The organism is Acinetobacter sp. YH12098 (assembly GCF_013419235.1).
Taxonomy (GTDB): Bacteria; Pseudomonadota; Gammaproteobacteria; order Pseudomonadales; family Moraxellaceae; genus Acinetobacter; species Acinetobacter amyesii.
The window spans coordinates 1-49406 of sequence record NZ_VPAO01000034.1; the positions used below are offsets into that span (position 1 = coordinate 1).

Genomic DNA, 49406 nt, shown 5'->3' on the forward strand with positions numbered 1-49406 from the left:
TTAGAGGAATTGCCACAAGATACGATAAGCTAAAACGTAACTATCAAAGCGCTGTTGCTTTAGCTTGTATATTTATATGGTTGCCTCTTTAGCTCAATTTATCGGCTGTAAATGTCAACACACCCTAGTATCAATCATAAATAGTACCAATTAGATTGGAGGCTAATCAGGAGATAAAAGCTTTTAAAGTGCAGGCGATTGTTCGGTAGAAGAATTTATATAAACAAAATTTTAAGTTCTGCAGAATTGAAAATTTATGAGAAAAGGCTGATGATTTTCTGGTTATTTTAGGGATTATTTTTATTGTTATTTAAAATGGATTGAATGATCGAGAAGGTAGGGGTGGCATCTTTTCTTTTTTCAAGATGGATGATGCCTCATCCATCTTCTAACTTAAAATTCTGTTGATTTTTGCTTTCGATATTTGTGGTCAATGACTGCCCATAAATAAAAGGCTACAGAGACAATAAGCGCATAAGCAAAATATTCAGGTCTTAAATTTCCTTGTATTAAGCCTTGAATAAGTAGTGTCAGCATGAGAGCAATAGTGGTGCTTGTATAGGTCACCATGTTCTTATTTGCCTTCAGAGCGTTAATGAAGAATTGCTTTTTGAAATGTACTGATAACATCTCCACCCCTCCTTGTTGTTGTTTAGCCAAAACCCATGATTTTGGTCAGGTTTGAACTACTGTTGTACTTCGAAACTAGAAGTATTTCAATAGTAAATGTCATTATTTTGTCATAAAACTATGTTAGATCATCGTATAAGAATAATCATTTTATTCATATACTAAATATTATGAATCTAAAGGTGTTGACTGGTGAGTAAAATGGTCGATGCATAATATCTATGTATGAATAAGCAATATATATACCAACACGGGTATATCGGCTTTATGACAAGAAACCGCCTAGCTTACAGTCTGAATCGAGCTTAATCATGGAGTTTGTGTACGGTGTATTTTGCAGAAAGTATTTGTATTTTAACTATTATTATATTTTGTAGCCAAAGGGCTGGCTTTTTTTCTCATCATGAAAATAAAACTTTATTTAAAAGTTCAATGACTTAGGGTTATTGTGCTGTAGTAGGACAAATAAATGTCAGTTTGGGTAAAACTCGACAATTATTGGTCACAGGTAAAATCGTCATTCGGGTAAAACTCCGATTTTAGACAGGTCAAAAAAGGTTATTTTTTAACTTTGTCAATTACAGCAGCAATAATCAGCACAATCGCAGAAGGGATCAGCCATGCTAAATTTTGTTGAGCAAGCGGTAGATTGGCAATAAAGCTTGGAAGCGCATCTTCGAAACCAGCTACTTTTAAACCATCAAAAATACCGAAAATAAACGCACAAGCGGTAACAGGAGCAATAACTCGTGATGGTGAAATAAACCATTTAGAGCAGAAGCTAAGTAGGATAACTGCAATCGCAGGTGGATAAATTGCACTTAAAACAGGCACTGAAACTGCAATGAGTTTGGTTAAACCTAAGTTTGAAATCAGCAGTGAGAAACCAACTAAAATGAACACAAAAACTTTGTATGGAATTTTAGTCAATTCTGAGAAATATTCAGCACATGCGCAGGTCAAGCCAATCGCGGTAACCATACATGCAACAAAGATCATTGCAGATAGGAAATAAGCGCCCATATCACCAAATGCATGTTGTACATATGCATGCAGGATCACTGCACCATTTGTTGCATTTGGAGCAATATCATGGCTGCCCATACCGAGTTTGAACAAGCTGATATAAACCAGTGTAAGTCCAATACCTGAAATAATACTGGCAATGACAGCATACTTGGTGACGAGCTTACTATCCGTTACACCACGTGAAGTAATGGCTTTTACGATCACGATACCAAAAACTAAAGCACCTAAAGTATCCATGGTTAAATAACCATTGACCACACCTTCAGAAACTGGTGCAGCCACGTAGTTACCAATTGCAGGCGGAATTACACCAGCAGGGATAAAGAACGCAGAGATACCCAGTATAACGAGGCCTAAAATCTTGAGTGGTGAAAGGAAATAACCTACGGTATCTAAAATTTTATTTGGGTAAAGTGAAACAATCGTCACCAATGCAAAATAAATCACGCTATAAATCAGCAGACTGTTTGCGCTGTTACCAAAATAAGAAGAGAAACCAATTTCATAAGAAACGGTAGCTGTACGAGGTGTTGCAAATAAAGGTCCAACAGCTAAGTAACACGCGACAGTAAGGATAATGCTGGCTGCTTTACCCAAAGGCGAACTTAAAACTTGAATAGAACCTTCAACACGCGACAAAGCAATAATCGTGATGACAGGTAGGCCAACTGCAGTGATCAAGAAACCAAATGCAGCTAACCAAACATGTTCACCCGCTTGCTGTGCGACAATTGGTGGGAAAATAATGTTGCCTGCACCAATAAACAGTGCGAAGGTCATAAAACCTAAGGCAACAATATCCCGTGTACGAAGACTTGTCATAAAGGGGAGATGAACTGTGAAAAAAGGCAATTTTAGTGCAATTAAGCTCGTTTTTGGAGCAAAATTTATAAATCGTATAGATAGTTTTTATAATACGAATTATGAATATATTGACAGATAAAATAATGTTTTATTTATATCTATGATAAATAAAAGAAATTTATTGTATATAAATTTTTTATAGGAATATGTTTAACTATTAAGATTTATCAGATATAAATCAATTGTTCTAATTTTCAGCACTAAATAGGATGCTATAAGCCGAATAAATGCAGAAATATTGGCTGAATAAAACAAAAAAAATCTAAAAGGTCTATAATTTGGTTTATTCAAATTTGAGGATATTCAGATGAAAGCTTCCAAAATCACGATTAAAACCGAGCAAGATATTGAAAAATTACGCATTTCAGGTCGTTTAGCTGCTCAGGTTTTAGAGATGATCGGGGAGTATGTCAAGCCGGGCGTGACCACTGAATATCTAGACGATATCTGTAATGATTTTATCGTCAACACACTTAAAGTGATTCCTGCCAACGTTGGCTACTATGGCTATACCAAAACCACCTGTATTTCACCGAATGAAGTGGTTTGTCATGGTATTCCTTCGAAAGAAACTGTATTGAAAGATGGTGACATTATCAATATTGATGTTGCCATCATTAAAGATGGTTATTTTGGTGATACCAGTCGTATGTACTATGTGGGTGAGGTTTCGCCTGCGGCTAAAAAGTTAGTCGAAACTACCTATGAAGCGATGGTTGCAGGGATTCATGCTGTTAAACCGGGAGCAACATTGGGTGATGTAGGCTATGCCATTCAACAAGTTGCTCATCGTGAAGGCTACAGCATTGTACGTGAATATTGTGGTCACGGGATTGGTAAGGTTTATCATGAGCAACCAAGTGTTTTACACTATGGTCAACCGGGTCAAGGTGTCATTCTGAAAAAAGGCATGGTCTTTACCATTGAACCGATGATCAACAGCGGTAAAGCGCGTACTAAAGAGTTAAAAGACGGTTGGACAGTAATTACCGCAGACCGTTCTTTATCGGCACAGTGGGAACATATGGTGGTTGTAACCGATAGTGGTTTTGAGTTGCTATCTCCATGGCCAGAAGGTACAGGTACATATCCTGCAATCTAAGCTAAATCGCGAATTTAATCCTGAATCTGCTGTATCTAAAGGATTGAAGTTAAATTAAATTATACATGTGTATAATTTTTGACTTTAGTCTAATAATTTGTGGTGTGTATGAACGTTATAGGTTTTAAGACTAAGAGGTTTTGTCTATAGCTTAATTTATAAGGCTTTGCTTATAACTCTGAAAATCAGTTAGAGCTATTAACGATTTAATAAAGATGTATTTTATTTATATAATATGATTACAGATTCTGCTGTAGTTTCTGATTTTCTTAGTTTTTAAGTTTTCGCTTACCCATCACATGGGTAAGCTTTTTTTTGCCTAAAATTTAGCGTGTTCATGTTGGCTGAGTTTTTCAACTAAGTAATCAATGAATACTCGTACAGCAGGTAATAAGCCACGACGAGATGGATAAACAGCATGGAATATACCATGTGCAGCTTTCCATTCAGGTAACACACGAACCAAAGCACCTGATTTCACATGGTCGGACACAATACTGTCGGGCAATAACACCACGCCACAATCTTGGCAGGCTAGCGCAGCTAACATAGACAGGTCAGAGCCCATCACCGTTGGATTCACTTTAATTTTTTTCTGATGATGCTGTGCATCGGTCACAATGATATGTTGATCAAGATGCTCATCCGCCATACTTAATATTTGATGTTGCGATAAATCTTCAGGGTGTTTGAGTTCGCCAAATTTATTCAGATACGCCTGACTGGCAAATAAGTGCTGCTCAATCGTTTCAAATTTACGAATGACTAAATTGGGGTCGTCGTCTAGATTTGAACGTACACGTAGCGCAAGATCGAAGCCTTCATTAATGATATCTACGCGCCGATTGGTCACCATCATTTGCACTTTGATTTCTGGATATTGCTTTAAAAATTCAGGCAAAATTTTGGTCATTTCATTTTGCGCGATGGAAACAGGTAAGCTGACTTTAATTAAGCCGCGCGGCTGCGTACTGAGATGATCAACCAAATCATGTGCGGCTTGAGCGGCATTCATCATAACTTGTGCATGGCGGTAGATATTCATACCAATATCTGTAACAGCAAAATGTCGTGAACTACGTTGAATCAGGCGGACACCTAAACGTTCTTCTAAGTTATAGACCCGACGACTCAGTTTTGATTTTGGAATATCTGTTGCACGTTCTGCTGCACTAAAACCACCATGTTCGACCACTTGGGCAAAACAATAAAAATCATCTAGATCACTCAGCACTGTTCTTATTCCATATTTGCAACGATTTAGCTAATTAACTTGAATTGTTTCATGAAGTCAATCACGTTTTGTAGTTTTTCATGTGAGAAAGTTGAGTAAAATTGCCAAGACTAAAGTCGGGTTAACCTTGTAATCGTTTCACATTAGCATGACCAAACAATAAATGTGGTGTATACATCTTTTAAATAACCGAATTTGAAGGATGTGATTTGAGTGTCGTCCTGATATATTCAAATAAAAGACCATTATGAAAGAAATTCGACATTAAAGGACAATGTCATGGAATTAAGACATTTACGTTACTTTGTCGCCGTTGTAGAAGAACAGAGTTTTACGAAGGCTGCTGAAAAGCTATTTATTGCTCAACCTCCTTTAAGTCGTCAAATTCAAAATTTAGAAGAAGAGTTGGGTGCACAGCTTTTTGAGCGTGGCAGCCGTCCTTTGAGAACCACCACCATTGGCCGTTTCTTTTATCAGCAAGCCGTGAAATTACTTTCAAATGCAGAAGAAATTAAGCTCATTACGCAGCGGGCCAGTGCTACTGAACGTACCATTAATATTGGGTATGGCGGTTCCTTACTCTGTGGTTTATTACCTCGAATCGTTTATTTGTTCCGCCAGCAATATCCACACTTAAATGTAAATTTAATTGAACTGAGTGCAGTTGATCAGATTCAGGCATTAAAAGAAGGTCGGGTTGATGCATGTTTTAGTCGAGTTCGTGTGTCGGATCAGGCGGTTAAACGTGTGCTATTGCGTGAAGAGCCTCTGATTGTTGCGGTGCATTCAAGCCATCCTTTATCTTCACAGCAGCAGATTGCATTAAATAATCTCAAAGATGAGCAGATTTTTATTTATCCTGCAACGGATGGTCAAAGTTATGCAACGCTGATCAAGTCTTTATTTTTAGAATATGGGATGGAGCCGAAACGCTTCAATACTCAAGCAGATTTGCAGCAATCACTGGGTATGGTCGCTGCGGGCGAAGGCATTTGTATTGTTCCTGAATCTGTCCAAATTATGCAGTTTAGGCATGTGAATTATGTGAAATTATCGGACAGTGCCGCCATTAGCCAAATTTATTTGATTGTGCGGAATGATGATGAAGGGGAATTGGCACGTCCTTTATTTGATTGTGTTTACCAAGTATATGATTTGGAAGCAATTGAATACGATCGTCGAGTTTTCTAACATTTGTTTTAAAATTAATTTAGATGTTAATTTCGAAATTCAATTTAGAAGCAAACAGTTAAGTAACACTTTCCTTCATACAAAAATAGGCTCAATCTTGAAAGTTTTGAGCCTATTTTTTTTATTTAGTGTTATTAGACCGCTTGTTTTAAAAACTTGGTGACTTCACGGCTAAATTTGACCGGTTCACTGAGCAATGGCGTGTGCCCCGATTTCTTAAAAATGATTTGCTCTGCATTGGTTAGGCTGTCAGCAATAATTTTTTGACCTTGGGCAGGATAGAGGATCGATTTTGCACCTGTGAAAAAAGTTGTTGGTGCGGTGAGTGCTGCAATGGCTTCACGATAATCTTCAGTATGGTTCAAATAGTTTTGAATATACCAATATAAATAGGTCACACTTTGTGAGGGTAACATCAGCTTCTGTAAAGTTGGTTGTTGGTATGCAAAACGGAAAGCGGATAAAGCATAAGGATTGCTATTTTGTAAGTCTATGAATCTTAACCAAGCGTCGACCAGACCTTGACGGTCATGTTTATTCATCTGCTGTGCAAATGGCACGGAGAGGTTGGTTGCAAGTACCTTCGAGATGTCTTCTAAAATACTTAAAAACTCATTGTGGCGTTTGCCATATAAACCATATTGCCAATCTGCATCTACTCGTATTTTAGGGGTTTGATCGATGTGTAAATAGCGTTTAATTTTTTCAGCAAACTGACCGTATTTTAAACCGTGCATGGTGGTCGTTGCCCCCATGGAGTAGGCAATCACCGTGATTTTATCGTAACCAAGCTGGGAAACTAAGCTGTCAATATCTCGCCAATGGCTTGAAATGGTGTCCGTATTTGGAATTTGACAATGTTTAGAGCCGCCAAATCCACGCCAGTCTGGAATGATAAATTTAAAATGCTTTCGGTGTTGATATAGAAAAGGGTGCCATTGCCAACTTTGCATGCCCAGTCCAGATAAAACCAGGATGGGTTCTCCTTGACCATATTCACGAACATACAGTTGTTGTTGATCTGGCATTGTATAGTGTGGCATGCGGCTTCCTATTTATTTTTTGTTTTAGCGATTAAATTTATGCAACTGTGGAATGATGGTTTCAAGCCATTTGATCCAACCGATTTCCAAATCAATCCCAAGCTGTAAAATCATTTTATGAATGTACAAAGTACGGTCTTCATCATGCGCATGTGCAAAGTCTTTTGCAAAAATAGACTGGTACACTTTTAGTTTTTCTTTGTGAATTTCTAGGTGACGTTCTAATTCGGGTAATACGCCGTTTGTGCCCAGTTGAGCTTCAGCACGTAAACGAACCATTAACTCTTCACGTAACTGAGCCGGAGGGCTTTGCTCAACCATCCAATTGGCTAATTCAACACGTCCAAGCTGTTCAACTTGGTAGGTTTTTTTACGGGTTGTACTGTGGTCATCTTCAATGGTGCTGATCCAGCCTTTTTGCTGCATACCACTGAGTTCACGGTAGATTTGCTGATGTGTCGCATTCCAAAAAAAGCCCATAGAGCGGTCAAAACGGCGTGCAAGGTCAATTCCTGTACTCGGTTTTTCAAGTAAGCTCGTGAGTAAAACATGGGCTAAAGACATATATGGCTCAGTCAAAATAGTTTTGTACTTTTTATTATGCAACATGTTGCATAAAAATCAAATCTCGCATATAAATTAGTGCAACAAGTTGCAAAAATCTTGTATGCGTAGATGGAAATAGAAAGCTCGTATACAAGCGAAGATAAAAATAGCCAGCTTTTCAGCACGCTAAGGAGAAAAAATGTCAAATTATCCAAATTTATTGGCACCACTAGATTTAGGTTTTACAACGCTAAAGAACCGTGTATTGATGGGTTCTATGCATATCGGCCTTGAAGAAGCACCGGGTGGCTATGAACGCATGGCAGCTTTTTATGCTGAGCGTGCGAAAGGTGGTGTAGGTCTGATTGTAACTGGTGGTATTTCTCCCAATGATGATGGTGTGACATTTGCTGGTGGTTCAAAATTAGACTCTTTAGAAGAAGCAGAAAAACATAAAGTGATTACGCAGGCGGTACATGATTCTGGCGGTAAAATTGCGATGCAGATTTTGCATACAGGTCGCTACTCGTATCAAGCCAATAATGTTGCACCTTCATCTATTCAAGCACCAATTAACCCAGTAAAACCGCAAGCTTTAAGCACAGCAGACGTCGAACGCACGATCAATGATTTTGCCAAATGTGCTCAGTTAGCACAGACAGCGGGTTATGACGGTGTAGAAGTCATGGGGTCAGAAGGTTATTTAATTAATGAGTTTATTGCTGCACGTACCAACCACCGTGATGATGAATGGGGTGGCAGTTATGAAAACCGGATTCGTTTTCCAATTGAGATCGTGCGTCGTACGCGTGAATTAGTCGGTGAAAATTTTATTATTATTTACCGTCTTTCTATGCTGGATCTGGTTGAAGGTGGTTCGACTTTCGAAGAAGTTGTGCAACTTGCAAAAGCCATTGAAAAAGCCGGTGCAACTATTATCAATACCGGTATTGGTTGGCATGAAGCGCGTATTCCGACCATTGCAACCAAAGTGCCACGTGCTGCATTTACATGGGTGACCAAGAAGTTAAAAGGTCTTGTGAATGTTCCTTTAATCACTTCAAACCGTATTAACACCCCTGAAATGGCTGAACATGTTCTTGCATCAGGTGATGCAGATATGGTGTCCATGGCACGTCCAATGTTAGCTGACCCATGTTTTGTGGAAAAAGCAGAACAAGGGCGTAGTGATGAAATTAATACCTGTATTGGTTGTAACCAAGCCTGCCTAGATCATATTTTCTCAATGAAAATTGCAACATGTTTGGTTAACCCTCAAGCCTGCTATGAAACTGAACTGATATTTAAAGAATCTGCACAGGTGAAAAATATCGCTGTGATTGGTGCGGGACCTGCGGGTTTAAGCTTTGCAACTTATGCAGCAGAACGTGGTCACAATGTAACGGTTTTTGAAGCTTCAAGCCAAATTGGTGGGCAGTTTAATATTGCGAAAACGATTCCTGGTAAAGAAGAGTTTTATGAAACGCTGCGCTATTTCAAACGCAAAATAGAACTATTGCCTCAGATTAAATTGGTACTGAACCATACGGCAACCTATGAAGAATTAGCTCAGTCTGAGTTTGATGACATCGTGGTGGCGACGGGTGTAACACCGCGTCAGTTAGATATAGATGGTATTGATCATCCAAAAGTATTGAGTTATTTACAAGTTTTACGTGAGCGTCAACCAGTTGGCAAACGTGTAGCGATCATTGGTGCAGGCGGTATTGGTTTCGATACGGCTGAATATTTAACGCATGAAGGTGAAAGCGGTAGCCTCAATCCTGAGAAATTTTATGATGAATGGGGAATTGATACCACTTATGCGCAAGTCGGTGGCTTGAAACATCCAGACGTCGAAGAATCGCCGCGTCAAGTGTATTTATTGCAGCGTAAGGCTAAATCGGTCGGTGCTGGCTTAGGTAAAACCACGGGTTGGATTCACCGTACAGGTTTGAAACACCGCGATGTGAAAATGATTGCGGGTGCAAGCTACGATAAAATTGATGATCAAGGTTTGCATATTACCGTTGATGGTCAACCACGTATTTTAGATGTTGATCATGTGGTGATTTGTGCAGGTCAGGAATCCTATACCGCGATGTATGAACAGCTACAAGCAGATGGAAAAAATGTGCATCTGATTGGTGGCGCGAAAGAAGCGGGTGAGTTAGATGCTAAACGTGCCATTCGTCAAGGTGCAGATTTGGCTGCGGTGATTTAATCAGCCTCATACTTAACCACGACAACTACATTCAATTTAATATGCAGTTGTCGTGCTTCCTCTCCATTTTGAGAGGAGTTTGAGGATAGGGAAATGATTCATCAACAAAAAAAGGACATAAACATGACTATTGAAATAACAAAAAAATCTGTTGCACGTTGGCACGAAATGCTCGACACACGGGATATGAATATTTTAAATGAACTCTTGGCAGAGGATGTGGTGTTTCGTTCACCTGTCGCGTTTAACCCATATCCAGGTAAGCCTGTAGTAACTTTTATTTTGACCAATGTGATTCAAATTTTTGAAAATTTTACCTATCACCGTGAGTTTTACTCAGAAGATGGTTTAAATGTGGTGCTTGAGTTTTCTGCCAATGTTGGCGAGAAAAAATTAAAAGGGATCGACATGATTCAGTTTAATGAACAAGGACAGATGATTGATTTTGAAGTCATGCTCCGTCCGAAAAGTGGCTTGGAAGCATTGGCGGCGAAAATGGGTGAGCGCATTATGCAATATCAGCCTTGAATCTGCTGATTTTTAAATGCTCGTCACAGAATGATAAAAAGCATGATGGATATTGTCATGCTTTTTGCTTATGAGGTTTAAGTAAACAAATATTGCTAGTGAGATATGGTTTTGTAGATACGTTTGTTTAATGGGCCTTGTTGGTCAAAGTGAAAAGATTGAAATGATTTGCTGTAGTGCGAAGCGAGGTGAAGGTAAGGTCAATGAATAATGTGATGCATAAAGGGCGTCTGGCTCTTTTAAATTTTGTAGATCATGCCATCGGTGCGGAAATACCACAGCTTTATTATCATCCTGAAGGGCAAATGCAACATGTGCTGCCGAAGTTAAAGCAACTACATGAAAAATATCGTCCTACGCCTTGGCTGTCGAATACCCATGCACATTTACTGTATTTTGATGTCATTAAAAAGCGTCAAGTGAAGCTTAAATATGATGCCATAGAGCAGCTAACCATGGCTGATGGTGGAATCACAGCCATTGCATGGTTGGGTTTGGATTTACCTGCGGATGTGCCAACTGTGGTGCTCATGCATACGATTACGGGAACGCCTGAAAGTATGCGAGAAGTGGTTCGGGATCTTCATCTATATACAGGTTGGCGCATTGCGCTATGTTTAAGACGCGGTCATGCCAATTTACCTATGCCTGTTGCCAAAATAAATTTATTTGGTTCAACCGATGACCTGCGTGAACAGATTGCCTTTATTCAGCAGAAATTTCCCGAATCGAATTTATTTGGCGTCGGTTCATCTGCAGGAACGGGGTTATTGGTCCGCTATTTAGGCGAACAAGGTGAGGAAACACCACTTAAAGCGGCTTTTGCTTTATGTCCGGGCTATGACACCGAGCTTGGCTTTAAAAATGTCCATCCTTTTTACAGTAAAATGATGACCAAGAAGCTCTTTCAGAAATTTGTAGAACCCTATTCTGCAACATGGTCAACGACTCCATCTATAATTGAAGTCCTAAAAAGTAAAGATCTGGCGCAGTTTGAACGTGCTTATTTTCAAATGGCGGGTTTTACTGATTATGAAAGTTATGCCAAATCCACCAACCCAATTTATGTATTTGAAAATCTTAAAATTCCTTTGATGATTTTAAATGCCGAAGACGATCCTATTTGCCACATTCAAAACTTTGAGCCCTATAAAGAATTAATTCGTTCTTTGCTGAATGTGGTGGTGGTGACCACCAAAAAAGGCAGTCACTGTGGTTATTATGAAGGTCTTGTTGATACCCATTCATGGGCAACCAAATTGATGGCAGATTTTTTAAAGTTATATGCGAACTAAAAAATAGCCTACTTTGGATAGGCTATTTTAAGTGTGTGTTACTCGGCTTGTGCGCAACATGCAGTTGTTTGAGGTTTAAGCTTCATCTGTATCAATACTAAAATCAACGCTATAGCACTCAATGTCGCTCCTGTATAAGATACTGCAGCATAGCTTAGGTTGAGATTTAGTACTGCGGCACCTGCAACAGCGCCCAAAGCATTTCCAAGATTAAATGCACCAATATTCACTGAAGAAGCGAGGCCTGGTGCATCGTGAGCGACTGTCATAACACGCATTTGTAAAGGTGGTACAACGGCAAAGGCTGCTGCTCCCCAGATGATTAATGCAATCGCCGCGCCAATGGTGGTTGTTGCTAAAATTGGAAATAACAGCATCATCAGCATGAGTAAGACTAAAAAGCCAATCAAGGTTTTATCTAGAGACTGATCTGCAAACTTACCACCGAAATGGTTACCAATTGAAAATCCGATCCCGATTAAGACCAACATGAAAGTGATAAGCTCAGGGCTTGCATGGGTAAAGACTTTTAAGCTCGGTGCGATATAGGTATAGAGCGCGAACATAGCTCCAGCACTCATTACCGTGGTGAGCAGTGCTAAAACAACAGGCATGCGTGTTAATACTTTTAACTCTGCTCGTACATCAGGTTTTTCGGTCTGTTGCTGATGAGGTAGTGCTTTCCATAATGCCAACATGGTGATGATGCCCAGTAAGGTAATAGCGGCAAAAGACATACGCCAACCGATATTTTGCCCCACCCACGTTGCGAGTGGCACGCCGCCAATATTGGCAATGGTCAAGCCCATAAACATCATAGCAACGGCACTGGCTTGTTTATCTTTCGGCACAACACTCGCTGCAACGACAGAACCTAAGCCAAAAAATGCCCCATGATTTAAGCTAGTCACCAAACGTGCCGCCATTAAACCGAGATAATTGGGTGCAATCGTTGCCAAAATATTACCGATGGTAAAGATTGCCATTAGTAAAATAAGGGCAGTACGTTTAGGAAAACGTGCTAACCATAAGGTCATTAATGGGGCACCAATCATGACGCCAACGGCATAGGCACTAATCAGTAAGCCCGCTTGAGGAATGGAAACCGATAAATCTGCTGCGATTTCAGGCAAAAAACCCATCGGTGAAAATTCTGTTGTGCCAATTGCAAAAGCACCTACGGCTAATGCAATTAATGGAAAATTGAATTTCATATTAAATATCCCACACTGGAGCAAGTTCAGGTGGGTTCACTTCACGTGCATTTCTGTCTAGTGTGGCAATGGCCTGCATCTGTTCTGATGTTAAATGAATGTCTTGAGCTTTTAAGTTACTGGTTAAATGTTCACGTTGGGTTGACGATGGAATTACGGCATAACCCTTTTGCAGCGCCCAAGCGAGTGTCACTTGTGCAACTGAAGCTTGGTGTTGTGCTGCAATATCAGAAAGTATTGGGTCATTTAGCACTTTGCCATAAGCCAAGGTCATATAAGAGGTGACATCAATATTTTGCTGTTTTAAGTAAGTCGCAAGTCGTTCATTTTGAAGATAAGGACTCAGTTCAATTTGATTGGTTGCAATCTGCTCAGCACCTATACTGTCAATAGCTTGTTGAGTAAGCTCAATATTAAAATTAGATACACCAATATATTCAGTCAAACCTTGTTTTTTTGCCTCAAGTAAATGTCCCATTAATTCTGGAATATTGACTCCAAGTGCAGGTGCAGGCCAATGAATAAGTGTGAGGTTAACTGCATCCGTCCTTAATTTAATTAAGCTGTCTTTTAGACTGGGTATCAGTTTGTCGGCAGCATAATTTTCAGTCCAAATTTTCGTGGTTAAGAAAATATCAGCTCGATTGACCTGACTTTCATCGATTGCTTGGCCTACTTCTGCTTCATTACCGTAGATTTGTGCGGTGTCTACAGCACGATATCCAACTTCTAAGGCAGTTTTAACAGAATGAATGACAGTGTCACCTGTCAAACGGAAGGTGCCGACACCAAATTGAGGAACAATCATCAGGAATTCTCTTTTTTTGAGTTGATGCTATTGTGCTGCTAATTTTATTGAAGAAAAATGCATGAGTTTGGAATATATTATTGATTAAAAATCACGAATTCGAATATGCAATGAAATCGACCATTGAGGAGCTGCAGGCTTTTACTGTTATTGTAGATAGTGGCTCTATTATCAAAGCAGCAGAAAGATTAGATCAAACAGCATCTGGTGTCAGCCGCGCATTACAGCGTCTGGAATCTAAATTAAATGTAACCTTGTTGGAACGAACTACCCGCAAAATTAAGCTCACGCAAGAGGGGCAATTGTTTTTAGCAAAAACACGGCGGATATTGAATGATTTGAGCGAAGCGGAAGATTCTCTGCTGAAATTAGATGCCGACACTTCTGGTCTTGTACGAGTCGATTCTGCAATTTCTTTTATACTGCATGTCATTGTGCCTTTAATTCCTGAATTTAATGCACGTTATCCGCATATACAGATTGAATTGGTGAATCATGATCAAGTGATTGACTTATTAGAGCATAAAGCGGATGTCGCGATTCGCTTTGGAAAATTAAACGACTCCAGTTTGCACGCAAAACTTATCTACAAGAGTCGATTGTGTTTGGTGGCGAGTCCTGACTATCTTCAGCAGCATGGGCATCCGAAAAATGCTGATGAGCTAACCGCACATGCTTTGCTTGGTTTTAGTCAAATTACACACATGAATACGTGGCCGATCCAAGTCGGTGGAAAACCACTAACGATTCGACCAAACATTAAGGCATCAAACGGTGAAACGATACGCGAGCTTGCAATTCATGGCATGGGTATCGCCTGTCTTTCGATTTTTATGTTAGAAAAAGATATTGCGGAAGGGCGCTTGGTACAACTTTTAGATGATCAAATCGAACCGCATGAACAGCTGATTCATGCCGTCTATTATCAACAAGAGCATTTACCCAAACGTGTTCGTTTATTTATTGAGTATTTAGCTGAAAAACTACAAGAGCGATTGTGAGCAAAATTAAGTCATTTGCTACAGATATATATTTATGTACAAGCAATAAAAAGCCCAGTCAAAACTGGGCTTTTTATTGAATTGTTTAGAGAATAAACAATTAGTTGTCTAAAGCTGGAGTTGCAGCGGCAATTGCAGCAGCGACAGCATCATCTTCAGATTGTGCAGAACCTGAGTTTTGTTTAGGTTGAGCAACTTGTGCAGGTTTTTCTGCCGCTTTAGGTGCTTCTGCTTTTGGAGCAGGAGCTTCTGCAGGTGTGGTAGGTTCACGACGAATTTCAGTTGTTGTATTCGGTGTTTCTTCACGAATCACTTCAACTTGCTGCTGAGTTGGTTCTTCAACAACGGGTTGTTCTTCAACTGGTTCTAATTGTGTAGGTACAGATGCTGTTGGTTCAGATGCTACAACTTCAACCTGTTCCTGTTCTTCTTCTTTTGGTGCTTCTTTTTTTACACATGCTGTAAGAAGTAGACCTGTTGCGATTGCACCGCAGATTAAAAGTTTCTTATTCATAATTACACAAAACAAAAAAGTGTGGATTGGATAAATGCATTATAACAGCAAATAAGAATATAGAAATGATAAGAACTTACTCTAAATTTTTATGATAATTGCTGTTACAATAGCCAATTGTTAATTGTTCTATGAATTGATGCGGAATGACTTTGCTTTCTTGGTACAGAGTAAAGTAAAATCGCACAACATTGTAGGCCAATTTAGGCTCCATTGTACGAGAAACTTAATGACCCATTTTATTTTCGTTACTGGTGGTGTTGTATCATCACTAGGTAAAGGTATTTCAGCTGCATCAGTGGCTGCGCTTTTAGAAGCCCGTGGTTTAAAAGTAACCATGGTAAAAATGGATCCATACATTAATGTCGATCCAGGGACTATGAGTCCATTCCAACACGGTGAAGTTTTTGTCACAGAGGATGGTGCTGAAACTGACTTAGACTTGGGTTATTACGAACGTTTCTTGCGTCGTGCGAAAATGACCAAACTGAACAACTTTACTTCAGGACGAGTGTACCAAGATGTCTTGAATAAAGAACGTCGTGGTGATTACCTCGGTGGTACAGTTCAAGTTATTCCACATATTACTGATAATATTAAAGAACGTGTTCTTCGCGCAGGTGAAGGCTATGACGTTGCGATCGTTGAGATCGGCGGTACAGTAGGTGACATTGAATCTCTCCCATTCATGGAATCTGTACGTCAACTTATGGTCGAACTAGGTCATAAGCGCACAATGTTAATGCACTTAACTTTACTCCCATATATTAAGTCAGCTGCTGAATTAAAAACTAAACCAACTCAACACTCTGTAAAAGAGCTTTTGTCGATTGGTATTCAACCAGACATCCTGATCTGCCGTACAGAGCATGATGTTGATGCTGACACTACACGTAAAATTGCGTTATTTACGAACGTTGAAGCACGTGCAGTTGTGGTATGTAAAGATGCGCGTTCAATTTACCAAATTCCACGTACTTTCTATGAACAAAACGTTGATGATTTAATCTGTGAACGTTTTGGTTATAACGATCTTCCAGAAGCTGATCTTACAGACTGGGATAACGTTGTAGATGCTTTACTGAACCCTGAATACACAGTTCGTGTAGCGATGGTTGGTAAATACGTTGAACTTCCAGATGCATACAAATCTGTAAACGAAGCACTTTTACATGCGGGTATTCAAAACCGTGTGAAAGTTCAAATCGACTACGTAAATGCAGAAGAGCTTGAAACCCAAGATGTTAACGACGTATTAAAAGACGCAGATGCAATCTTAGTTCCGGGTGGTTTCGGTGAACGTGGTACAGAAGGCAAAATGAAAGCGATTCGTTTTGCACGTGAAAACGGTGTGCCATTCCTTGGTATCTGTTTAGGTATGCAGTTGGCTGTGATCGAATATGCGCGCAACGTTGCGGGTATTAGCGATGCAACTTCAACTGAATTTAACCGTTCTACAAAATCACCATTGATTGGTCTAATCACTGAATGGTTAGATGAGCGCGGCGAAGTTCAACAACGTAATGCAGATTCTGACTTAGGCGGCACAATGCGTCTGGGTGCTCAAAAATCTGAATTGGTTGCGGGAACAAAAACTGCACAAGTTTACGGTTCTGAAGAGATCGTTGAACGTCATCGTCACCGTTATGAAATGAACAACCGTTATATCCCAGTGCTTGAAGAAAAAGGCATGAAGATTTCAGGTTATTCTCCAGTACAGCGTCTTGTTGAAACTGTTGAAATTCCTGAACATCCTTGGTTTATTGCTGTACAATTCCATCCGGAATTTACAAGTTCACCACGTGATGGACACCCATTATTCGCAGGCTTTATTGATGCTGCTAAAAAGCAGTACCAAAAAGCGAAATAATGTGTTTTTGACTAAACCAGGAAGAGTTTAAATGTCACAATTAAAACCACAGGAAATTGTACGTTTAGGTGATATACAAATGGCAAATCATTTGCCATTTGTAGTATTCGGCGGCATGAACGTACTTGAGTCAAAAGACCTTGCTTTTGAAATTGCTGAAACCTATGTGGATATCTGCAAACGCTTGGATATTCCATATGTGTTTAAAGCAAGTTTTGATAAAGCCAATCGTTCAAGCTTGAACTCTTTCCGTGGCCCAGGCCTGGAAAAAGGAATCGAGTGGTTAGCTGACATTAAAAAACACTTTAATGTGCCGATTATTACTGATGTACATGAACCATACCAAGCTGCGCCTGTTGCTGAAGTTGCGGATATTATCCAACTTCCTGCATTTTTAAGCCGTCAAACTGACCTTGTTGAAGCGATGGCGAAAACTGATGCCATCATCAACATTAAAAAAGCACAGTTCCTCGCACCACACGAAATGCGTCATATTTTGCATAAGTGTTTGGAAGCAGGAAATGACAAACTAATTCTTTGTGAACGTGGTTCAGCATTTGGTTACAACAATTTAGTTGTAGACATGTTGGGCTTTGACATCATGAAAGAAATGAATGTCCCTGTGTTCTTTGATGTTACACATGCGCTTCAAACGCCGGGTGGTCGTGCGGATTCTGCAGGTGGTCGTCGTGCGCAAATCACGACACTGGCACGTGCAGGTATGGCGACTGGTTTAGCAGGTTTGTTCTTAGAAGCTCATCCAGATCCAGAAAATGCCAAATGTGACGGTCCATGTGCGCTACGCATGTCACAGTTGGAACCTTTCTTGGCACAGTTAAAAGAGCTCGATACCTTAGTTAAAGGTTTCGCAAAGTTAGACACACACTAATTCGATACACATTGATGCGTCACTTTTGACGCATCATTTTTATTAATCAACTGAGGAATTGTTCATGAGCCAAATCGTTGACATTCGTGCACGTGAAATTTTGGACTCTCGTGGTAACCCTACCATCGAAGCAGACGTAATCTTAGCCTCTGGCGTTGTAGGCCGTGCATGTGCACCATCTGGTGCTTCAACTGGTTCTCGTGAAGCTTTAGAACTTCGTGACGGCGACAAAGCTCGTTACTTAGGTAAAGGCGTTAAAACTGCGGTTAACAACGTTAACACAGTAATTCGTGATGCATTGTTGGGTAAATCAGTATTCGAACAAAAAGACATTGATAACACAATGATCGCGCTTGACGGTACTGAAAACAAAGAAAAATTAGGTGCGAACGCAACTTTAGCGGTTTCTTTAGCTGCTGCGCGCGCTGCTGCTGATGAAAAGAAAATTCCACTTTTCCAATACATCGCAGACCTTCGAAATAACAGCATTTTGACTATGCCTGTTCCAATGATGAACATCCTAAATGGTGGTTCACATGCAGACAACAACGTAGACATTCAAGAATTTATGATTGAGCCAGTTGGCTTCACTTCATTCTCTGAAGCTTTACGCGCTGGTGCTGAAATTTTCCATTCTTTAAAATCAGTTTTAAAGAAACAAGGTCTAAATACTGCAGTTGGTGATGAAGGTGGTTTTGCACCGAACCTTCGTTCTAACGAAGAAGCAATTACAGTAATTCTTGAAGCAATTGAAAAAACTGGCTACAAAGCAGGTTCTGACATTATGCTTGCGCTTGACTGTGCATCTTCAGAATTCTACAAAGATGGTCAATACATCCTTGCAGGTGAAGGCAATAAAGCATTCACTAGCAACCAATTTGCTGACTACCTTGCAGGTTTTGCAAAACAATACCCAATCATCTCAATTGAAGATGGTTTGGACGAGTCTGATTGGGAAGGTTGGTCTTACCTCACTTCAATCCTTGGCGACAAAATCCAATTGGTTGGTGATGACCTATTCGTGACGAATCCTAAGATTCTTCAACGTGGTATCAACGAAAAAGTGGGTAACTCAATTCTGATCAAGTACAACCAAATCGGTACGTTGACTGAAACTCTAGATGCAATCTACCTTGCAAAAGCAAATGGTTACACTACAGTAATTTCACACCGTTCTGGTGAAACTGAAGATTCAACTATTGCGGATCTTGCAGTGGGTACAGCAGCGGGTCAAATCAAGACTGGTTCACTTTGCCGTTCTGACCGTGTAGCGAAATATAACCAATTACTTCGTATTGAAGAATTGACTAATGCTGCATATCGCGGTAAAGCTGAGTTCAAAGGTTTGAACTAAGCAGATCATGCTATCTATGTTAAATGTATTTGACTCCAAAGCGAGTAAAGCATTGTTGGGCCTTGCGATCTTTTTGATCGCAGGGTTTCAATATTTATACTGGTTCGGTGAAGGTGGTTACCATCAACATCAACAACTGAGTCAGAAAATACAACAACAAGTCGAACTCAATGACGAATTAAAAGAACGAAATCGCGTACTTGCAGCTGAAGTATACGATTTAAAAAATGGCGTTGAAGCTATTGAAGAGCATGCTCGTCTAGATTTAGGTTTAATTAAACCGCATGAAACTTTCGTGCAGATGAGTACGATCAGTACTCAGTACAAACCAATTTATATTGATCCAAACGCAAAAGTAGACCTACGTACCAATGAGTCAGAACCAGCCGAACTTCCACCCGAACCTTAAATTGTGGGCTATTATTCCTGCTGCTGGTTCAGGAAGTCGATTTTCTAAAACTGAACTAAAACAATATCAAAACATTGCGGGTCTAACTGTGCTTGAACACACAGTTGCACGTCTCAACCAATTGCCGTTGACAGGCTATGTATTGGCTATAGGTGAGCAAGATAATGTTGCTCAGACCTTGGCACTCACTAATCAAGAGAAGGCTCATTTTTGTTTAGGCGGTGCAGAGCGTGTGCATTCTGTACTCAATGCATTGCAATATCTATCTTCGATTGCCAATGATGATGATTGGGTGTTTGTTCATGATGCAGCACGACCATGTGTCTCACAGTTGAGTCTAGAAGATTTAGTTCAATCGGCAGTCGATTCGGAGCAAAGTGCGATTCTCGCCATCCCTGTACGCGACACCTTAAAACAAGTTGAAACGCCACCACAAATATCAACAACGGTAGATCGTTCAACTTTATGGCAAGCGCAGACACCACAAATTGCCAAATTGGGTATGCTTAAAAATGCCATTGAACAAGCGCTTGCCGCTGGTGCGACCATCACAGATGAAGCTAGTGCCTTAGAATTTGTCGGTGAGCAAGTTAATGTCGTGCAAGGTCGTTCGGACAATATTAAAATTACCTATCCTGATGACTTAGAGTTGGCACGTTTAATTTTAGCGTCTCAAGTTAATGGATGATTATTTCAAGGAATATTTAAGGGACAGTGATTTTTACTGTCGCTTTAATCTATAATTCCCGCATCCTTTTTAGATCTGTTTCGCAATGATCCCTTCTCAACAGTATCGTTTTTTACGTCAGTCATTACGCGATGGCCGCAGTATAAAACACGATTCTTCTCGATGGGCTAAACTTCATTTAGACCCGTGGTTACTTTGCTTCTTGGTACTCAATGCAATATTGGGGCTGATGGTTGTCTATAGTGCGACCGCGGAAGATTCGGGAATGGTACTACGTCAAGCCACAAGTTTTGGTGTGGGCTTTATTGTGATGTTGATCTGTGCGCAAATTCCACCCAAAGTTTACCAATCTATGAGTCCGTACTTATATGCTATCGGTATATTTTTACTGTTGTTGGTGTTGGTCATTGGTGAAAAAAGGATGGGGGCGAAACGCTGGATTAGCTTGCCGGGTATCGGCAGTATGCAGCCGAGTGAGTTTATGAAATTTGCCATGCCACTCATGATGGCGTGGTATTTTGCGCGAAAACCTTTTCCACCGAAATTTTTACAAATTGTCGGTGCATTAATTTTATTATTGATTCCATTTGCATTGGTCGCTTTACAGCCTGACTTGAATATCGGTTTGATTATTCCGGGTATTTTTGTTTTATTTTTAAGTGGTATGTCTTGGCGTTTAATTGCCGGTGCTTTAACCGCCTTTGCAATTGCAGCACCTGTACTTTGGATGTTTTTTTTACAGGAATATCAGAAAAAACGTGTACTGACGTTATTTGACCCTGAATCTGACGCGCTTGGTGCAGGTTGGAACATTATTCAATCTAAAATTGCCATTGGATCAGGTGGTTTAATGGGTAAGGGGTATACCGAAGGGACGCAGTCGCACTTGGGCTATCTGCCAGAGCATCATACTGACTTTATCATGTCGACCTATGCTGAAGAGTTTGGCTTTATTGGTGTATTTCTTTTATTTAGTTTATTTACAGCAATTATTGTTCGCTGTTTGATTATTGGACTAAATTGCTTCCATAATTTTGGACGACTCTATGCAGGAGCGATAGGATTAACTTTCTTCTTTTTTGTATTTTTAAACTCGGGTATGGTCAGTGGGATTTTACCGGTAACAGGTGATCCATTGCCCTTGATGAGTTATGGGGGGACGGCAGTCATATCCATGCTTGCAGGTATGGGGATTGTGATGTCGATTCATACGCATCGTTAAGTGTAATAGACAACATTAAGCCGGATTTATATCCGGTTTTTTTTGCTTGAGATTTAAAATAGACGAGATAAAACTGCGAAAAATTGACTATTGAAATAGTCATGAAATGTTCAAATAAATTAAAAAGCTTCATCCGGTGATGTGGTGCTTTAATCTATAGTTAAAGTTAAGGCATCATAAAAGAAATAAAATTTAATCTACTAATGTTTGGACCCAATGCAAGCTTCCGCTCATAGATATTTCAACACCACAATTTGCTATATCTAAGTATTCTTTTGGAATATAAGCAAATAACTTATCGTCAATATAAGCAATCCAAAATTCTGGCGGCGGACAATCACACTCATCGAAGAATCCATTGGTTTCTTTATATGCCAAACAATCATACATAGAGCATGAAATATCAAACTCTAATATTCCTCCAGTGGATTCAAATGAGTAAGTTTGTTCTTGCACTTTATATTTAGAAAAGACAGATTGAATTACTTCAGCGTAGTTTTTGTTTGTAAGATCACTAAAATTTCTATTACACATACTCCAGAGTTTTTCTATTTTTAGCATTGAAAAGTTCTTGAATATATTTGCATTTCGATCAAAAAAAATTGGATTTTGGTTTAAAAGAAAACCTTTTATTTTCATAAGACTAGATCCTATATCTAATATATCTATTGATCTAGATATTAAATCCTAATGTCTAGTTTCGATAGTCTAAATACCTTTCATTTACATATTAGTGCTCATACAAACTCTGAAGTGTGCAACTAGGATCGAATTTTTTTATTTATCTGTGGGATTTGAAACTGTTTTGTAGTTTCAATCAAAAATAAAGCCCTCAATTGAGGGCTTTATTTAGATATTAATTAGTGTAGGAGCCATGTGTAGTAGCCCCACAACATTAGTGGCCAAGCGAGGAAGGGGCTAAAAAGCCATTTCCAGAACCAATGGTGTGGTGTAAAACCCACACCATGCACAAAACCACCTGAAATACCTATCATGATGAACATCAGCGCTCGATGGCTATATCCACCATTGTCATCCAGCATGGCAGCAGGATGTACAAGTAACACGGCTGCCAAAGGAAAAGCTAACAGGCAGGAAATGACCATTGCAAATTTATTTGGCTTCTTTTCTACAAGTGATTTTTCTACAGCAGCATCAGTCATTTGTTATTCCTCATCTAGATCTTGATGATGTTCGATGTAAAGCGCACTAAGTACACCTGCAAAACATGCCATCAAGATACCGAGAATCCAAGCAAAATACCACATCGTCTTTTCTCCTTAGACACAGCCTTAGTATAGGCTGTGTGAATTCTCTTCAATATGTTTGTTAGTCACTACACCCCACATCTTGTAGTAACACCAAGTTGTGTAGCACAGGATAAGTGGGACAAAAATACATGCTGCAACTGTCATCACAGTCAGTGTATTTTTACTTGATACCGCATCCCACATAGTCAAACTTACAGTTGGGTTGATGCTCGATGGCATAAGGAAAGGGAACAATGCAAAACCAGCAGTTAAGATTGCACCAATGACTGTCAAGCTTGAACCAAGGAAGCTGAAACCGGCTTTACCTTTACCTGCGGCAAGGATAATGATCAGCGCACCTAAAATTGCCATGATTGGCGCAATCATAGTAATTGGATAAATACTATAATTGTTCATCCAACCTGGGTTGGCATTGGTGATCACTTCTTTAGCCAATGGGTTAGCAACGCCATTCGTGTCAAACGGTTGCGCTAATGTGTAGCCTTGGATATTACCGAAGTATAACCATGCGCCTGCCAGTAAGAAGCAAACTAAGAATACGATACCCATAAGCTGGGTTGCTTTTGCAGAGCGTGCGCGTAGGTCGCCGTCTGTACGAAGCATGAGCCATGCACCACCGTGTGCGCAAAGCATAGATAAACTCACGATACCGCAAACTAAAGCGAATGGGTTAAGCAGCGCAAAGAAACTACCTGTATAAGTCGAGCGAACAGTTTCGTCCATAGTGAATGGTACACCGAGGAACATATTACCAAACGCAACACCAAATACGAGGGCAGGAACTGCACCACCAATTGCTAAACCCCAATCCCAAGAATTACGCCACTTGGTATTTTCAAGTTTAGAACGGTAGTCAAAACCGACTGGACGTAAGAAGAGGGCGAAGAGTACCAGTAACAGTGCCCAGTACATGCCTGAGAATGCAGTCGCATATACCATTGGCCATGCTGCAAACAGCGCACCACCGGCAGTAATAAACCATACTTGGTTACCGTCCCAGTGTGGGGCAATCGTATTGATTGCCGCACGACGTTCTTCGTCTTTTTTACCTACGAATGGCATGATCGCCATTGAGCCCATATCGAAGCCATCGGTGAGAGCGAAGCCGATCAGTAGGACACCGACTAATACCCACCAAATGATTTTGAGTAATTCATATTCGATCATGCTTGAGCCTCCTCATTTGCCTTTTTTGCAGCTTCAAGTTTCTCGAAGTGGTATTTACCAGTATGTAGAGAACTTGGGCCAAGGCGTGAGAATTTAATCATTAAGTACATTTCAATGATCAGCAGTACAGTGTAGAACGCTGCCAATGCAAGGATAGAACCCCATACATCACCTGTACTTAAGCTAGAAGCTGAAAGATGTGTAGGTAGAACTTCACCGATAGTCCAAGGTTGACGACCAACTTCGGCAACATACCAACCTGTTTGTGCTGCAATCCAAGGTAATGGCAGGGCAAATAAAGCAAACTTTAATAACCAAGGTTTGTTTTCTGCATTACGTTTACCGACAGCATAGGTAGCAAGTACGAACAGAAGGAGCATTAAGAAACCAGAAGCAACCATTGCACGGAATGCCCAGAACAAGCTTGGGACATGTGGAATAGTGTCTTTTGCAGCTGCTTTGATTTGTTCGTCAGAAGCATCGACAACTTTGTCTGTGTATTTTTTCAGAAGCAGACCATAACCCAAGTCTTTTTGAGACTCAGCAAATGCTGCTTTAAGTTCAGGAGAAGTATCGCCTGCACGAAGTTGTTCTAACTGCGAGTAAGCCACCATACCGTTACGAATACGCGCTTCGTGTTGTACGATCAGGTCTTTAATACCTGTCACTTCTTTGTCAGTTGAACGTGTTGCAATAATCCCCATGACATAAGGAATTTTGATCGCGTAGTCAGTAGACATGGTTTCTTTATTTGGAATACCAAACAAAGTAAATGGCGCTGGAGCTGGGTGAGTGTCCCATTCAGCTTCAATTGCAGCAAGTTTAGTTTTTTGTACATCACCAATTTCATAACCAGATTCATCACCTAGTAAGATCACTGAAAGTGTAGAAGCTAAACCAAAGATAGCAGCGATAGCGAATGAACGACGCGCAAATGGCAAGTCACGCTTTTTCAATAAGTAGTAACTTGAAATTGCCAGTACGAAAATAGCACCAGTCACATAACCTGCAGATACGGTATGTACGAATTTAACCTGAGCCACAGGGTTGAAAATCAATGCACCGAAGTCCACCATTTCCATACGCATAGTTTCATAGTTAAATGCGGAACCGACAGGGTTTTGCATCCAACCATTGGCCACTAAAATCCATAGTGCGGACATGTTCGAGCCTAGAGCAACTAACCAAGTGACAGCCAAATGCTGAACTTTGGATAGGCGATCCCAGCCGAAGAAGAATAAACCAATAAATGTTGATTCAAGGAAGAATGCCATCAGACCTTCAATGGCTAATGGTGCACCGAAAATATCACCGACATAGTGTGAGTAATACGCCCAGTTAGTACCGAACTGAAACTCCATGGTCAAACCAGTAGTAACACCTAAAGCGAAGTTAATACCGAAGAGTTTTCCCCAGAATTTAGTCATGTCTTTATAAATTTCTTTGCCAGAAATCACATAGGTGGTTTCCATAATGGCAAGAATAAAAGCCAGACCTAAAGTCAGTGGAACAAAAATAAAGTGATACATCGCGGTCATTGCAAATTGGAACCGCGAAAGATCGACCACGCTTTCAGAAATCATCAACGTGTCTCCTTGATTTGGGAAGGACTGCCAGCAATATGCTCGGCAACTTGATTGTCAAAGTTTTTAGGGATAGTAGGGGCGTCGAACCAGATGTTCTTAATGATCATTAAAATAATCACTTTAATTATTAGTATTGCGGTTATTTCTCTGACCACACGACGATTTAAATCTTTGAATTTTAAGCTCATGGAGATAAGCCTATTCTTTAAACTTGTACTATATTATTAACAAATATATACAAAAAGCAAATAGGTTGAACAGTTAAAATAAAAATATATTATTAAGTAATTTAAATACAATTACTTATATTACTTATTAGTTAAAAAATAAACTAATTTTTTATTTTAAATACTTGACTAAAACACTTGTGTTTAATTATTTTAAATCCGACTAAAACGCTTATATTTATGTTTTAAATTCTGACTAATTTACTATATTTACTAAAAGTTATATTGTTAATAATGAGAATCTTTATTGAATGAATAAGATTTGTATTTATTATTTTTAAGTTTGGCTAAAAAAATGGGCTATTGATGTAGTGCTGTTAAACGATCTCTATATGGTTAATGTTAAAGAGGCTGGACTAAGTTTTTTAAATACTTTTTAAATATTTGATACATGATGAACTTAGCTTATTTTAGTTCTGAGACATTTTATTTGAGTAAAAAAAAGACATACCGGAGTATGTCTTTTGGGGGAGATATTGCAGCTTAGAAGTCGTAACGTAGACCAAGAGAAAGTGCAGTTGCATTTTCATCACCGATCCCTGCGATACCGTTACCGAAGCTACGACCTTCTTTCCAAGGGTTAAGTTTAGAGTTTTTGTCGTTAAGCACAGTTGCTAGGTTGCCATATACGCGTAAAGTGCTATCTAACTTATGTTCTACACCCACACCGATCAAGCTTGCATTGGCATCATCAGCATCTACGTCACGGTAGAAGTATTCACCGCGTACTGAGGTTTTAGGCGTTACTTTATATTCGCCAGTTACACCAAAAACTTGCGCATCTGGGTTGGATGTATCGTTGTCGTGTTTGGCAATTTGGTATAAGGCACCCAAGTTAAATTCTTCAGTTAATTTATATGCACCGGCAATACGGAATGCATCTCGACTTGCGCCACCTGCTGCGTTTGCTGCATTTTCATCATACTTTTCGTAAGCTGCTGCAAAATCAATTGGACCTTCTTTATAGGTTAGAGCAAGGTCATAGGCTTTGTTGTCATCTTTGCCTTCACCATCTGTTTCACGGTCAATTTGTGTACCTGAATGCATCGACATTGCAGCTAATACATTGAAACCACCGCCAAATTTTGGCGATTTATATTCAATGGTGTTTTCATTACGTTCATCAAATTTTAAGTTGCCTACACGTGTTACGTTACGAACGTCACCAACCATGTCACCGAAGAAGTTCACAGGGCTACGTGCGACTTTAAATGGGCTGTCAAAACGACCTACACGTGCTTGACCATAAGTTGAACTTTTTAAACCCACGAATGTGTCACGTGTTGAAAAATCTACACCTTTACTGTCTTGGCTACCGCTTGCAAAGTTTACTTCTTGCTCAATTTGAGCGAATACGTTGAGGTCATCATTAATTTTTTGATCTACTTTGAAGCCTAAGCGTGAAGCGTTAGAAGAAAGACCAACTTCGTTGTAATCTTTACCATCATCTAGATAGTCAAGAGAGACATGTGCACGGCCATAAATTTTTACATCTGCAGCAGACGCCATCATTGGTGTAAGAATTGTTGCCCCGATTGCTAATGCACATAGAGTTTTTTTCATTTGAAGCTCCAGAAGACTTTTCCAGTCATATCAATATGTTTTATCAGTAGCTTGGCTAGAAGTAATTTCGCTATCTAATGGCGCTAAGTATTCATTACAAATAAGACAGTTCTATTAAGGAAATATTTCAAAACGGTGAAAGGTGATTTCTGGTTTAAATTGCTTTTATACTTATAAAAATGAATATTTATTAAATGCTTAGGGTTGTATTGAACAGTAAATTTTGCAGCTAAAAGTTCTTGGGATAATATTCGAGACATAAAAAATGGAGCCGAAGCTCCATTGATCATCACTTTAAACTCAATTGAACTTAAAGTGCTGCTTTGATTTTTTCGCCAATGGCTTTGATTTTTTCCATGTCGCCCATTTGTGCGGCATGTTTACCTAATTCATGCACTGAAGTCGGAATTAGGTGGAAATGCACATGCGGAACAGTTTGACCCGCAGCAGCGCCAGACAACTGCATCAATACGATACCTTTCACGTCTAAGGCTTTTTCCATTGCTTTTGCAACTTTTTGAGCTACCTGAATGGTATAAGCAGCCGCTTCTGGATCTAAATCAAGCAGCGTAATAGCAGGGGTTTTAGGAATTACGAGCGTATGACCTTCGGCCTGTGGCATGACATCCATAAAAGCGAGTACTTGATCATCTTCATAGACTTTAAACGCAGGAAGTTCTCCGCGTAAAATCCGAGCAAAAATATTTTGATCATCATAAGTCATTGCTAAATTCCTTGAGCGAATTGAATCGTAATTATTTACAGTTCAATTCTTTCTGACGATCTTTGATCGCGTCAAGTCGTTGTTGCTCTTTTTCTGAAAATTTAGGCTTAGTTGTGTAGCAATTGTCATTGCCAAACTTCGCTTTAGCGTCAGGATCTTTAAAGCAGAAACCTTTCGATGCATAAATCACATCATGGTCATTTTTCAACTTTTGGCATTCTTGCTCAGATGCTAAAACAGCAGTAGAAGCCCCGATTAAAGTTACAGCACCTAGCAAAGTTGCGAGGGTAAATTTGTTCATGCGAGTTTCCTCTGTCATTTGTAACAATGTGTGTTATGACACTAGAGTACAATATGATGGTTATTTATCGTTATTCAATGGCGAGTTATTACTCAATTGTAATTTTACTCCATTTTTCATACATAATCATAGCGCTTGAAAAATCACTGTTTTCTTCAGCTTGATCGCTTGCTGCTTGGATTAAATTTTGCGTCAAAGAGAGCACCGGTGCTGAAAGTTTTGCTTGTCGCACCAGATCAACAGCAATTCCCGTATCTTTTGCAAGTAATGGAAGTGCAAAGGTTAATGGGAAGCTACGATTCAGTACGCGCTGCGGTAAAACTGTTTCAGTCACATTACTTTTACCGCTCGACGCATTAATACAATCGAGTGCTTCATGTAAGTCCACGCCATGCGCTTTTAAGGTGGTGAATCCTTCAGCAACTGCACAAAGATTTACAGCCATTAACATGTTGTTTACAGCTTTGACGGCAAAACCCGCACCCGGTTCACCCACATGTTTAATCAGTTTGCCAAATGTTTGGATCGCAGGTAATGCACGTTCAAAGGCTACTTTGTCACCACCAATCATGACGGTTAATGTTCCCGTTTCAGCGCCAATGGTTTGTCCACTCACAGGGGCATCTAAGAATGCAATATTTTGCTGCTTTAAGGCAGCAGCGAGTTTTTTTGCAGATTCGGGTACACCGCTGGTACAGTCGACCCAAATCGAGCCTGATTTCAGCGTTACACTCGCAATTAAATTTTCAACATCTTGGCTGATGGGTAGGCAGGAAAAAATAATGTCCGCTTGTATTGCTTGCTCTAAAGCAACCGCTTGCGTACCAAATTCAGCAGCATGTTGTTCTGCCTTGGTAAAGTTTCGATTCCAGACATAAACCGTGTCGAACTGTTTTGGTAGGTGCGCTGCCATACGGTAACCCATTGCGCCCAATCCGATAAATGCAACTGACTGAATCATCTTTACCCTCTAAATTTTTATTTCAATAAACTGGATCTTTGTGTAAGCCACTGGGTCAAAGTTGGCCAAAATTGATTGGCACTTTTTTGACTCGACATCAGGCCGAGGTGACCACCGGGAATGAGAGTAAACGTGACATCTTGACTACTTGTCAATTCGCCTAAAGGACTTGCTGCATCTGCCGTAACAATTTGATCGCTAGAACCCGCGCCAATTAACAATGAACAGTGGATATTTTTTAATTGAATAACTTTATCTTTCAATTGAATAATGCCGTTTTTAAGCGGATTTTGTAGCCAAACATTGAACACCATGTCTTGGTTAATGCCACCCGGATAGTCAATCATGTGATTGAGAAAATCGCCCATGGTTGCATGTTCATACAGGTCATGCAGATTATCTAAGTTAGATAAAAATTGCTTTTGGCTTTTGAACCAACCAATTGGATCGACGATTTTAAAGCCAATCGCATTGAGCACACCCGGTGTATGGATAAAATGTTTAGGGATTTTCCCGGTGTAGACCGTATCTTGTAAATTCTTACTACGTGAAAGCAAGCGATTGGTTTTTTGAAATAACTTTCCGATACGACCTGAGGCATAGCTATCTATCGGCGCGCCCATCACCATTAGATTTTTAACATGTTCAGGTTGATGTAATGCGGTATACAGCGTGACAAAGACTCCAGCCATACTCCAACCATGTAGCGAGATGTATCGACTATCTGCATGCTGAGAAATTTGATCAATACAATGTGGAATCACATCATCAATAAACGATAGAAAATTTAAGAATCGATCTTGATAGTTCAACTTTCCCCATTCCAACAAATAGACATCAAAGCCACTGTGTTGAAAATGTTTCACCAATGAGCGATATGGATACAAATCATAAATTGCCATATTGATGGCCAGTGGTGCAACAAACACTAAGGGTTCTTTGTATTTACGATCAGGCGAAGCGTAATACCGAACTTTTGCATGTTTATATTCAGTAATTACTTCATAGGGTGTTGATTGAGAAAGGACCAGCGATTTTGCATTAAACACACGTGTAGACAGGTGTTTAATTTTCTTTTGCTGCGCTAGAAATTTCTGTTTGAAAGGGTGCATAACTGTCAATTGCCTAAGTCCTTGTAGGATTGGTCGAAGTCTAAGCGATAATTTCGTATTTTACCTTGACCTTAAATAGCTTAGACGCTCAAAATATTGGCAATTCTTCACAAAGGCAGTTCTTCGCGACTGAGTAATACAGATGAGCCAACAAGACGACATCGAATACCAATTAGAGACTTTAGCGATTCGTACAGGTCATACTCGTACTTTTGAGGGTGAACATAGCGAGCCAATTTTCCTGACTTCATCATTTGTTTGTGAAAGTGCAGCAGATGCCGCAGCAAAATTTTCAGGTCAAATTGAAGGCAATACCTATTCACGTTATACCAACCCAACTGTACAAGCTTTCGAAAAACGTTTAGCTGTTTTGGATGGTGCTGAAGCCGCGGTTGCGACAAGTTCAGGTATGGCGGGCGTACACGCGATCACTTTGGCGTATTTGAAAGCTGGCGATCATGTGGTGTGTTCACGTGCTGTCTTTGGTTCGATCATTTCTCTGTTTGAAAAATATGTCATCAAATTTGGTGTTGACGTTACTTTTGTTGATTTGGAAGATTTAGATGCTTGGAAACAAGCGATTCGTCCAACTACACGCCTATTGTTTATTGAAACACCGTCAAACCCATTAGCTCAAGTAGGTGATTTACAAGCCATTGCTGATATTGCACATGCGCATGGGGCATTATTTGCAGTCGATAATACCTTCTGTACACCAGTGTTACAGCAACCGATTAAATTTGGTGCGGACCTCGTGATCTATTCATCAACAAAATATATTGATGGTCAAGGTCGTGCGCTCGGTGGTGCAGTTGTTGGTAGTGCAAAATTGATGGAAGAGATTACAGGTGTTATTCGTACACTGGGTAACTCGATGAGTCCATTCAATGCATGGATCTTCCTGAAAGGCCTAGAAACTTTAAGCTTACGTATGAAAGCCCACTGTGCAAGTGCTCAAACTTTAGCTGAATGGTTAGATTCACACCCGAAAGTTGAAAAAGTGTACTATGCGGGACTTCCAAATCACGAAGGTCATGAGTTGGCGAAAAAGCAACAAAAAGGCTTTGGCGGAGTTGTATCGTTTGTTGTGAAAGGCGAACGTGAAGGCGCTTGGACAGTGATTGATAATACTAAGTTCCTTTCTATTACAAGTAACTTGGGTGATGTAAAGTCAACAATTACCCATCCTGCAACGACTTCTCATGGCAGAATGTCAGCAGAAGCGAAAAAAGCAGCAGGGATTAGCGAAGGTTTAATTCGCGTATCTGTTGGTTTAGAAGATATTAATGATATTATTCGCGATCTTTCACGCGGTTTAGATCTTATCTAAAGTGAATTCATCAGTTTTGTTCGGAGATTTTTATGAACATTAATATGCTCATGCAGCAAGCTCAACGCATGCAAAAAGAAGTTGAGAGCAACATTAAAAAAGCCAAGGAAGAGCTTGCACAAGTTGAAGTTCACGCTGAAGCAGGTGGTGGTCTGGTTAAAGTTACTATGACTGCACGTCATGTAGTGAAACGTATCGAAATCAATCCTGAACTACTTCAAGATGATGCAGATATGATTGAAGACTTAATTGCAGCAGCAATGAATGATGCTTCACGTCAAGCTGAAGTAATTTCAGAAGAAAAACTGAAATCTGCAAACTCTGGTATGGGTCTTCCACCAGGTCTTTCAGGTTTATTCTAAGGAATACGTTGAATGTTTAGTGATCGTTTTGATCAACTTGTACAGGCATTGCGTATTTTGCCAAGCGTTGGGCCAAAGTCGGCTCAACGTATGGCACTGCACTTAATCATGAAAAATAGGGAAGGCGCTGTTGGTTTGGCACATGCCTTGACTGAAGCAACCAACTATATTCATGAATGTACAATTTGCCATTCATTGACTGAAGATGAAGTGTGCAACATATGCGTCTCGTCAGAACGTGATGATCAACTGCTTTGTGTGGTTGAATCTCCCGCAGATGTCATGGCAATCGAGCAAAGTGGCAGTTTTAGAGGGAAATATCATGTATTGGGTGGACATTTGTCGCCACTCGATGGTATTGGCCCAGACGAAATTGGTATCCCATATTTAATTCAACGATTAAGTGATGGTAAAGTGCAGGAAGTGATCTTGGCGACCAATGCAACGGTAGAAGGTCAAGCGACAGCACATTATTTGGTTGAAGCGACCAAGCATTTACCAATACAAATGACCCGTATTGCACAGGGTGTACCACAGGGTGGTGAGCTTGAATATGTGGATAGTCATACTTTAAGTCAGGCCGTGCATAACCGAATGCGAATGAAGTAACTATAGAGCGAAACTCGTTTCGCTTTGTATAAAATTCACCTAATTATTTATACTTAATAACGATTAAAGTTTTTGTTAATAATGAATAAAAAAGCCAAATAAAGAAAATAAGTCACTAAAATAACGTTTTTCCTTATAGATAAATAATATATATCAGTTAATATAAGCTCATAGAGCATCTAAAATTAGACTCAGCAACTTATGTATCAATTCATTCAAAATCAGCCAGATTTAAATTCTGTTTTAAATCTTATGGACCAAAGCTCGATTTACGGACTCGACACCGAGTTTATAAAAGTAGATACCCTGTGGCCCAAACTTGGACTTTTCCAAATTAATGTACAAAATCAGGTGTATTTACTTGATGGTACAACCCTCGATTTAAGCCAATTCTGGCAAAAATTATTTGCGGCTCAGCAAAACATTTTTCATGCTTGTAGTGAAGATATCGACCTGATTTATCACTATGCACAGCATAAGTCTTTAGAAAATGTCTTTGATACACAAGTTGGGATGTCATTTTTAGGGCATGGCTTACAAGTCAGCTATCAAAATGCCTTAAAAACTATGCTCGATGTAGATATAGATAAAGATCAGACACGTTCAGATTGGTTGGCTCGTCCACTCAGTGCCGAGCAATTGAACTATGCAGCGAATGATGTACATTATTTAATGAATTTAAGCCAAACGATTCAAAATGAGTTGGCTGCGAAAAGTTTATTAAATTGTGTGCTTGAGGACTGCAAAAATTTAACTTATGAAATTGGCACTGAAACGCCGATCCATTTGCTGTATCACGATATTGGTAATTATCGACATTCACGTCGTCAGCTCATGCAAATTCAGCAATTGGCCGTTTGGCGTGAGCAAATGGTGAAAGCCTTAAATCAGCCACGTAGCTTTATTCTTAAAAACTCAACCATCATTGATATGGTAGAAAAGAATCCAAAAAATAATTTTCAATTGAGTGCGGTGAAAGACATTCGTCCGAACATTGTGCGTGAGCATGGTAAAATTATTTTAGATTTGTTGAAGTTTTTACCTGAACAAGCTGAATGGCCGCTGCGTATGGCACGTCCAATTCGTCACTCTTCTCAGGATATTGGTTCACGCGTCGATACCGTTATTCAGCGTGCAGTACAAGAAACCTCTGTGCCTAAAGAAGTTTTAATGCGCAAAAAATGGTTAAATGCTTTGTATCAGCATGTGGTTTTTCATAATGATGAACAAGATTTACCGAGTTATTTGTTGGGCTGGCGCTATGATTTGCTGACGAAGCCTTTAATTGAAGTGCTGCATGCCGATGAAAGCTATCTTTCTGGTCAAATGAAAGTGTTGGAATAAGTTCTGATTGATTAAAGAACTATCACTTATACAAATTCACGACTGATGCGTTAATAAACACTAATGTATCAGTCTTTTTTTTGATGTATCCTTTGCCTTGCGTTTAATGAGTATTGATTCAATTATGTACTGTTCTATCTACAAATCGAGCAAAAAAGATGAAATGTATCTTTATATTGCTCGTCCTGAAGTTAATGAAAACGAAACTGAAGCGACAGATCCGCTTGCAGTAATGCCTGATGCTTTACGTACAGCATTTGGTCGTGCCACATTTGTCATGGATCTAGAACTCAGTGAATCACGCAAACTTGCACGTGTGAACGTATTGCATGTATTAGATTCAATTGAAACAAAAGGGTTCTTTATTCAAATGCCTCCAGAAGGTTTAATTGACCCAAATGCAGTTGAGCCAGAAGGCTTGCGCGGCGCTTAAGTTAATTCAGGAGTTGTGAAAATGAATGGTGTAGTATCGGTATTGGACTCAATTCCTGAAAGCAGTATTGCAATTACGGTTTACCTAGGTGGGGCTGTAATTGCTTTGTTGTGTTGGTATGGGCTGATGAAGCGCTTACCCAAAACGATCGGTGCCATTGGTTGGCTTATCGTATTTGCTATTTTATTAACACCAACCGTTTCTGAAGGTTCAAATGCAGCAATCGCACCTGCGATTTTTGGTTTGATTTTTGGTGTATTAACAAAAGATCAGCCATTGGTTTGGTTGAATCTATCGTTGATTCTCTTTGTGGTGGGTATTGGTTTAGTCCTCGGTTATTTTTGGACCAAATACAATGCAGCGAAACCACAGCACGTTGTAAACAAGAAAATTTCACCGCTTTAAATAAAAAAATAAGGTTATGTCATGTCTGTTGAAACTCAACAATTTACTGGTACAGATCAATATATTGCGACCGATAGCTTAAAACTTGCAGTAAAAGCTGCACGTTCATTGCAAAAGCCACTTTTGGTTAAAGGTGAGCCGGGGACAGGTAAAACACTTTTAGCCGAACAAGTGGCTGAAAGTTTAGGCCTTAAGCTCATTACTTGGCATATCAAATCGACGACCAAGGCTCAACAAGGTTTGTACGAGTATGACGCCGTATCCCGTCTGCGTGATAGTCAGTTGGGCGATGACCGTGTTTATGACATCAAAAACTATATTAAGCCGGGTAAACTTTGGGAAGCATTCACCAGTGAAGAACGTTGTGTACTTCTAATTGACGAGATTGATAAAGCAGATATCGAATTCCCTAATGATTTGCTGCATGAACTCGATAAAATGTCATTCTTTGTGTACGAGACAGGTGAAACGATTACGGCAACACAACGTCCAATCGTGATCATTACTTCAAATAATGAAAAAGAACTTCCAGATGCCTTTTTGCGTCGTTGTTTCTTCCATTATATTGAATTCCCTGATGAAGCAACCATGCGTGAAATCATCGATGTGCATTTTGAAAATATTTCAAATACCTTGGTTTCTGAAGCACTGCAAATTTTCTTTAAATTACGTCAAGTTCCGGGTTTAAAGAAACCGCCTTCAACTTCTGAGTTGATTGATTGGTTGAGTTTGCTGATGGCTGATGATATGCCAGAAGATATTTTACGCAACACAGATAAATCAAAATCAATTCCACCGCTTTATGGTGCCTTGATTAAGAACGAACAAGATGTGCAATTGCTTGAGCGTCTAGCATTTATGTCACGTCGTTAATTGATATTAATTCTTTAAAAGATTTAAAAGCCGGTTATCCGGCTTTTATTTTGAGCATTAAAAATATAAAGGTGAATTATGCAGACAAGCGCATACTTATCTCAAGTACACATAGCTGTAACTAAGAGATTAAAGCCGACCGTACTCTTGTTGGCTGCGAGCTTGTATTTATCTGGGTATAGCTATGCGATGGATGATGCTCAGTTTGAACAGCAGCATCAACAGCTACTCCAGGATGCGTATTGGGCGCAAGTTGCAGAACATCAACTTAAAGAAAAGCTCATTGATCAATCAGATCATCTCGCAGCTCAAACGACCATTCAACAAAAGGCCTGTGCTGCAACTGTACTCGAGCTGAAATACTATGATTTTGTGATCTTGAATCTAAATGACTTTAACCGCTATAGAAACCATCAAGGTTTTCATAAAATCGTATCCATTGAAAAGTTGCAGCAGGATCGTCTCGATGTTCAGCGCAAATATGAAACTCTTAAAAAATCACTTAAAGAAAGAAATGCGACTTGCGAATAAATCATGCCGTTTGTGTTTCTTTGGGTAGGTAGGGCAACGTATATGAACACACAGTAAAAGCTTTTGGCTTTACTTGTAGGAATCAATTTTTCATAATGGTGGATGTAAAGGCAAGACTCAGTTGCAGATGAAATAACAAGATCACATGCATTCACACTGGATTTGACCTCCTGATATTTAATTTTTATTGGATTTTATTCGCCTATGTTTGTGCGATTGTTTTATACCCTTCGAAAATACGGTGTTCCTGTTTCAACTCGTGAATTGATTGACTTGAACCAAGCAGTGGCAGCAGGGCTGGTCTTTGCAGATCAAAATGAATTTTATCAGCTTGCAAAAACCGTCATGGTCAAAGATGAACGTTACTTTGATAAGTTCGACCGTGCAATGAAGGACTATTTTGACGGTATTGCCACCTTTGATTTGGATGAGCTATTAAATCAGGTACATAAACTGCCAAAGGATTGGTTTGACCTTGAACTCATCGAAAAGCATTTAACACCAGAACAACGAGAAGAATTAAAAAAAGCTGGTTCATTAGAAGAATTGATGAAAATGCTCGAAGAGCGTTTACGCGAGCAGCATAAAAAGCATCAGGGTGGTAATCGAATGATTGGTACGGGCGGTACCTCGCCCTTTGGTGCCTATGGTGACCATCCTGAAGGCGTGCGTATCGGTGGGCCTGGTCGTAAACGATCTGCGGTGAAAGTTTGGGAACAACGTCAATACCGAAACCTAGATGATGAGCAGATTCTCGGCAGTCGTCAGATGCAGATGGCATTGCGTCGTTTGCGTAAATTTGCCCGTCAAGGTGCAGCAGATGAGCTTGACATTGATGGAACCATTCGTGAAACAGCCAAGCAAGGCATTTTGGATGTACAGCTTGTTCCAGAACGACGTAACCGCATTAAAGTGTTGATGCTGTTTGATGTTGGGGGATCGATGGATTCACATATTGCCCAATGCGAGAAGCTCTTTACCGCTGCAAAAACTGAATTTAAAACCTTAGAGTATTTCTATTTCCATAACTGTTTATATGACTATGTGTGGAAAGACAATATTCGCCGTTCAAGCACGCGTATGAATACATGGGATCTATTCAATACCTATGGGCGAGATTACCGTGTTATCGTTGTCGGTGATGCAAGTATGGCACCGTATGAGTTGAACTCGGTAGGTGGATCTGTGGAATATATGAATGATGAAGCGGGTCAGGTGTGGTTACAGCGTTTACGTAATCATTTTGATAAAACAGCGTGGTTAAACCCAGAAGAAGAAAGTTATTGGCATTACACCCAAACCATTGCTGCGATTAAACAAATCTTTGAAGATCATATGTTCCCAATGACCCTAAAAGGTGTGGAAGATATGACGAAATATTTAGCGCGCTAAAGCGTTAAAAACGATACTTTTTCTTATCAATGATGTTTATATTACTTACTCCAATTTTGCATTGTTTCTTATTTTCAAAATTGGATAGTATTTAAAAGTCTTTGTTCTGCATACAACATGAAGGAAATATGATGGATCATCAAATTAATGGTATCGCATTACCTAATGAAGAAGGTTTCTTCGGTGAATACGGTGGGCAGTTCATTCCACCAGATTTAAAACAGGCAATGGATGACATTAATGTTGCTTATGAGCAAATTCGTCATACAGAAGAATTTCAAAATGAATTGAAAGAGTTGTTTGCACACTATGTTGGACGTCCTAGTCCATTGTTTTATGCAAAGCGCTTGTCTGAAAAATTAGGTGGAGCACAAATCTACCTGAAACGTGAAGATCTCAACCATACTGGCGCACATAAAATTAACCACTGCCTTGGCGAAGCTTTGTTAGCAAAATACATGGGTAAAACCAAAGTGATCGCAGAAACTGGTGCAGGTCAGCATGGTGTGGCATTAGCAACGGCTTGTGCCTTGGTGGGTATTCCATGTGAAATTCACATGGGGCAAGTGGATATTGAAAAAGAACATCCAAACGTGGTGAAAATGAAGATTTTAGGTGCCAACCTAATCTCTGTTACTCGTGGTACAGCTACGCTCAAAGATGCAGTAGATAGCGCATTTGAAGAATATTTAAAAGATCCAACCAATTTTATTTATGCGATTGGTTCAGTGGTTGGTCCACATCCATTCCCGAAAATGGTTCGTGACTTCCAGTCAATTATTGGTGATGAAATTAAAGTTCAGACCAATGAGCGTTTTGGTGCAAATCCTGACTATGTGGTTGCATGCGTGGGTGGTGGTTCAAATGCCGTTGGTGCATTTACAGCATTCCTCAATGACACCGATGTTAAACTTGTGGGTGTAGAGCCTGCAGGTCATGGTTTAGATACCAATATGCACTCTGCGACGTTGACATTGGGTAAGCCAAGTCAAATTCATGGCATGGCATGTTATGTCCTTGAAGATGAACAGGGTGAGCCATTGCCAGTGCATTCAATTGCATCGGGTTTGGATTATCCAGGAGTGGGGCCACAACATAGCTTGTTAAAAGACCTAGGCCGTGTTGAATATACAACAGCGACAGACCAAGAATGTTTAGATGCCTTCATGACGCTCTCACGTGTGGAAGGTATTGTTCCTGCACTAGAAAGTTCACATGCGGTTGCTTGGGCAATTCGTGAAGCGCCAAAACTTGCTAAAGATGTGAAGATTGTGGTTAACGTTTCAGGCCGTGGCGATAAAGACTCAGACTATGTGGCTGAAAAATTAGGTTTAAATTAATTACTGCCATTAAAAAAGACTAAGTTGCTCATCATCTGTTGATGGTGCAAAAATCTTTTGCAGTTGTATAGCCCGATCTATATTCGAAGTATCCCAGTTTTTAACTGGGATATTTTTTTTGACATAATTTTTATATAAAGTGTGGTTAACGCTTGATGTAATTGGAATTAACTCAGGATGTAGCGCATAAATAATTGCCTTTGCATCTAAAATTTCAGCGACAGCAGAAGCAATCTCTAAATTGATCGTACGTCGGTGGTATTGCAGCAGTTCATCGTCTTTCATCGATAACATTAAGCGTTCTAATTCTAAAATGATGGCATCTAGTTGGTCTAATTTATCTAAAGCGGGTTTAAACATAAGAAAGGAAATTGAGAAAAGTAATTAATTTGTAATTTGTATGTCATTACAAACTGTGAGTTATATAAAATTATTGATATTTAGAATTCCCCCTTAAAGCTTGTTAAGGGGGAAATTATTGAGTTTAGCCTGAAATATATTGTTGAAGTTGTTCGATCAGTTTTCGTTGATCATCCATTGCTGCTTTTACAAGGTCACCGATGGAGATTAAGCCAGTCAATTTCTGTTCCTCAACGACAGGTAAATGACGTAAATGGCGATCTGTCATGAGTTCTAAACATTCTTCGACAGTCGCTGCACTTGTGACAGTGATAACACTTCCCGTCATAATCTCGCTGACAGAGGTATCGAAAGATGTTCTTTCCATCAGGGCGATTTTACGTGTGTAATCACGCTCAGACAAAATCCCAACAACTGTGCCTTCATGGGTCACAACGAGGGCACCAATGCCTTTTTGTGCCATCAGGGAAATGGCTTCGAGTACAGTCGCATCTGGGGTGATGGTGTAGATTTCTTGATAAGCTTTGTCTTTAAGTACTTGGGCAACTGTAGTCATATTTTCATTCCTTTATAGTAGTTTTTGTTTAATTTAAATTAGCGCGAAATTTGAAAAAAGCAAATACTTTTCAGTGCATGTTGGGGTCAAACATGCACTGAGGGTTTTATGCCATTTGAATCTTATTTTGGTTAAAAAAGAATAAACGCATTTGCGAGGTTGTGAGCTTGAGACGGATGTGGCTAGAGCTATGCAACGCAGGGATAACTTTAAGACGTGTTAATGTCGGTAATAGCGATGCCTCAAAATCTTGTGATGTAATGCGTCGTGGAGTGTAGTTGGGCCAATGCTTTTTGGCATATTTATGCGCTTGAATGCCATTTAGCCAAAACGGGAAGATAATATGATCTTGATCGCTGGTCATTGCCCAACCTTGTTGGTGGTAGAGACCCCAAAGGACTCCACAGTACATCATGGTTTTTAAAATACTAATTTTGAAAAATAAATCTTTTGGAATAGGTTTATATTGCTTTAATTTAGACATCATATGCAGCGTGTTGTTGATGTTGCTCCTATTGTAGGAAATTCTTATGAAAAAGCTGTGTAAGCTTTGAACTGGATTGTAAGAATTTATGTAGTCAAAAGTTGAAGGGTGTAAAAAAACGCCACCTTAGTGACGTTTTGTTATGCTTGCAAGGTGGCCATGTTCTGCCAATATTGCGCTTTGAGTGAGTCACGTTCTACGCGGAAGCCTTGATAATAAAGTTCAGCCAAAAATAACGCTGCTTTACCATGTCCAGCACGAGCTGCATCTTCCAATTCGTGAACTGCATCGCTGAAGTTCATTTGAGACTGAATTGTGTTCACCGCATTTGCGTATACATGTTCGAGTTCATGTTGAGAGAATTGTTGAATCATATTTAACTCCTTATTCTAATTATGATCATTAAGGGCCCATTCTTTAGCCCTATTAACTAATATAACTAAGTATTATTAAACTAATATTACAATTATCTTGAATTGTCAACTATTCACGTAAGTATTTCTAATTTGCTATAGTTTACATGATTAAACAATGAACAATTGTTTTAATGGGTAAAATACTAACATAAGAAGTTGTAGATAATAAGGAGAAGTAAAATGACAAAAGTTTTAGACGGTTTAACTTTAGATTATCCTCCGACATTAGCGCAAATTGTGGAATTGGCACATCTACATCGTCGCAATCTTGATGACGCAATTTTTCATCAGGAGATTCATTTAGGGGATTTTGGTTTAGCACAGCGCAAACGTGTATATGATTTCACACGGGATTTAGATAAGGGACAGCGCTTAGAATTTTACAATGCATACAATGGTGAATTACTCAAAATCGCCGATGATGATGATTTACATCCTGCGCATGCAGAGGGTGGAATGAGTATTTTTGCAGTATTTATCGTTTTGGCGATTATTGCATTGATTCTTTATTTTGCGGTGATACGTACCATTATTCAGTAAATTGTTTAGCTAACTCACAGACTGAAACAGTGGACTGATGCAGTTTTAAGCGCTGTGACTTGAACTTCTTGAACGTCAGCCATACACTACTTTGAACCTGAGGTAGTGTATGACTATTGATTTAGAAAAAATTATTCAATTCAAATCTAAAATACAGCTAGAGCAAATTTATAATATCTTTGTTTCAGTCATGATCGTGGTGATTTTGGTATTGGCTGTGATTGCCTTATATCGTCCTATTTCTGTACAGCAATACCAAAACGTATCACGACTTGCGTTTCAGCAAAGTTATCCTGAAACTCAGGAAATGGCGATGTTGCTGAGACAGCAAGATCGCATCCGTGTGGGTGCTTATCTTAAATTGATGCATGCTTATCAGATGGAGTCTGTACGGGCACATCAACTTCCGGCTTTGGCAGAGGAACAGCCTTAGTCGCAGGGATTATCTTGGTTGGAGCTGCTTGTACATTCTCCTCCAATATCTGCTGTACTTCATTTTTATCTAAGGTTTTACTGACCACAATCACCGTCATATTTTCAGGGTGCATGTAGGTACGAACCGCATTTTGTACATCAGCTACAGTTATTTTTTCCAATAATTTAGGGTACTGGGTCAAATAATCTGGGTCTTGTTGATAAAAGCCCAATAGACCAAGCTGTGCATTGATTGTTGCATTACTGCTGTAATTATTCGGAAAAGCACGCAGCATACCGGCTTTGGTTTCTTCCATTTGTTTTTGATCAATAGGCATTTTGACAAAATCATTAAAGGCTTTATGCGCAACACGAATACTATCTATCAGCTGATCTTGACGTGTTCCATAGCTAAAACTAAAGATACCGGGCGCTTGGCTAAAGCTAAATGCACTATAGGCACCATAAGTATAGCCACGTTTGACACGAAGCTCTTGCATGAGGACCGAGTTAAAACCACCACTGCCAAACATTCGATTGGCTACTTCTAAGGCTAATCGATCTTTGTTATCACGGGTCGTCCCTAAATGTCCAAATATGACGTTGGCTTGGGTGGAATTGTAGGGAAGATGGATAATATCAAACCCTTGTTTTTCTTCTGGTTGTGCAAGTGCCTTGGCTTTTTCGCCTTGCTTTAAGTTTCCAGAAATACGTTCTGCTAGGTTCTGAGCTTCTTTTTTGCTGAGTTTGCCTGTAATGGCAATATTCAAGTTTTGAGCAACTAAAAATTGATCACGAAACTTTTTTAAAATGTCTGGGGTGATTTTTTTGATACTGCCATTGGTTCCCGTAATCGGTTCTGCATAAGGGTGTGTGCCGTATACAGCCCGATAGAATCGAATATTCATTAAGCGACTTGGGCTTTCTTGGAGTTGCTTCTGACCAGCTTGGTTATTACTGAGAGCTAAGTTTAGACTAGAGGTTTTAAAAGTCGCATTTTTAATCACGTCCATCATCATGCTTAAAGCAGGTTCTAATTTTTTAGGGTCTGACAATACGCGTAGCCGAACGACAAACATATCTCGATGTGCTTGCACGCTAAATTGAGCACCTGTTTGGTCAAAAACCGAGGCAATTTGCGTTGCATTGTATTTTTCTGTGCCTTCATCGATTAAACGTGCAGCCATGTTGGCAACACCATACAAGCCTTTTCCGACTTCTTCATCACGAGCAGAACCTGCATTAAAGGTCAGTTGAATATCCACCATAGGTAGATCTTGTGACTCAACAAACAGGCTATTTACGCCATTTCGGTTTTTCAGTACTTGAACAAGTGGAGCACGGTAGTCTTTATCAATCTGTAAATTCTTTAAACTTTGCAGCATGGGGATAGATTGTAATTGGCTCGGATTATCGTTGAGGTCAGGAACATTTTCCGTATATGTTTCTGCATGGAGGATTGAGCCAAACGCAGTGAGTAAGCTTAGGGATAAAATTTTCGTAATAGTCATCACTAATCCTTACAAGACGCTATCTGTGTTTTGGGTTGAGCTGATTTGTTGCTCTGGAGTAACAACTTCCGTTTGAGCTGGTTTTGTAGTTTGATCTGCTTTATTTGAGGTTGTTGGAACCTCCGTCTGTTCTGGAAGCAGATACATGGTGCTTAAATTTTCTTTGACAAAATACGCATTTGCGACACGTTGAATATCTTGTGCGCTGACGTTTTCATATAGTTTTGGTAATTCGTCCATGAGCCTGAAACTGAGCCCATTGACTTCTAAGTTACCGATCGTCTTGGCTTGGCTGCTGATGTCATCTTGGTTATAGACTAAATTGGAAACAAAACGTGTGGTGATGCGTTCAACTTCAGGTGTTTTGACTAATTCTGTTTTTAAAGTGTCGATTTCATCTTGTATGGCCTTTTGCGCTTGTTCCATTTTGACGCCATCGGCAGGGAGTGCTGAAATGGTAAACAAGCTATCACCACGATTGTATGGATCATAAGAAACACTTACAGCGGTGAGTAATTTTTTATCGCGTACCAGTTTGTCTTGTAGGCGCGATGAAATACCACTATCTAAAATGTTGCGAATAATATTGAGAGCATATGCATCTTGTGGGTTTTTTGCGGTAGCCAGTGAGCGTACATTCCACGCCATATACAAATTAGGCACTTGTACGGGCAAATTTAGTTCCATGTGACGATAGCCCACACGTTCGAATTCCATCACATCATTACGATCAGGTGTTTTGCGTGATGGAATATCACCAAAGTATTTTTGAACTTGACGAATGGCTGCTTCGGCATCGACATCACCAACAATCACCAAAATGGCGTTATTCGGGGTATACCAATCTTTATACCATTGTTTTAAATCTGCCAATTTGATGTTTTGCAGATTTTTCATATGCCCAATGACGGGTTGGCGATAATGACTGGTCGGATAAGAGATCCATTTGAAACGTTCATAAGCCAAAGAACGAGGGTTATCATCTGTGCGCTGTCTGCGTTCTTCCATAACCACTTTAATTTCAGGGTCGAAATCTTGTTGTTGTAATCGTAAATTACTCATACGATCCGCTTCGAGCTCCAGCGCCATAGGGAAATAGGCTTTTGGATACAACTGATAATAATTGGTGTAATTGGTAAAGGTTGCAGCGTTGATGCTGCCGCCATAGATACGGCTGAGACGTGTAAATTCATCATTAGGAACTTTGGTGGTTCCTTTAAACATCATATGTTCGAGTGCATGAGAGATCCCTAATAGATTGCCCGACTCATCACTACTGCCAACGCGATACCAAATATGAGTCATTACCATCGGCGCACGGTGGTCTTCACGAATAATGACCTTTAAACCATTTTTAAGCGTGGTTTCAAAGGTGCTACGCGTTAATTGGGTACGTGTGTCTGCATGTAGATGAGTTGCTGACCAAAGGCAACTGCTAATGACACAGATAGGAAGCGCAGAGCGAAATAAAGTTTTAAAAAGACAAGGAGAAAATCTGTTTTTATGGGACACAAAGGAATCCATTAAAATGCATTTTATAGCTATCTAGTTTTCCTAAAGTTAATTTTGATTGCAAGTTCAACATGTTGTTTTTTAGTGTGCTTCGCTCTGACAGGCGTGTATCGACTCAATTTAAGATAACTTATGATAGAATCGGTTTTTTTAACGCAGTGCTTTTCAAGGATTCGGCATGCAACAGCAATCTCATGGGCAGAATAAATTTTTGATTGATGCTGATATCGGTGATGACGATGTCACGCTACCGAGTTTACCTGCGGTAAATGTGCCGATTATCGAGACACCGAAAGTACAGCAAGACGTTGCTGCACCATTACAAGAAACAGAGTCAGAAACTGAAGACTCGAAGGCGAAAGGCGGCTTCTTTAGTCGAATGAAAGAAGGTCTAGCAAAGTCACGTAAGAACTTGGCAGACGGCATGGTGAATATCCTGATCGGTGGGAAGGAAATTGACGATGAGCTTTTAGAGGAAGTTGAAGAGCAACTTTTGGTTGCTGATATTGGTGTCGATGCAACGAAAACGATTATTGCGAACTTAACTGAACGTACTGAACGTGGCGATTTAATCTATTCACATTCTTTATATAAAGCGCTTCAAGAAGAACTTGTGGCATTACTTGCACCACGTGTTAAACCGCTACATATCGACAGCAATAAAAATCCGTATGTGATTTTGGTTGTTGGTGTGAATGGTGTGGGTAAAACCACCACGATTGGTAAATTAGCAAAACGCTTACAAGGTGAAGGTAAAAAAGTAATGTTGGCTGCTGGTGATACATTCCGTGCAGCAGCAACAGAGCAATTACAAATTTGGGGCGAACGCAATAATATTGCAGTTGTGGCGCAAGGTCATGGTGCAGATTCTGCTTCAGTTATTTTTGATGCATTCGAAAGTGCTCGTGCAAAAGGCGTAGACGTGCTGATTGCAGACACCGCAGGTCGTTTACACAACAAAGGACACCTCATGCAAGAGTTGTCTAAAGTAAAACGTGTAATGCAAAAAATTGACGCTACAGCTCCACATGAAGTGATGTTGGTTGTTGATGCAGGTACAGGTCAAAATGCCATTAACCAAGTTGAAATGTTTGACGAGGCAGTAGGGCTTACAGGTCTAACCATTACTAAACTGGATGGTACTGCGAAAGGTGGTGTGTTATTTAATATTGCAAGCCGTACCCATGTGCCAATTCGTTTTATTGGTGTAGGTGAGAAAATTGATGACTTGCGTCCATTCTCAGCAAAATCATTTGTCGCAGCATTATTTGAAACTGATAAATAAATTGCGTTAAATGTCACATAAACTCCGCAAAATGCGGAGTTTTTTGTTTTTGAACTTACTGATTGATTTAAAAAGCAACATGTGAATAAATCATAGTCAAAATTTAGCCTGATATACCCTTAGAATAAGTAAGGAATTGTTGTTATATATAAAAATTGCTTTGGGGTGTTTAGGGTGGCGTTACTCGATAAAATTGGTCATGTATTGACTGCGGATATCACTAAAGATTTTAAATTAAAAAAGAAAACTACCGAACAAGAAGTAGAAGCGTCCTTTGTCGACCAACTAAAGAAACGTCGAAGTATTTATGAGCTTGGAAAAAAGGTGCATTACAGTCAGGCTTATTTGGCGGAACTGATTCAAGAATCCGTAAGAAGTTGTCCATCTGCATATAATTCGCAAAGCACACGTATTGTAGTTTTATTTGGCGAATCTCATCAAAAATTTTGGGACATTGTAAAAGACGTACAACGCAAGAATGTTGCGAGTTATATTTTTGAAGGTGTGGCGCTCAAAATAGATCAGTGTGCAGCTGGCCTGGGAACTGTGCTTTTCTATGAAGATCAAGCTGTGATTCAACAATTACAAAAGAAAGTGCCATTAAGTGCAGAAGATTTTCCAGTGTGGTCGGAGCAAACGTCAGGCATGGCTCAATTCGCAGTATGGACTTCGATCGCAGATGCAGGTTTAGGCGCATGTTTACAACATTATAATCCACACATTGATTATGCAGTTGCCGAACACTTTGATATTTCAAAACAATGGCTGCTTCGTGCGCAGTTAGTCTTTGGTTCAATTGAAGGTCAAGCGCCTGAACGTTTAGAACTCGAAGATCAAGATCAGTTTAGAATTTATGAGTAATTTCTATGTTCTGTAAGTTGCTTTGATCTCTGCATTCTAAAGCAGTGAAACCAAAATCTGAATGTAAGTGAGTTGTAGGTATTTAGATGCTTATAACTGATTGTTCTAGAAATAAGACACAATGTTGTAAATATAGTCATGCAACTGTTAAAAACATCACCTATTATAAATCACAACTTAGTCAGCTAATTGAAAATAAAAAGAGGTCTTGTAATGTCATTCTTGAATCAAATCGAACAACGTCGCACAATCTATTCTATTGGTAATAACGTGAGTTTATCGCAAGATGAAATTGAGCAAACCATTAAAAATGCTGTACGTTTAAGTCCATCATCATTTAACTCTCAAACATCTCGTGTTGTTATTCTGTTTGGTGATGCACATCAAAAATTCTGGAATATCGTACGTGAAACTTTACGTAAAATTGTACCTGCAGATGCATTTGAAGGAACCAATAGCAAGATTAATAGTTTTGCAGCAGGTTTTGGTACAGCATTATTTTATGAAGATCAGGCTGTAGTAAAAGCACTCCAAGAACAATTTGCACTTTATGCAGATAATTTCCCAGTATGGTCTGAACACTCAACGGCGATTGCTCAATTTGCTACTTGGACGGCATTGGCTGAAAAAAATATTGGTGCGTCATTACAACATTACAATCCAATTGTTGATGCTGAAACAGCTGCGGCATTTGATGTGCCAGATCAATGGAAACTACGTGCACAACTTGTTTTCGGTTCGATTGAAGCGCCTGCAGGTGAAAAAACCTTTATTGCAGATGAAGAACGATTCAAAACATTCAAGTAATGATGGTGTGTTGAATTAAAAAGGATGCATTAAGCATCCTTTTTTTATATGCAAAATTCTTGAATGAATATCAAAATAATGTCTTGAAACTAAATATACAGTGATTGTTAGATGTCATAAGATTGTCACATATGCATTGCATAGTGCAATCGAAACTAAATAATTGATAAAGAGTGATAATGATGACTTTAAGATTAACTGTTGCTGCTGCAGCGCTGATGTTAAGTAGTGCAGGATTTGCAGCTGTAACTTTGACTGTTCCGGAAGAAATCAAAATAGTTGCAGTTAATGATCAAGAAGTTACTGGTGGTTTATTTCGATCTACCGAGAAATATAAGCTAGATGCAGGTGAAAACCTATTAACGGTACGTTATAGCGAATTTTTTCAACATGCTGATAATTCGCACGATATATTAAAGTCAGGTGTTGCCGCTATTCGTACTCCAGCACTGATTGATGGTCAAGAGTATCGTTTGGGTCTAGTCAATGCACCAAAAGATTTTGATGCTGCGCAAAAATATAAAGACCAACCAATATTTGGGTTGTATGACAAATCTAATCAATTACTTGTGCAGCAAGCTGGGGCAAAGAAAGAACAAAAATCGATTTTCTCCAATGGTGTATTGGGTAATGCCGTAGATTTTACGAAGAAAGACGCTGTGCCAGAAAATCAACCGGCACCTGTTTATGCACAATCCGTAACAGTAAAGCCAACGAACGTAGCCGTTCCTGTAGCTGCTCCAAAAAATATAGCTGTTCATCAAAATGGAGTAGATCAACAATTAATTCAGCTTTGGCAGAAGGCTAGTAAAGCTGAACGACAAAAATTCATGAGTTGGTTGGCTGAGCAAGCAAACTAAAGTTACTTTCGTAACTTTATTAGTTTTCTTGAAATCCGCGTTATTTGAAAAGTCCGTTGAATTACGGGCTTTTTAGATTGAAGAATATAAAAATCACCAAGAATTATAAAATTCGTCTTTCATAAAGCAAAATATACGGATATATTGATCTTTAAATAAGCAATAAATTGCTTTTAGTTTAAAAAATATACATTCAAGCGCAATATCGTAGAAATTTCTATGATAGGGGCTTGTGTTTGTTTTGAAACTCTATAGAATACGCTGCATACCAACGCAGACAGCTATAAATATAAGATTTTGAGTTGTTTGATGTTGTTTTCTTATTTGCTGACGAAGCATTAAGAAGATCATTAAGAGATTATGAAGAACAACTTGTGTGGATTTTTACTGGTTGATCGATCGAAATTATTTTCATTGATTGATGGTAGAAATTACTCGAAGTTTATTTGAGCAAATTTTTGTCAGTAATTGATGAGCCAAGATTGGCACCCTTTAAGGTGCTACAAAGTATTAAACTGAAGAGTTTGATCATGGCTCAGATTGAACGCTGGCGGCAGGCTTAACACATGCAAGTCGAGCGGGAATAGGTAGCTTGCTACCGATTTCTAGCGGCG

At 39.5% G+C, this 49406-nt stretch carries 52 protein-coding genes, 1 rRNA gene and 2 pseudogenes; 30 read left to right on the top strand and 25 right to left on the bottom strand.

The window, feature by feature from the left end; all coding sequences use genetic code 11:
• Window positions 1-92: pseudogene (locus FTU38_RS11700) on the top strand (IS5/IS1182 family transposase); the annotation flags it as partial.
• A gap of 301 nt (window positions 93-393) precedes the next feature.
• Here FTU38_RS11700 and FTU38_RS11705 read toward each other — a convergent pair.
• Together FTU38_RS11705 and brnQ are read right to left on the bottom strand one after the other, a co-directional pair.
• On the bottom strand, window positions 394-630 hold the full coding sequence (locus tag FTU38_RS11705; protein ID WP_078188534.1) for a hypothetical protein: 237 nt from the start codon (window positions 628-630) through the stop codon (window positions 394-396).
• Window positions 631-1188: 558 nt separating this feature from the next.
• Window positions 1189-2481, bottom strand: coding sequence for a branched-chain amino acid transport system II carrier protein (gene brnQ / locus FTU38_RS11710; RefSeq protein ID WP_180004967.1), 1293 nt, complete (start codon window positions 2479-2481; stop codon window positions 1189-1191).
• 349 nt (window positions 2482-2830) lie between these two features.
• On the opposite strand from brnQ, the gene map reads away from it, so the two are divergent.
• Window positions 2831-3625 carry a type I methionyl aminopeptidase gene (map, locus tag FTU38_RS11715; protein WP_168378636.1) on the top strand — a complete coding sequence of 265 codons (795 nt, stop codon included), beginning with the start codon at window positions 2831-2833 and terminating at the stop codon, window positions 3623-3625.
• A gap of 319 nt (window positions 3626-3944) precedes the next feature.
• On the opposite strand, the gene FTU38_RS11720 is transcribed toward map, so the two are convergent.
• A complete protein-coding gene (locus FTU38_RS11720; protein WP_180004968.1) occupies window positions 3945-4859 on the bottom strand; it encodes a LysR substrate-binding domain-containing protein in 915 nt (304 codons plus the stop codon).
• A 279-nt stretch (window positions 4860-5138) separates the two neighbouring features.
• On the opposite strand from FTU38_RS11720, the gene FTU38_RS11725 reads away from it, so the two are divergent.
• Complete coding sequence (locus FTU38_RS11725; RefSeq protein ID WP_078188530.1) at window positions 5139-6050, top strand: LysR family transcriptional regulator; 912 nt, start codon at window positions 5139-5141, stop codon at window positions 6048-6050.
• A 134-nt stretch (window positions 6051-6184) separates the two neighbouring features.
• Here FTU38_RS11725 and FTU38_RS11730 read toward each other — a convergent pair whose 3' ends face one another.
• On the bottom strand, window positions 6185-7093 hold the full coding sequence (locus FTU38_RS11730) for an alpha/beta fold hydrolase (RefSeq protein ID WP_180007844.1): 909 nt from the start codon (window positions 7091-7093) through the stop codon (window positions 6185-6187).
• 24 nt (window positions 7094-7117) lie between these two features.
• Window positions 7118-7657 carry a PadR family transcriptional regulator gene (locus FTU38_RS11735; protein ID WP_180005106.1) on the bottom strand — a complete coding sequence of 180 codons (540 nt, stop codon included), beginning with the start codon at window positions 7655-7657 and terminating at the stop codon, window positions 7118-7120.
• A 181-nt stretch (window positions 7658-7838) separates the two neighbouring features.
• Between FTU38_RS11735 and FTU38_RS11740 the strand changes: the two genes are divergently transcribed.
• From FTU38_RS11740 to FTU38_RS11750, 3 genes are all read left to right on the top strand, one after another.
• Entirely contained in the window at window positions 7839-9863 is a 2025-nt protein-coding gene (locus FTU38_RS11740; RefSeq protein ID WP_180111275.1) for an NADPH-dependent 2,4-dienoyl-CoA reductase, read from the top strand.
• Between the two features lie 123 nt (window positions 9864-9986).
• Window positions 9987-10391 (top strand): nuclear transport factor 2 family protein, encoded by a 405-nt coding sequence (locus FTU38_RS11745; protein WP_078189187.1) that lies wholly within the window; start codon window positions 9987-9989, stop codon window positions 10389-10391.
• A 203-nt stretch (window positions 10392-10594) separates the two neighbouring features.
• Window positions 10595-11686 (top strand): YheT family hydrolase, encoded by a 1092-nt coding sequence (locus FTU38_RS11750; protein WP_180111277.1) that lies wholly within the window; start codon window positions 10595-10597, stop codon window positions 11684-11686.
• Between the two features lie 38 nt (window positions 11687-11724).
• On the opposite strand, the gene FTU38_RS11755 is transcribed toward FTU38_RS11750, so the two are convergent.
• Both FTU38_RS11755 and dkgB read right to left on the bottom strand, forming a co-directional pair.
• Complete coding sequence (locus tag FTU38_RS11755; protein WP_180011266.1) at window positions 11725-12900, bottom strand: MFS transporter; 1176 nt, start codon at window positions 12898-12900, stop codon at window positions 11725-11727.
• Between the two features lies 1 nt (window position 12901).
• Entirely contained in the window at window positions 12902-13708 is an 807-nt protein-coding gene (gene dkgB / locus FTU38_RS11760) for a 2,5-didehydrogluconate reductase DkgB (protein ID WP_218945807.1), read from the bottom strand.
• Between the two features lie 110 nt (window positions 13709-13818).
• Here dkgB and FTU38_RS11765 point away from each other — a divergent pair, with 110 nt between their 5' ends.
• Window positions 13819-14709, top strand: a complete 891-nt coding sequence (locus FTU38_RS11765) for a LysR family transcriptional regulator (RefSeq protein ID WP_180111305.1) — start codon at window positions 13819-13821, stop codon at window positions 14707-14709.
• 100 nt (window positions 14710-14809) lie between these two features.
• Here FTU38_RS11765 and FTU38_RS11770 read toward each other — a convergent pair whose 3' ends face one another.
• Entirely contained in the window at window positions 14810-15223 is a 414-nt protein-coding gene (locus FTU38_RS11770; RefSeq protein ID WP_180111279.1) for an internalin, read from the bottom strand.
• Between the two features lie 229 nt (window positions 15224-15452).
• Here FTU38_RS11770 and FTU38_RS11775 point away from each other — a divergent pair, with 229 nt between their 5' ends.
• The 6 genes from FTU38_RS11775 to rodA all read left to right on the top strand — a co-directional run bounded on the left by FTU38_RS11775 (window position 15453) and on the right by rodA (window position 21655).
• On the top strand, window positions 15453-17093 hold the full coding sequence (locus FTU38_RS11775) for a CTP synthase (RefSeq protein ID WP_180005100.1): 1641 nt from the start codon (window positions 15453-15455) through the stop codon (window positions 17091-17093).
• A gap of 31 nt (window positions 17094-17124) precedes the next feature.
• Window positions 17125-17982 carry a 3-deoxy-8-phosphooctulonate synthase gene (gene kdsA / locus FTU38_RS11780; RefSeq protein ID WP_180111280.1) on the top strand — a complete coding sequence of 286 codons (858 nt, stop codon included), beginning with the start codon at window positions 17125-17127 and terminating at the stop codon, window positions 17980-17982.
• Between the two features lie 64 nt (window positions 17983-18046).
• Window positions 18047-19336 (top strand): phosphopyruvate hydratase, encoded by a 1290-nt coding sequence (eno, locus tag FTU38_RS11785; RefSeq protein ID WP_078188521.1) that lies wholly within the window; start codon window positions 18047-18049, stop codon window positions 19334-19336.
• A 16-nt stretch (window positions 19337-19352) separates the two neighbouring features.
• The gene (locus tag FTU38_RS11790) at window positions 19353-19745 is read left to right on the top strand and encodes a septum formation initiator family protein (protein WP_078188520.1); all 393 of its coding nucleotides are present in this window, start codon (window positions 19353-19355) and stop codon (window positions 19743-19745) included.
• Complete coding sequence (ispD, locus tag FTU38_RS11795) at window positions 19708-20433, top strand: 2-C-methyl-D-erythritol 4-phosphate cytidylyltransferase (RefSeq protein WP_180111282.1); 726 nt, start codon at window positions 19708-19710, stop codon at window positions 20431-20433. The genes FTU38_RS11790 and ispD overlap by 38 nt, the downstream gene beginning before the upstream one ends.
• 85 nt (window positions 20434-20518) lie before the next feature.
• Window positions 20519-21655: a rod shape-determining protein RodA gene (gene rodA, locus FTU38_RS11800; RefSeq protein ID WP_180111285.1), complete on the top strand. Its 1137-nt coding sequence runs from the start codon at window positions 20519-20521 to the stop codon at window positions 21653-21655.
• 192 nt (window positions 21656-21847) lie between these two features.
• On the opposite strand, the gene FTU38_RS11805 is transcribed toward rodA, so the two are convergent.
• The 11 genes from FTU38_RS11805 to FTU38_RS11855 form a co-directional block, all read right to left on the bottom strand.
• Entirely contained in the window at window positions 21848-22294 is a 447-nt protein-coding gene (locus FTU38_RS11805; RefSeq protein WP_180111287.1) for a hypothetical protein, read from the bottom strand.
• Window positions 22295-22515: 221 nt separating this feature from the next.
• On the bottom strand, window positions 22516-22818 hold the full coding sequence (locus FTU38_RS11810; RefSeq protein ID WP_180111288.1) for a cyd operon YbgE family protein: 303 nt from the start codon (window positions 22816-22818) through the stop codon (window positions 22516-22518).
• A gap of 3 nt (window positions 22819-22821) precedes the next feature.
• The gene (cydX, locus tag FTU38_RS11815; protein WP_002120988.1) at window positions 22822-22923 is read right to left on the bottom strand and encodes a cytochrome bd-I oxidase subunit CydX; all 102 of its coding nucleotides are present in this window, start codon (window positions 22921-22923) and stop codon (window positions 22822-22824) included.
• A gap of 24 nt (window positions 22924-22947) precedes the next feature.
• Entirely contained in the window at window positions 22948-24093 is a 1146-nt protein-coding gene (gene cydB, locus FTU38_RS11820; RefSeq protein ID WP_180111290.1) for a cytochrome d ubiquinol oxidase subunit II, read from the bottom strand.
• Entirely contained in the window at window positions 24090-25676 is a 1587-nt protein-coding gene (locus tag FTU38_RS11825; RefSeq protein ID WP_180111292.1) for a cytochrome ubiquinol oxidase subunit I, read from the bottom strand. The genes cydB and FTU38_RS11825 overlap by 4 nt, the downstream gene beginning before the upstream one ends.
• Window positions 25676-25867 carry a cytochrome oxidase putative small subunit CydP gene (gene cydP / locus FTU38_RS11830; RefSeq protein WP_078188513.1) on the bottom strand — a complete coding sequence of 64 codons (192 nt, stop codon included), beginning with the start codon at window positions 25865-25867 and terminating at the stop codon, window positions 25676-25678. The genes FTU38_RS11825 and cydP overlap by 1 nt, the downstream gene beginning before the upstream one ends.
• A gap of 522 nt (window positions 25868-26389) precedes the next feature.
• Window positions 26390-27469, bottom strand: a complete 1080-nt coding sequence (locus FTU38_RS11835; protein WP_180111294.1) for a porin — start codon at window positions 27467-27469, stop codon at window positions 26390-26392.
• Window positions 27470-27779: 310 nt separating this feature from the next.
• Window positions 27780-28193 (bottom strand): HIT family protein, encoded by a 414-nt coding sequence (locus FTU38_RS11840; RefSeq protein WP_078188511.1) that lies wholly within the window; start codon window positions 28191-28193, stop codon window positions 27780-27782.
• Between the two features lie 31 nt (window positions 28194-28224).
• Window positions 28225-28494, bottom strand: coding sequence for a YARHG domain-containing protein (locus tag FTU38_RS11845; protein WP_078188510.1), 270 nt, complete (start codon window positions 28492-28494; stop codon window positions 28225-28227).
• Between the two features lie 88 nt (window positions 28495-28582).
• Entirely contained in the window at window positions 28583-29455 is an 873-nt protein-coding gene (locus FTU38_RS11850) for an NAD(P)-dependent oxidoreductase (protein WP_180060194.1), read from the bottom strand.
• 17 nt (window positions 29456-29472) lie between these two features.
• Window positions 29473-30567 carry an alpha/beta fold hydrolase gene (locus tag FTU38_RS11855; RefSeq protein WP_180111296.1) on the bottom strand — a complete coding sequence of 365 codons (1095 nt, stop codon included), beginning with the start codon at window positions 30565-30567 and terminating at the stop codon, window positions 29473-29475.
• Between the two features lie 142 nt (window positions 30568-30709).
• Here FTU38_RS11855 and FTU38_RS11860 point away from each other — a divergent pair, with 142 nt between their 5' ends.
• The 10 genes from FTU38_RS11860 to trpB all read left to right on the top strand — a co-directional run bounded on the left by FTU38_RS11860 (window position 30710) and on the right by trpB (window position 39186).
• Window positions 30710-31897: an O-succinylhomoserine sulfhydrylase gene (locus tag FTU38_RS11860; protein ID WP_180005091.1), complete on the top strand. Its 1188-nt coding sequence runs from the start codon at window positions 30710-30712 to the stop codon at window positions 31895-31897.
• Window positions 31898-31929: 32 nt separating this feature from the next.
• A complete protein-coding gene (locus FTU38_RS11865; RefSeq protein WP_078188506.1) occupies window positions 31930-32259 on the top strand; it encodes a YbaB/EbfC family nucleoid-associated protein in 330 nt (109 codons plus the stop codon).
• A gap of 12 nt (window positions 32260-32271) precedes the next feature.
• The gene (recR, locus tag FTU38_RS11870) at window positions 32272-32868 is read left to right on the top strand and encodes a recombination mediator RecR (protein ID WP_180005090.1); all 597 of its coding nucleotides are present in this window, start codon (window positions 32272-32274) and stop codon (window positions 32866-32868) included.
• Between the two features lie 201 nt (window positions 32869-33069).
• Window positions 33070-34212 carry an HRDC domain-containing protein gene (locus FTU38_RS11875; protein ID WP_180007280.1) on the top strand — a complete coding sequence of 381 codons (1143 nt, stop codon included), beginning with the start codon at window positions 33070-33072 and terminating at the stop codon, window positions 34210-34212.
• A gap of 124 nt (window positions 34213-34336) precedes the next feature.
• Window positions 34337-34645 carry a YcgL domain-containing protein gene (locus tag FTU38_RS11880; protein ID WP_078188503.1) on the top strand — a complete coding sequence of 103 codons (309 nt, stop codon included), beginning with the start codon at window positions 34337-34339 and terminating at the stop codon, window positions 34643-34645.
• A gap of 21 nt (window positions 34646-34666) precedes the next feature.
• A complete protein-coding gene (locus tag FTU38_RS11885) occupies window positions 34667-35050 on the top strand; it encodes a hypothetical protein (protein ID WP_078193907.1) in 384 nt (127 codons plus the stop codon).
• Between the two features lie 21 nt (window positions 35051-35071).
• Window positions 35072-35923 carry a MoxR family ATPase gene (locus FTU38_RS11890; RefSeq protein ID WP_078188501.1) on the top strand — a complete coding sequence of 284 codons (852 nt, stop codon included), beginning with the start codon at window positions 35072-35074 and terminating at the stop codon, window positions 35921-35923.
• A gap of 78 nt (window positions 35924-36001) precedes the next feature.
• Complete coding sequence (locus FTU38_RS11895) at window positions 36002-36454, top strand: hypothetical protein (protein WP_180007279.1); 453 nt, start codon at window positions 36002-36004, stop codon at window positions 36452-36454.
• Between the two features lie 204 nt (window positions 36455-36658).
• The gene (locus FTU38_RS11900) at window positions 36659-37846 is read left to right on the top strand and encodes a VWA domain-containing protein (protein ID WP_180007278.1); all 1188 of its coding nucleotides are present in this window, start codon (window positions 36659-36661) and stop codon (window positions 37844-37846) included.
• A gap of 131 nt (window positions 37847-37977) precedes the next feature.
• A complete protein-coding gene (gene trpB, locus FTU38_RS11905) occupies window positions 37978-39186 on the top strand; it encodes a tryptophan synthase subunit beta (RefSeq protein WP_180007277.1) in 1209 nt (402 codons plus the stop codon).
• A gap of 9 nt (window positions 39187-39195) precedes the next feature.
• Here the strand turns inward: trpB and FTU38_RS11910 are convergent, their stop codons facing one another.
• The 4 genes from FTU38_RS11910 to FTU38_RS11925 form a co-directional block, all read right to left on the bottom strand.
• Window positions 39196-39546 (bottom strand): hypothetical protein, encoded by a 351-nt coding sequence (locus FTU38_RS11910; RefSeq protein WP_180111298.1) that lies wholly within the window; start codon window positions 39544-39546, stop codon window positions 39196-39198.
• Window positions 39547-39670: 124 nt separating this feature from the next.
• Window positions 39671-40102, bottom strand: a complete 432-nt coding sequence (locus tag FTU38_RS11915; protein WP_078193901.1) for a CBS domain-containing protein — start codon at window positions 40100-40102, stop codon at window positions 39671-39673.
• Between the two features lie 106 nt (window positions 40103-40208).
• The gene (locus tag FTU38_RS11920; RefSeq protein ID WP_180111299.1) at window positions 40209-40586 is read right to left on the bottom strand and encodes a DUF2750 domain-containing protein; all 378 of its coding nucleotides are present in this window, start codon (window positions 40584-40586) and stop codon (window positions 40209-40211) included.
• Window positions 40587-40726: 140 nt separating this feature from the next.
• Window positions 40727-40960 (bottom strand): hypothetical protein, encoded by a 234-nt coding sequence (locus FTU38_RS11925; RefSeq protein WP_078188494.1) that lies wholly within the window; start codon window positions 40958-40960, stop codon window positions 40727-40729.
• Between the two features lie 222 nt (window positions 40961-41182).
• On the opposite strand from FTU38_RS11925, the gene FTU38_RS11930 reads away from it, so the two are divergent.
• Entirely contained in the window at window positions 41183-41542 is a 360-nt protein-coding gene (locus tag FTU38_RS11930; RefSeq protein WP_180011241.1) for a hypothetical protein, read from the top strand.
• 109 nt (window positions 41543-41651) lie between these two features.
• Window positions 41652-41975 (top strand): hypothetical protein, encoded by a 324-nt coding sequence (locus FTU38_RS11935; protein ID WP_180011239.1) that lies wholly within the window; start codon window positions 41652-41654, stop codon window positions 41973-41975.
• Here FTU38_RS11935 and FTU38_RS11940 read toward each other — a convergent pair.
• Window positions 41899-43467: a pitrilysin family protein gene (locus FTU38_RS11940; protein WP_180111301.1), complete on the bottom strand. Its 1569-nt coding sequence runs from the start codon at window positions 43465-43467 to the stop codon at window positions 41899-41901. The genes FTU38_RS11935 and FTU38_RS11940 overlap by 77 nt on opposite strands.
• A gap of 126 nt (window positions 43468-43593) precedes the next feature.
• Window positions 43594-44907: pseudogene (locus FTU38_RS11945) on the bottom strand (M16 family metallopeptidase); the annotation flags it as partial.
• A 250-nt stretch (window positions 44908-45157) separates the two neighbouring features.
• Between FTU38_RS11945 and ftsY the strand changes: the two are divergent.
• The 5 genes from ftsY to FTU38_RS11970 form a co-directional block, all read left to right on the top strand.
• Entirely contained in the window at window positions 45158-46264 is a 1107-nt protein-coding gene (ftsY, locus tag FTU38_RS11950) for a signal recognition particle-docking protein FtsY (RefSeq protein WP_168379661.1), read from the top strand.
• A 174-nt stretch (window positions 46265-46438) separates the two neighbouring features.
• Entirely contained in the window at window positions 46439-47125 is a 687-nt protein-coding gene (locus FTU38_RS11955) for a nitroreductase family protein (RefSeq protein WP_180005084.1), read from the top strand.
• 213 nt (window positions 47126-47338) lie between these two features.
• Window positions 47339-47932: a nitroreductase family protein gene (locus tag FTU38_RS11960; RefSeq protein ID WP_180005083.1), complete on the top strand. Its 594-nt coding sequence runs from the start codon at window positions 47339-47341 to the stop codon at window positions 47930-47932.
• A gap of 182 nt (window positions 47933-48114) precedes the next feature.
• The gene (locus FTU38_RS11965) at window positions 48115-48792 is read left to right on the top strand and encodes a DUF2057 domain-containing protein (RefSeq protein WP_180005108.1); all 678 of its coding nucleotides are present in this window, start codon (window positions 48115-48117) and stop codon (window positions 48790-48792) included.
• Window positions 48793-49304: 512 nt separating this feature from the next.
• Window positions 49305-49406 (top strand): 16S ribosomal RNA (locus tag FTU38_RS11970); the annotation flags it as partial.

What these genes read in the sequence shown, in the direction of transcription:
- FTU38_RS11865 (WP_078188506.1), top strand. Translation starts at nt 31,930, where the DNA reads ATGAACATTAATATGCTCATGCAGCAAGCTCAACGCATGCAAAAAGAA.
- FTU38_RS11910 (WP_180111298.1), bottom strand. Translation starts at nt 39,546, where the DNA reads ATGTTTAAACCCGCTTTAGATAAATTAGACCAACTAGATGCCATCATT.
- recR (WP_180005090.1), top strand. Translation starts at nt 32,272, where the DNA reads ATGTTTAGTGATCGTTTTGATCAACTTGTACAGGCATTGCGTATTTTG.
- ispD (WP_180111282.1), top strand. Translation starts at nt 19,708, where the DNA reads ATGAGTCAGAACCAGCCGAACTTCCACCCGAACCTTAAATTGTGGGCT.
- FTU38_RS11880 (WP_078188503.1), top strand. Translation starts at nt 34,337, where the DNA reads ATGTACTGTTCTATCTACAAATCGAGCAAAAAAGATGAAATGTATCTT.
- FTU38_RS11900 (WP_180007278.1), top strand. Translation starts at nt 36,659, where the DNA reads ATGTTTGTGCGATTGTTTTATACCCTTCGAAAATACGGTGTTCCTGTT.
- FTU38_RS11885 (WP_078193907.1), top strand. Translation starts at nt 34,667, where the DNA reads ATGAATGGTGTAGTATCGGTATTGGACTCAATTCCTGAAAGCAGTATT.
- FTU38_RS11855 (WP_180111296.1), bottom strand. Translation starts at nt 30,567, where the DNA reads ATGCACCCTTTCAAACAGAAATTTCTAGCGCAGCAAAAGAAAATTAAA.
- eno (WP_078188521.1), top strand. Translation starts at nt 18,047, where the DNA reads ATGAGCCAAATCGTTGACATTCGTGCACGTGAAATTTTGGACTCTCGT.
- FTU38_RS11790 (WP_078188520.1), top strand. Translation starts at nt 19,353, where the DNA reads ATGTTAAATGTATTTGACTCCAAAGCGAGTAAAGCATTGTTGGGCCTT.
- FTU38_RS11725 (WP_078188530.1), top strand. Translation starts at nt 5,139, where the DNA reads ATGGAATTAAGACATTTACGTTACTTTGTCGCCGTTGTAGAAGAACAG.
- rodA (WP_180111285.1), top strand. Translation starts at nt 20,519, where the DNA reads ATGATCCCTTCTCAACAGTATCGTTTTTTACGTCAGTCATTACGCGAT.
- FTU38_RS11770 (WP_180111279.1), bottom strand. Translation starts at nt 15,223, where the DNA reads ATGAATAAGAAACTTTTAATCTGCGGTGCAATCGCAACAGGTCTACTT.
- FTU38_RS11805 (WP_180111287.1), bottom strand. Translation starts at nt 22,294, where the DNA reads ATGAAAATAAAAGGTTTTCTTTTAAACCAAAATCCAATTTTTTTTGAT.
- brnQ (WP_180004967.1), bottom strand. Translation starts at nt 2,481, where the DNA reads ATGACAAGTCTTCGTACACGGGATATTGTTGCCTTAGGTTTTATGACC.
- FTU38_RS11860 (WP_180005091.1), top strand. Translation starts at nt 30,710, where the DNA reads ATGAGCCAACAAGACGACATCGAATACCAATTAGAGACTTTAGCGATT.
- FTU38_RS11835 (WP_180111294.1), bottom strand. Translation starts at nt 27,469, where the DNA reads ATGAAAAAAACTCTATGTGCATTAGCAATCGGGGCAACAATTCTTACA.
- FTU38_RS11840 (WP_078188511.1), bottom strand. Translation starts at nt 28,193, where the DNA reads ATGACTTATGATGATCAAAATATTTTTGCTCGGATTTTACGCGGAGAA.
- FTU38_RS11730 (WP_180007844.1), bottom strand. Translation starts at nt 7,093, where the DNA reads ATGCCACACTATACAATGCCAGATCAACAACAACTGTATGTTCGTGAA.
- cydP (WP_078188513.1), bottom strand. Translation starts at nt 25,867, where the DNA reads ATGAGCTTAAAATTCAAAGATTTAAATCGTCGTGTGGTCAGAGAAATA.
- FTU38_RS11960 (WP_180005083.1), top strand. Translation starts at nt 47,339, where the DNA reads ATGTCATTCTTGAATCAAATCGAACAACGTCGCACAATCTATTCTATT.
- FTU38_RS11935 (WP_180011239.1), top strand. Translation starts at nt 41,652, where the DNA reads ATGACTATTGATTTAGAAAAAATTATTCAATTCAAATCTAAAATACAG.
- FTU38_RS11850 (WP_180060194.1), bottom strand. Translation starts at nt 29,455, where the DNA reads ATGATTCAGTCAGTTGCATTTATCGGATTGGGCGCAATGGGTTACCGT.
- FTU38_RS11825 (WP_180111292.1), bottom strand. Translation starts at nt 25,676, where the DNA reads ATGATTTCTGAAAGCGTGGTCGATCTTTCGCGGTTCCAATTTGCAATG.
- FTU38_RS11765 (WP_180111305.1), top strand. Translation starts at nt 13,819, where the DNA reads ATGAAATCGACCATTGAGGAGCTGCAGGCTTTTACTGTTATTGTAGAT.
- FTU38_RS11915 (WP_078193901.1), bottom strand. Translation starts at nt 40,102, where the DNA reads ATGACTACAGTTGCCCAAGTACTTAAAGACAAAGCTTATCAAGAAATC.
- FTU38_RS11940 (WP_180111301.1), bottom strand. Translation starts at nt 43,467, where the DNA reads ATGACTATTACGAAAATTTTATCCCTAAGCTTACTCACTGCGTTTGGC.
- FTU38_RS11745 (WP_078189187.1), top strand. Translation starts at nt 9,987, where the DNA reads ATGACTATTGAAATAACAAAAAAATCTGTTGCACGTTGGCACGAAATG.
- cydB (WP_180111290.1), bottom strand. Translation starts at nt 24,093, where the DNA reads ATGATCGAATATGAATTACTCAAAATCATTTGGTGGGTATTAGTCGGT.
- dkgB (WP_218945807.1), bottom strand. Translation starts at nt 13,708, where the DNA reads ATGATTGTTCCTCAATTTGGTGTCGGCACCTTCCGTTTGACAGGTGAC.
- map (WP_168378636.1), top strand. Translation starts at nt 2,831, where the DNA reads ATGAAAGCTTCCAAAATCACGATTAAAACCGAGCAAGATATTGAAAAA.
- FTU38_RS11925 (WP_078188494.1), bottom strand. Translation starts at nt 40,960, where the DNA reads ATGATTCAACAATTCTCTCAACATGAACTCGAACATGTATACGCAAAT.
- kdsA (WP_180111280.1), top strand. Translation starts at nt 17,125, where the DNA reads ATGTCACAATTAAAACCACAGGAAATTGTACGTTTAGGTGATATACAA.
- FTU38_RS11705 (WP_078188534.1), bottom strand. Translation starts at nt 630, where the DNA reads ATGTTATCAGTACATTTCAAAAAGCAATTCTTCATTAACGCTCTGAAG.
- FTU38_RS11965 (WP_180005108.1), top strand. Translation starts at nt 48,115, where the DNA reads ATGACTTTAAGATTAACTGTTGCTGCTGCAGCGCTGATGTTAAGTAGT.
- FTU38_RS11740 (WP_180111275.1), top strand. Translation starts at nt 7,839, where the DNA reads ATGTCAAATTATCCAAATTTATTGGCACCACTAGATTTAGGTTTTACA.
- FTU38_RS11930 (WP_180011241.1), top strand. Translation starts at nt 41,183, where the DNA reads ATGACAAAAGTTTTAGACGGTTTAACTTTAGATTATCCTCCGACATTA.
- FTU38_RS11735 (WP_180005106.1), bottom strand. Translation starts at nt 7,657, where the DNA reads ATGTCTTTAGCCCATGTTTTACTCACGAGCTTACTTGAAAAACCGAGT.
- FTU38_RS11895 (WP_180007279.1), top strand. Translation starts at nt 36,002, where the DNA reads ATGCAGACAAGCGCATACTTATCTCAAGTACACATAGCTGTAACTAAG.
- FTU38_RS11775 (WP_180005100.1), top strand. Translation starts at nt 15,453, where the DNA reads ATGACCCATTTTATTTTCGTTACTGGTGGTGTTGTATCATCACTAGGT.
- FTU38_RS11750 (WP_180111277.1), top strand. Translation starts at nt 10,595, where the DNA reads ATGAATAATGTGATGCATAAAGGGCGTCTGGCTCTTTTAAATTTTGTA.
- trpB (WP_180007277.1), top strand. Translation starts at nt 37,978, where the DNA reads ATGGATCATCAAATTAATGGTATCGCATTACCTAATGAAGAAGGTTTC.
- FTU38_RS11875 (WP_180007280.1), top strand. Translation starts at nt 33,070, where the DNA reads ATGTATCAATTCATTCAAAATCAGCCAGATTTAAATTCTGTTTTAAAT.
- FTU38_RS11920 (WP_180111299.1), bottom strand. Translation starts at nt 40,586, where the DNA reads ATGTCTAAATTAAAGCAATATAAACCTATTCCAAAAGATTTATTTTTC.
- FTU38_RS11810 (WP_180111288.1), bottom strand. Translation starts at nt 22,818, where the DNA reads ATGACTGATGCTGCTGTAGAAAAATCACTTGTAGAAAAGAAGCCAAAT.
- FTU38_RS11845 (WP_078188510.1), bottom strand. Translation starts at nt 28,494, where the DNA reads ATGAACAAATTTACCCTCGCAACTTTGCTAGGTGCTGTAACTTTAATC.
- ftsY (WP_168379661.1), top strand. Translation starts at nt 45,158, where the DNA reads ATGCAACAGCAATCTCATGGGCAGAATAAATTTTTGATTGATGCTGAT.
- FTU38_RS11890 (WP_078188501.1), top strand. Translation starts at nt 35,072, where the DNA reads ATGTCTGTTGAAACTCAACAATTTACTGGTACAGATCAATATATTGCG.
- FTU38_RS11755 (WP_180011266.1), bottom strand. Translation starts at nt 12,900, where the DNA reads ATGAAATTCAATTTTCCATTAATTGCATTAGCCGTAGGTGCTTTTGCA.
- cydX (WP_002120988.1), bottom strand. Translation starts at nt 22,923, where the DNA reads ATGTGGTATTTTGCTTGGATTCTCGGTATCTTGATGGCATGTTTTGCA.